The sequence below is a fragment of the Xinfangfangia pollutisoli genome (genome assembly GCF_020179405.1).
GTDB classification, from domain to species: domain Bacteria; phylum Pseudomonadota; class Alphaproteobacteria; order Rhodobacterales; family Rhodobacteraceae; genus Pseudogemmobacter; species Pseudogemmobacter pollutisoli.
This window is the reverse complement of the sequence record NZ_JAICBZ010000025.1, coordinates 1-48,001: the sequence shown is the minus strand read 5'-3', so window position 1 is coordinate 48,001 and position 48,001 is coordinate 1. Positions and strand designations below refer to the sequence as shown.

Annotated in this window: 48 protein-coding genes; 22 read left to right on the top strand and 26 right to left on the bottom strand. The window is 67.4% G+C overall.

The annotated features are described in order from the left end of the window. Both K1Y73_RS09835 and K1Y73_RS09830 read left to right on the top strand, forming a co-directional pair. Positions 1-719, top strand: a 719-nt coding sequence (locus K1Y73_RS09835) for a hypothetical protein (RefSeq protein ID WP_225028119.1), incomplete at its 5' end; no start/stop codon positions are given. 21 nt (positions 720-740) lie between these two features. Then, the gene (locus tag K1Y73_RS09830) at positions 741-2,285 is read left to right on the top strand and encodes a phosphate ABC transporter substrate-binding/OmpA family protein (RefSeq protein ID WP_225028118.1); all 1,545 of its coding nucleotides are present in this window, start codon (positions 741-743) and stop codon (positions 2,283-2,285) included. Between the two features lie 21 nt (positions 2,286-2,306). On the opposite strand, the gene radC is transcribed toward K1Y73_RS09830, so the two are convergent. The 3 genes from radC to dnaK form a co-directional block, all read right to left on the bottom strand. After that, positions 2,307-3,071 carry a RadC family protein gene (radC, locus tag K1Y73_RS09825; RefSeq protein WP_225028117.1) on the bottom strand — a complete coding sequence of 255 codons (765 nt, stop codon included), beginning with the start codon at positions 3,069-3,071 and terminating at the stop codon, positions 2,307-2,309. Between the two features lie 93 nt (positions 3,072-3,164). Continuing rightward, positions 3,165-4,319 (bottom strand): molecular chaperone DnaJ, encoded by a 1,155-nt coding sequence (dnaJ, locus tag K1Y73_RS09820; protein ID WP_225028116.1) that lies wholly within the window; start codon positions 4,317-4,319, stop codon positions 3,165-3,167. A 73-nt stretch (positions 4,320-4,392) separates the two neighbouring features. After that, complete coding sequence (gene dnaK, locus K1Y73_RS09815; RefSeq protein WP_225028115.1) at positions 4,393-6,303, bottom strand: molecular chaperone DnaK; 1,911 nt, start codon at positions 6,301-6,303, stop codon at positions 4,393-4,395. Between the two features lie 204 nt (positions 6,304-6,507). On the opposite strand from dnaK, the gene K1Y73_RS09810 reads away from it, so the two are divergent. Beyond that, positions 6,508-7,113, top strand: coding sequence for an alpha-ketoglutarate-dependent dioxygenase AlkB family protein (locus K1Y73_RS09810; RefSeq protein ID WP_225028114.1), 606 nt, complete (start codon positions 6,508-6,510; stop codon positions 7,111-7,113). A 3-nt stretch (positions 7,114-7,116) separates the two neighbouring features. Here the strand turns inward: K1Y73_RS09810 and K1Y73_RS09805 are convergent, their stop codons facing one another. Next, positions 7,117-7,749: a COG3650 family protein gene (locus tag K1Y73_RS09805; protein WP_225028113.1), complete on the bottom strand. Its 633-nt coding sequence runs from the start codon at positions 7,747-7,749 to the stop codon at positions 7,117-7,119. Next, positions 7,746-8,570: an ABC transporter permease gene (locus K1Y73_RS09800; RefSeq protein WP_225028112.1), complete on the bottom strand. Its 825-nt coding sequence runs from the start codon at positions 8,568-8,570 to the stop codon at positions 7,746-7,748. The genes K1Y73_RS09805 and K1Y73_RS09800 overlap by 4 nt, the downstream gene beginning before the upstream one ends. A 123-nt stretch (positions 8,571-8,693) precedes the next feature. Between K1Y73_RS09800 and cysQ the strand changes: the two genes are divergently transcribed. The 7 genes from cysQ (at position 8,694) to K1Y73_RS09765 (ending at position 16,746) form a co-directional block, all read left to right on the top strand. Beyond that, positions 8,694-9,485, top strand: a complete 792-nt coding sequence (gene cysQ / locus K1Y73_RS09795; protein WP_225028111.1) for a 3'(2'),5'-bisphosphate nucleotidase CysQ — start codon at positions 8,694-8,696, stop codon at positions 9,483-9,485. Further along, positions 9,482-10,312 (top strand): 3-deoxy-manno-octulosonate cytidylyltransferase, encoded by an 831-nt coding sequence (locus tag K1Y73_RS09790; RefSeq protein ID WP_225028110.1) that lies wholly within the window; start codon positions 9,482-9,484, stop codon positions 10,310-10,312. Before cysQ ends, K1Y73_RS09790 begins: the two co-directional genes overlap by 4 nt. A 130-nt stretch (positions 10,313-10,442) precedes the next feature. Beyond that, entirely contained in the window at positions 10,443-11,339 is an 897-nt protein-coding gene (gene galU, locus K1Y73_RS09785) for a UTP--glucose-1-phosphate uridylyltransferase GalU (protein WP_225028109.1), read from the top strand. 4 nt (positions 11,340-11,343) lie between these two features. Further along, positions 11,344-12,414 carry a glycosyltransferase family 2 protein gene (locus K1Y73_RS09780; RefSeq protein WP_225028108.1) on the top strand — a complete coding sequence of 357 codons (1,071 nt, stop codon included), beginning with the start codon at positions 11,344-11,346 and terminating at the stop codon, positions 12,412-12,414. 202 nt (positions 12,415-12,616) lie between these two features. Then, complete coding sequence (locus tag K1Y73_RS09775) at positions 12,617-13,627, top strand: glycosyltransferase family 2 protein (RefSeq protein ID WP_225028120.1); 1,011 nt, start codon at positions 12,617-12,619, stop codon at positions 13,625-13,627. A 10-nt stretch (positions 13,628-13,637) separates the two neighbouring features. Further along, positions 13,638-15,335 (top strand): beta-1,6-N-acetylglucosaminyltransferase, encoded by a 1,698-nt coding sequence (locus K1Y73_RS09770; RefSeq protein ID WP_225028107.1) that lies wholly within the window; start codon positions 13,638-13,640, stop codon positions 15,333-15,335. A 4-nt stretch (positions 15,336-15,339) separates the two neighbouring features. Next, positions 15,340-16,746 (top strand): nodulation protein NodH, encoded by a 1,407-nt coding sequence (locus K1Y73_RS09765; RefSeq protein ID WP_225028106.1) that lies wholly within the window; start codon positions 15,340-15,342, stop codon positions 16,744-16,746. An 11-nt stretch (positions 16,747-16,757) separates the two neighbouring features. Here K1Y73_RS09765 and K1Y73_RS09760 read toward each other — a convergent pair whose 3' ends face one another. The 8 genes from K1Y73_RS09760 to K1Y73_RS09725 all read right to left on the bottom strand — a co-directional run bounded on the left by K1Y73_RS09760 (position 16,758) and on the right by K1Y73_RS09725 (position 23,360). After that, a complete protein-coding gene (locus K1Y73_RS09760) occupies positions 16,758-17,222 on the bottom strand; it encodes a PTS sugar transporter subunit IIA (protein ID WP_225028105.1) in 465 nt (154 codons plus the stop codon). 39 nt (positions 17,223-17,261) lie between these two features. Then, positions 17,262-17,840, bottom strand: coding sequence for a ribosome hibernation-promoting factor, HPF/YfiA family (gene hpf, locus K1Y73_RS09755; RefSeq protein ID WP_225028104.1), 579 nt, complete (start codon positions 17,838-17,840; stop codon positions 17,262-17,264). A 210-nt stretch (positions 17,841-18,050) separates the two neighbouring features. Continuing rightward, positions 18,051-18,815 (bottom strand): LPS export ABC transporter ATP-binding protein, encoded by a 765-nt coding sequence (gene lptB, locus K1Y73_RS09750; RefSeq protein WP_225028103.1) that lies wholly within the window; start codon positions 18,813-18,815, stop codon positions 18,051-18,053. Beyond that, entirely contained in the window at positions 18,815-19,300 is a 486-nt protein-coding gene (gene lptA, locus K1Y73_RS09745; RefSeq protein WP_225028102.1) for a lipopolysaccharide transport periplasmic protein LptA, read from the bottom strand. The genes lptB and lptA overlap by 1 nt, the downstream gene beginning before the upstream one ends. Positions 19,301-19,315: 15 nt before the next feature. Then, a complete protein-coding gene (lptC, locus tag K1Y73_RS09740; protein WP_225028101.1) occupies positions 19,316-19,942 on the bottom strand; it encodes an LPS export ABC transporter periplasmic protein LptC in 627 nt (208 codons plus the stop codon). 13 nt (positions 19,943-19,955) lie between these two features. Beyond that, the gene (locus K1Y73_RS09735) at positions 19,956-20,945 is read right to left on the bottom strand and encodes a KpsF/GutQ family sugar-phosphate isomerase (protein WP_225028100.1); all 990 of its coding nucleotides are present in this window, start codon (positions 20,943-20,945) and stop codon (positions 19,956-19,958) included. After that, positions 20,926-21,540, bottom strand: coding sequence for a ribonuclease D (locus tag K1Y73_RS09730; protein ID WP_225028099.1), 615 nt, complete (start codon positions 21,538-21,540; stop codon positions 20,926-20,928). Before K1Y73_RS09730 ends, K1Y73_RS09735 begins: the two co-directional genes overlap by 20 nt. Positions 21,541-21,665: 125 nt before the next feature. Further along, complete coding sequence (locus tag K1Y73_RS09725) at positions 21,666-23,360, bottom strand: FAD-binding protein (RefSeq protein WP_225028098.1); 1,695 nt, start codon at positions 23,358-23,360, stop codon at positions 21,666-21,668. 120 nt (positions 23,361-23,480) lie between these two features. On the opposite strand from K1Y73_RS09725, the gene K1Y73_RS09720 reads away from it, so the two are divergent. After that, complete coding sequence (locus K1Y73_RS09720) at positions 23,481-24,350, top strand: NAD-dependent epimerase/dehydratase family protein (protein WP_225028097.1); 870 nt, start codon at positions 23,481-23,483, stop codon at positions 24,348-24,350. On the opposite strand, the gene K1Y73_RS09715 is transcribed toward K1Y73_RS09720, so the two are convergent. The 6 genes from K1Y73_RS09715 to K1Y73_RS09690 all read right to left on the bottom strand — a co-directional run bounded on the left by K1Y73_RS09715 (position 24,347) and on the right by K1Y73_RS09690 (position 31,283). Further along, complete coding sequence (locus K1Y73_RS09715) at positions 24,347-26,263, bottom strand: bifunctional sugar phosphate isomerase/epimerase/4-hydroxyphenylpyruvate dioxygenase family protein (protein ID WP_225028096.1); 1,917 nt, start codon at positions 26,261-26,263, stop codon at positions 24,347-24,349. The genes K1Y73_RS09720 and K1Y73_RS09715 overlap by 4 nt on opposite strands. Positions 26,264-26,330: 67 nt before the next feature. Next, positions 26,331-27,497 carry a 4-hydroxybenzoate 3-monooxygenase gene (pobA, locus tag K1Y73_RS09710; RefSeq protein ID WP_225028095.1) on the bottom strand — a complete coding sequence of 389 codons (1,167 nt, stop codon included), beginning with the start codon at positions 27,495-27,497 and terminating at the stop codon, positions 26,331-26,333. A 13-nt stretch (positions 27,498-27,510) separates the two neighbouring features. Beyond that, positions 27,511-28,074, bottom strand: coding sequence for an NIPSNAP family protein (locus tag K1Y73_RS09705; RefSeq protein ID WP_225028094.1), 564 nt, complete (start codon positions 28,072-28,074; stop codon positions 27,511-27,513). Beyond that, positions 28,071-28,823: an SDR family oxidoreductase gene (locus tag K1Y73_RS09700; RefSeq protein WP_225028093.1), complete on the bottom strand. Its 753-nt coding sequence runs from the start codon at positions 28,821-28,823 to the stop codon at positions 28,071-28,073. The genes K1Y73_RS09705 and K1Y73_RS09700 overlap by 4 nt, the downstream gene beginning before the upstream one ends. Beyond that, positions 28,816-29,595 (bottom strand): SDR family NAD(P)-dependent oxidoreductase, encoded by a 780-nt coding sequence (locus K1Y73_RS09695; protein ID WP_225028092.1) that lies wholly within the window; start codon positions 29,593-29,595, stop codon positions 28,816-28,818. The genes K1Y73_RS09700 and K1Y73_RS09695 overlap by 8 nt, the downstream gene beginning before the upstream one ends. After that, positions 29,592-31,283 carry an FAD-dependent oxidoreductase gene (locus tag K1Y73_RS09690; RefSeq protein WP_225028091.1) on the bottom strand — a complete coding sequence of 564 codons (1,692 nt, stop codon included), beginning with the start codon at positions 31,281-31,283 and terminating at the stop codon, positions 29,592-29,594. Before K1Y73_RS09690 ends, K1Y73_RS09695 begins: the two co-directional genes overlap by 4 nt. A gap of 114 nt (positions 31,284-31,397) precedes the next feature. Here K1Y73_RS09690 and K1Y73_RS09685 point away from each other — a divergent pair, with 114 nt between their 5' ends. After that, positions 31,398-32,294, top strand: coding sequence for a helix-turn-helix domain-containing protein (locus K1Y73_RS09685; RefSeq protein WP_225028090.1), 897 nt, complete (start codon positions 31,398-31,400; stop codon positions 32,292-32,294). On the opposite strand, the gene K1Y73_RS09680 is transcribed toward K1Y73_RS09685, so the two are convergent. The 6 genes from K1Y73_RS09680 to K1Y73_RS09655 all read right to left on the bottom strand — a co-directional run bounded on the left by K1Y73_RS09680 (position 32,291) and on the right by K1Y73_RS09655 (position 37,805). Further along, the gene (locus K1Y73_RS09680) at positions 32,291-33,013 is read right to left on the bottom strand and encodes an ABC transporter ATP-binding protein (RefSeq protein WP_225028089.1); all 723 of its coding nucleotides are present in this window, start codon (positions 33,011-33,013) and stop codon (positions 32,291-32,293) included. The two genes, K1Y73_RS09685 and K1Y73_RS09680, sit on opposite strands and share 4 nt — an antisense overlap. Position 33,014: 1 nt before the next feature. Continuing rightward, entirely contained in the window at positions 33,015-33,782 is a 768-nt protein-coding gene (locus K1Y73_RS09675) for an ABC transporter ATP-binding protein (protein WP_225028088.1), read from the bottom strand. Beyond that, the gene (locus K1Y73_RS09670; protein WP_225028087.1) at positions 33,779-34,753 is read right to left on the bottom strand and encodes a branched-chain amino acid ABC transporter permease; all 975 of its coding nucleotides are present in this window, start codon (positions 34,751-34,753) and stop codon (positions 33,779-33,781) included. The genes K1Y73_RS09675 and K1Y73_RS09670 overlap by 4 nt, the downstream gene beginning before the upstream one ends. Further along, positions 34,750-35,625: a branched-chain amino acid ABC transporter permease gene (locus K1Y73_RS09665; RefSeq protein WP_225028086.1), complete on the bottom strand. Its 876-nt coding sequence runs from the start codon at positions 35,623-35,625 to the stop codon at positions 34,750-34,752. The genes K1Y73_RS09670 and K1Y73_RS09665 overlap by 4 nt, the downstream gene beginning before the upstream one ends. Before the next feature lie 123 nt (positions 35,626-35,748). Further along, positions 35,749-36,876 carry an ABC transporter substrate-binding protein gene (locus tag K1Y73_RS09660; protein ID WP_225028085.1) on the bottom strand — a complete coding sequence of 376 codons (1,128 nt, stop codon included), beginning with the start codon at positions 36,874-36,876 and terminating at the stop codon, positions 35,749-35,751. A 116-nt stretch (positions 36,877-36,992) separates the two neighbouring features. Continuing rightward, the gene (locus tag K1Y73_RS09655) at positions 36,993-37,805 is read right to left on the bottom strand and encodes a shikimate dehydrogenase family protein (protein ID WP_225028084.1); all 813 of its coding nucleotides are present in this window, start codon (positions 37,803-37,805) and stop codon (positions 36,993-36,995) included. 329 nt (positions 37,806-38,134) lie between these two features. Between K1Y73_RS09655 and K1Y73_RS09650 the strand changes: the two genes are divergently transcribed. Genes K1Y73_RS09650 through K1Y73_RS09630 form a run of 5 tightly spaced genes read left to right on the top strand, consistent with a single transcriptional unit; the run spans position 38,135 to position 43,270 of the window. After that, positions 38,135-39,202 (top strand): Gfo/Idh/MocA family protein, encoded by a 1,068-nt coding sequence (locus K1Y73_RS09650; protein WP_225028083.1) that lies wholly within the window; start codon positions 38,135-38,137, stop codon positions 39,200-39,202. A gap of 27 nt (positions 39,203-39,229) precedes the next feature. Next, positions 39,230-40,060: an IclR family transcriptional regulator gene (locus tag K1Y73_RS09645; RefSeq protein WP_225028082.1), complete on the top strand. Its 831-nt coding sequence runs from the start codon at positions 39,230-39,232 to the stop codon at positions 40,058-40,060. Between the two features lie 44 nt (positions 40,061-40,104). Then, positions 40,105-41,835, top strand: a complete 1,731-nt coding sequence (locus tag K1Y73_RS09640) for an FAD-dependent oxidoreductase (protein WP_225028081.1) — start codon at positions 40,105-40,107, stop codon at positions 41,833-41,835. After that, positions 41,832-42,443, top strand: coding sequence for an NIPSNAP family protein (locus K1Y73_RS09635; RefSeq protein ID WP_225028080.1), 612 nt, complete (start codon positions 41,832-41,834; stop codon positions 42,441-42,443). The genes K1Y73_RS09640 and K1Y73_RS09635 overlap by 4 nt, the downstream gene beginning before the upstream one ends. 5 nt (positions 42,444-42,448) lie before the next feature. After that, positions 42,449-43,270, top strand: a complete 822-nt coding sequence (locus K1Y73_RS09630) for a sugar phosphate isomerase/epimerase family protein (RefSeq protein WP_225028079.1) — start codon at positions 42,449-42,451, stop codon at positions 43,268-43,270. On the opposite strand, the gene K1Y73_RS09625 is transcribed toward K1Y73_RS09630, so the two are convergent. Further along, the gene (locus K1Y73_RS09625; RefSeq protein WP_225028078.1) at positions 43,271-44,203 is read right to left on the bottom strand and encodes a LysR substrate-binding domain-containing protein; all 933 of its coding nucleotides are present in this window, start codon (positions 44,201-44,203) and stop codon (positions 43,271-43,273) included. Positions 44,204-44,269: 66 nt separating this feature from the next. Here K1Y73_RS09625 and pcaD point away from each other — a divergent pair, with 66 nt between their 5' ends. From pcaD to K1Y73_RS09600, 5 genes are all read left to right on the top strand, one after another. Beyond that, entirely contained in the window at positions 44,270-45,046 is a 777-nt protein-coding gene (gene pcaD / locus K1Y73_RS09620) for a 3-oxoadipate enol-lactonase (RefSeq protein ID WP_225028077.1), read from the top strand. Continuing rightward, complete coding sequence (pcaC, locus tag K1Y73_RS09615) at positions 45,046-45,438, top strand: 4-carboxymuconolactone decarboxylase (protein WP_225028076.1); 393 nt, start codon at positions 45,046-45,048, stop codon at positions 45,436-45,438. Before pcaD ends, pcaC begins: the two co-directional genes overlap by 1 nt. Then, complete coding sequence (gene pcaH / locus K1Y73_RS09610) at positions 45,435-46,172, top strand: protocatechuate 3,4-dioxygenase subunit beta (protein ID WP_225028075.1); 738 nt, start codon at positions 45,435-45,437, stop codon at positions 46,170-46,172. The genes pcaC and pcaH overlap by 4 nt, the downstream gene beginning before the upstream one ends. Then, entirely contained in the window at positions 46,172-46,786 is a 615-nt protein-coding gene (gene pcaG, locus K1Y73_RS09605; RefSeq protein WP_225028074.1) for a protocatechuate 3,4-dioxygenase subunit alpha, read from the top strand. The genes pcaH and pcaG overlap by 1 nt, the downstream gene beginning before the upstream one ends. Before the next feature lie 108 nt (positions 46,787-46,894). Next, positions 46,895-48,001 (top strand): lyase family protein (locus K1Y73_RS09600; RefSeq protein ID WP_225028073.1); only part of this gene is annotated, 1,107 nt, incomplete at its 3' end.

The following is a 48,001-nucleotide window of genomic DNA, read 5'->3' as shown; positions in this document are numbered from 1 at the left end:
CGATGCCGGCCCCTCCGGCCGAAATCGCGCCGCCGGTGGCAGGCAACCCGGCGCCGGCCCTGGCCGATTGCACCCCCGCGCTGGACCTTTCGGCCGCGCCCCGGGCGATGATCGCCGTCACGCTGACCGCGCCCTGTGCTGCGGGCGACCGGGTGGTGCTGCGCCATGCCGGCCTGACCGTGGCCGAGCGGCTGGACGCGCAGGGCAAGCTTGTGCTGGACCTGCCGGCCTTCGATCCGGCGGGTGAAGTCTCGGTGCTGTTCGCCGATGCGACGCAGCTGCATTCCGCCGTTGCCGTGCCGGATGCGGCGCAGGTTCACCGCTTTGCCGTGCAATGGATGGCCGAGGATTCCTTCCAGATCCGGGCGGTGGAATCGGGCGAGGCCTATGGCGATGCCAGCAATGTCTGGGCCGAGGCGCCGGTCTCGGCCCATGGCGGCTATCTGATGGCGCTGGGCGATCCGGGGCTGGATCTGCCGATGATGGCGCAGGTCTATACCTGGCCGGCCGATCCGGCGATTTCCGCCGATCCGGTGGTCGAGGCGGCGGTGACCGACCTGACCTGCGGGCGTGAGCTTCTGGGCGAGACGATCGAAACCGCGCCTGCCGGGCCCGTGGTCAGGGATCTGACCCTGGCCATGCCGGGCTGCGACGCGCTGGGCGATATTCTGGTGTTGAATAATCTTGCCGGGGACGTGACACTGACCGCCGGCAACTAGAGGCGCGCAGGCGGAACCATCATGCGAAGTCTGGCAGGATGCGCGGCGGGTCTCGCCGCGCTTTTCCTTTGCGCCGCGGGCATGGCCCGGGCGCAGGACATCACCCTGATCTCGCGCGAGGGCAATATCGTGCTGTCGGGCAGCCTGCAGGGCTTTGACGGGGAATTCTACCGGATTTCAACGAAATACGGGATGCTGACCGTCGACAGCCAGGGGGTGATCTGCGAAGGCCCGGCCTGTCCCGATCTGGTGGCGCCCAAGGCGGTGATCCGTCTGGTCGGGGCGGCCGATGCCGGGCAACGGCTGTTGCCGGGCCTGATGCGCCGCTTTGCCGAGGGGCGGGGCCTGGTCTGGCGCGACGCGCCGCCCGCCGCCGATCAGGCCTGGGCCGCGCTTGTGCTGGACCCGGAAACCGACCAGATCCTGGCCGAGATCGCCTTTACCCCGACCGATCCCGCCACGGCCCAGGCGGCGCTGCAGGCGGGGGCGGCCGAGCTGGCGGTGTCGATGCTGGCCGTGCCCGGGCTGCACGCCGAGACGCTGGCGCTGGATGCGCTGGTGCCGGTGATGGCGCCCGGCAATCCGACGCCCGAAGTGTCGACCGTGGCGCTGGCCGGCGCGCTGTCGGGCGAATTGACCAATTGGGCGCAGCTGGGTGGGCCCGACATGCCGATCGTGCTGCATGGGCTGGCGCCGGAAACCGACATGGCCCAGGCGCTGGCCAACCGGCTGGGCCGGGCGCCGGTGCTGGCCGTCAGCCATCCCGACATGGCTGCGCTGGCCCGGGCCGTGGCCAAGGACCCCTGGGCCCTGGCGATCACCGGCCAGGCCGAACTGGGGCCGGCGCGGGCGTTGCCGCTGGCCGACAGCTGCGGCTTTCCGCTGCTGCCCACGCCGATCGCCGTCAAGGCCGAGGATTACCCGCTGTCCCTGCCGATCTACCTGCTGACGCCGCCGCGCCGCCTGCCGCTTTTGCTGCGCGAATTCCTGGATTTCCTGGCCACCCCCGCCGCCGATGCCGCCATGGCCGGCGCCGGGCTGATCGACCGCTCGGTCGCGCGGGCGCCGATGACGCAGGACGGCTTGCGGCTTTTGAACGCCATCCAGGGCGCGGGCGAGGATGTCACGCTGGCCGATCTGAAGGCCTTGGCCGCGGTGATGGACGGGGCCGACCGGCTGTCGCTGACCTTCCGTTTCGAAGAGGGAACCTCGGCGCTGGATGCGCCCTCGCAGACAAACCTGGCCACGCTGGCCCGGTTGATCGGCGCGGGGGGCTTTCCCGATCAGGCGCTGATCCTGGCGGGGTTTTCCGATGGCACCGGCGATGCCAGCGCCAATCGCGCGCTGTCGGCCGAGCGTGCGGCGCGGGTGGCGCAGGATCTGGCGGCGCTGGCGCCCGATCTGCGGCCCGATCAGCTGCCGCGGGTGGAAGGCTTTGGCGAGGCGCTGCCGATGGCCTGCGACGAAACCGCGATCGGCCGGCGCCTGAACCGGCGGGTCGAGCTGTGGGTGGTGCCCGATTTCACCCCCGAGCCCGTGGATCAGGCCCCCGATCTGGTGCCCTGAGGGCGTTCGCGGGGCCGCAGGCTACAGATAGCCGCTGGTCCGAAAGCTTAGCTCGCGCGATTTGCCGATGATCAGATGGTCATGCAGGGTGATGTCCAGCGCCCGCGCGGCCTCCTGCACCTGCAGGGTCATGCCGATATCGGCCTCGGACGGGGTCGGATCGCCGGAAGGGTGGTTATGCACCAGGATCAGCGCGCTGGCATTCAGTTCCAGCGCCCGCTTCACCACTTCGCGCGGATAGACCGGCACGTGATTGACCGTGCCGCTGGCCTGTTCCTCATCGGCGATCAGCACATTCTTGCGGTCCAGAAACAGGACGCGGAACTGTTCGGTTTCGCGATGCGCCAGGGCAGTGTGGCAATAGTCGATCAGCGCATCCCAGGAGGAAAGGATCGGCCGGTTCATCACCCGGGCCCGCATCATCCGCTGCGCCGCGGCCTCGACGATCTTCAACTCCTGAACCACCGCCTCGCCCACGCCCTTGACCATCAGAAGCCGCGGCACGGTGGCGGTGATGACGCGGTTGAAATCGCCGAACGTGTCCAGCAGCAGCCGGGCAAGCGGTTTTACATCCTGCCGGGGCAGGGCGCGGAACAGCACCAGTTCCAGCAATTCGTAATCCGGCATGGCGGCCGCGCCGCCTTCCATGAAGCGGCTGCGCAGCCGCTTGCGGTGATCGGCGATATAGCTGGGCAGCCGGCCGGGCAGGGCCGCCCCGGCTGCTTCATCGGCATCGCCCAGGGGCGGAAACAGCGGCAGACTTGATTCTGAAAACCCTTTCGCCATCCCCGCAGCCTGCCGCAGGGATGGTGAAGGATGGGTTAACGTTTTTTGGCGCAGCGCGCCCGCCTTGGCCAGAAGACCCGGCGGGCGCCTGGATCAGCCCTTCATCCCGTCCCAGAACCCTTTGACCTTCGAGAAGAAGCTTTTGCCCTCGGGATTGTTCTCCTCGGACAGTTTCTCGAATTCGCGCAGCAGATCCTTCTGCTTCGCGGTCAGGTTCACCGGGGTTTCCACCGCCAGCTCGATCACCATGTCGCCGGTGCCGGGCCCGCGCAGGGCGGGCATGCCCTTGCCGCGCAGCCGCATCTGCTTGCCCGACTGGGCGCCGGCCGGCACCTTCACCCGGGCGCGGCCGCCGTCGATCGTGGGCACCTCGACCTCGCCGCCCAGCGCGGCGGCCGGCATCGAGATCGGCACGCGGCAGAACAGATGCACGCCTTCGCGCTGGAAGAGCGCATGTTCCTTGACCTCGATGAAGATGTACAGGTCGCCCTGCGGCCCGCCGCGCAGACCCGCCTCGCCCTCGCCCGCCAGCCGGATCCGCGTGCCGGTTTCGACCCCGGGCGGGATGTTCACCGACAGCGCGCGTTCCTTTTCCACCCGACCGGCGCCGTGGCAGGTCTTGCAGGGGTTCTTGATCGTCTGGCCCATGCCGTTGCAGGTGGGGCAGGTGCGTTCGACGGTGAAGAAGCCCTGCTGGGCGCGCACCTTGCCCATGCCCGAACAGGTCGGGCAGGTCACGGGTTCCGCCCCGCCTTCGGCCCCCGAGCCGCGGCAGGTGTCGCAGGTGACCGAGGTCGGCACGTTGATCGTCTTCTGCGCGCCTTTCCAGGCCTCTTCCAGACTGATCCGCAGGTTGTAGCGCAGGTCGCTGCCGCGCTGGGCCCTGGCCCGCGCGCCGCCGGCGCCACCACCGCGGCCGCCCATGAAGTCGCCGAACAGATCTTCGAAGACATCCGAGAAGGCCGACGAGAAATCGCCCTGCTGGAAGCCGCCGCGCGGCCCGCCGCCGCCGCCCATGCCGCCTTCGAAAGCCGCATGGCCGAACCGGTCATAAGCCGATTTCTTCTGCTCGTCCTTCAGGACGTCATAGGCCTCGTTCACTTCCTTGAACTGCGCCTCGGCCGTCGGATTGTCGGAATTGCGGTCGGGGTGCAGTTCCTTGGCCTTGGTGCGGTAGGCCTTCTTGATCTCTTCGGCCGAAGCCCCTTTCGAGACCCCGAGTACATCGTAGAAATCGCGTTTTGCCATTGCAAAACCCCCTTCTGAACCGGCGAAGGGCGGCCCGTCGGCCGGACCGCCCCCCTTTCCGGTTCAAGCGGCATTACTTCCGCTTGTTGTTGCCCAGATCCTCGAAGTCGGCATCGACGATGTCGTCTTCGTCCACCGGGCGCGGCCCGTCGCCATCCTCGGCCCCGCCTTCCGCCTGGCTGGCCTTGTAGATGGCCTCGCCCAGCTTCATCGCGGCTTCGGTCAGGTTCTGGATCGCCGAACGGATCTTGCCGGGATCTTCGCCTTTCAGCGCGTCTTCCAAGGGGCTCATCGCCAGTTCGATCGCCTCGACGGTCGAGGGATCGACCTTGTCCGAGTGATCGGCCAGCGACTTCTTGGTCGAATGCAGCAGGCTTTCGCCCTGGTTGCGGGTTTCGACCAGCTCCTTGCGGGCCTTGTCGGCGTCGGCATTCGCCTCGGCGTCCTTGACCATCTTCTCGATATCCTCATCCGACAGCCCGCCCGAGGCCTGGATGGTGATCTGCTGGGCGCGACCCGTGCCCTTGTCCTTGGCCGAGACCGACACGATGCCGTTGGCGTCGATGTCGAAGGTCACCTCGATCTGCGGCACGCCGCGCGGGGCCGGCGGGATCTGCTCCAGGTTGAACTGGCCCAGCATCTTGTTGTCGGCCGCCATTTCCCGCTCGCCCTGGAAGACGCGGATCGTCACCGCGTTCTGATTGTCCTCGGCGGTCGAGAAGACCTGAGACTTCTTGGTCGGGATCGTGGTGTTGCGGTCGATCAGGCGGGTGAAGACGCCGCCCAGGGTTTCGATGCCCAAGGACAGCGGCGTCACGTCCAGAAGAACCACGTCCTTGACGTCGCCCTGCAGCACGCCGGCCTGAACCGCCGCACCCAGCGCCACGACTTCATCGGGGTTCACACCCTTGTGGGGTTCCTTGCCGAAGAACTTGGTCACTTCTTCCACGACGCGCGGCATCCGGGTCATCCCGCCCACCAGCACGACTTCGTCGATATCGTCCTTCGACACGCCGGCATCCTTCAGCGCGGCCTGACAGGGCTTGATCGAACGCTTGATCAGATCCTCGACCAGGCCTTCCAGCTTGGCGCGGGTCAGCTTCATCACCAGGTGCAGCGGCTGCCCGGTGTTCTTGTCCATCGAGATGAACGGCTGGTTGATTTCGGTCTGCGACGAGGAGGACAGCTCGATCTTCGCCTTTTCGGCCGCTTCCTTCAGGCGTTGCAGCGCCATCTTGTCCAGCGTCAGGTCGACGCCATGCTCTTTCTTGAACTCATCGGCCAGGTACTGGACGATGCGCATGTCGAAGTCTTCGCCGCCCAGGAAGGTGTCGCCATTGGTCGACTTCACCTCGAACAGGCCATCGTCGATTTCCAGAATGGTGATGTCGAACGTCCCGCCGCCAAGGTCATAGACCGCGATCGTCTTCGATTCCTTCTTGTCGAGCCCATAGGCCAGCGCGGCCGCGGTGGGTTCGTTGATGATGCGCAGCACTTCCAGGCCGGCGATCTTGCCGGCATCCTTGGTGGCTTGGCGCTGGGCGTCGTTGAAATAGGCGGGCACGGTGATCACGGCCTGGGTGACAGGCTCGCCCAGATAGGATTCCGCGGTTTCCTTCATCTTCTGCAGGATGAAGGCCGAGACCTGGCTGGGCGAATACTTTTCGCCGCGCACCTCGACCCAGGCATCGCCATTGCCGCCATCGACGATCGAATAGGGGACAAGCTTCTTGTCCTTTTCAACCTCGGCATCGCCCAGACGGCGGCCGATCAGGCGCTTGACGGCAAAGATGGTGTTCGAGGCATTGGTGACGGCCTGCCGCTTGGCGGGCTGGCCGACCAGACGTTCGGATTCGGTGAAACCGACGATCGACGGGGTCGTGCGCGCGCCTTCGGAATTTTCGATGACGCGGGGGGCGGAGCCATCCATGATAGCCACGCAGGAATTGGTCGTGCCGAGGTCGATACCGATGACTTTGGCCATGTTATATCCCTTTCATACAGGCGATCTCCGCTTCGAGGCCCTCAGACTTTGGCACCCCTGGCGGGTTTACAAGGCGAAGGGCGGGTGCCCGCCGCCGGACTTGCCGTATATAGGGGGGTGCAATAGCGCCTGCAACGGTTGCGGGGCAGAGTCTGCGGCGAATTTTCGCTGCCGGTGCAGGGAAGAAACCGGGGAAAGGCGGCCATGGCCGAGCCGATCGAGATCAGGGGGTTCCGGCTGTGGCCGGGTTGGCTGGACCGGGCCGCGCAAGAGGCGATGGTGCAGGATCTGCGCGGCGTGGTGGCCGCGGCGCCGCTGGTCGCGCCGGTGACGCCGGGCGGGCGGCAGATGAGCGTGCGGATGACGGCGGCGGGGCGGCTGGGCTGGGTCACCGACCGGCGCGGCTATCGCTATGCGCCGCGCCATCCGCAGGGGATGGACTGGCCGCCGATCCCCGCTTCGGTCCTGGCGGTCTGGCGCGGGGTGACGGGGCTTGCCCGCGATCCCGATTGCTGCCTGGTGAACTTCTACGGCGAAGGCGCGCGCATGGGCCTGCATCAGGACAAGGACGAAGGCGATTTCAGCTTTCCCGTGGTCTCGATCAGCCTGGGCGACGAGGCGCTGTTCCGGCTGGGCGGGGTCGACCGGGCCGAGGGCACGCAAAGCCTGTGGCTGCGCTCGGGCGATGTGCTGGAGATGGGCGGGCCCGCGCGGCTGGCCTGGCACGGGGTCGACCGGATCCGCCCGGGCACATCGACGTTGCTGCCGCAGGGCGGGCGCATCAACCTGACCCTGCGGGTGGTGGCCTGACCCCTAGCGCTTGTCCAGCGTGCAGCAGCCCGAAAGAAGCCTGTTGCCTTCGGGGGTTTCGACGAACAGCCGCGCGGCAAAGCCATAGCGGCGGTCTGACATGCCATCGCCGCACAGGGCGCGCTGGATCGTCAGCGTATACAGCCGCTCGGCCCCGTCTTCGGCATGGATCAGAAAGCCTTCGGGCGCCACCGCCTCTTGTGCCACGCTCAGATCGCTGCGGGGCGTCTCGGGCGTCTGCCATTCGGCGCCCTGATCGAACAGGCCCAGCCGCCAGAACGGCTCGGTTCCCAGGCAGGTCATCGGCCGCGGCAGAAGCGCGGGGTCCAGCACCGGCTGGCGTTCCAGATAGCGCAGCGCGACCCAGCCATTGCGCTCGCCCCCGGCGGCGACCAGGCCCCATTTGCCATCGGGCGAAATCTCGGTCACCTCGACGTTCAGCGCCTGCGGCTCGATCGTGCCCAGGATCTCGGCCGAGGCGGTGGGTTCGGCGCGGATGTTCAACAGATCGTCGGCCGCCACGCCCTTGACCATGAAGGCCGCGGGCAGGGTTTCGGCACGGGCGGGCGGGGCAAGCACGGGCAGGGCGCAGGCCGCGGCCAGACCCAGCACCGCGGCAAGGCGATATCCGCTCACCGCCGCTTCCCCCAGCTGAGCGAGGCATAGCGCGAGGTGAAGAACTGCGCCATCAGGCCGATCAGGATGCAGACCAGCGCGCAATAGATCGGGTATTCGATCGAGGTATAGCGCGGGTGATAGTTCAGGAACGTATAGCCGCGGCCCTGGTCGATGGTGTGGAACAGCGGGTTCCATTCAAACCAGTTGCGCAGCTTGGCCGAGGCCATGTTGGCGACGATCATCTTGCCCGAGGCGATCATGTTGGCGCGCTGGTAGATGGTCGACAGAATGCCCACGACCTCGGGCTGCCAGGGCTTGGCGGCATAGAAGATCAGCCCGATCGACGCGCCTGAAAACCAGGACAGCACGAACATGCCGACCATCCCGGCCGGATCGTGAAAATGCAGCGGCGCAATCAGCGTGTGGTAGAACAGCATGATCACCGCGGCGGCGAAGGTCTGCTGATACAGCGCCGCCAGCGCCGCGGCCGACACCGCCACGACCGGGTTCATCGGCGCATGCATCATCATCGGCGAGGCCGGCGCATCGGCGCCCGACACCGCGCCCAGGGCCTTGGTGTGGGTCAGGAACATGAAGACGCCCGACATCACGTAAAGGATGAAGTCGCCGCGGATCGCGATCTTCTTCAGCCCCAGAAGCTGGAACATGACGACGAAGATCACCAGGATCAGCGCCGCCTGCACGACGTTCATCACCATGCCGAACACCGCATTGCCATGCGACTTGCGCAGGTTGCGCACGGTGGTGTGATAGATCAGCTCCAACAGTTCGAACCCGGTGCGCAGCCGTGTCGACCTTGCCGCTTCTGCCCGGAACATGTTCAGCTCCCGCCTGGCTGCCCGTATTGTCTGCAATCTTGCCGGGAAATCTTGCCGTTCCCTTGCGCCCGAAGGATAAAAGGGTAGGGCTTTCAAAGCAACTGCCGCCCTGAAGGAGAGACCATGGATTTCGACCGCCTTATCCCCGTGCTGCGCAGGCTGGCGCTGGAAGCCGGCGACCGGATCATGGAGATCTACGAAAGCCCCGATTTCGCGGTGAGATCCAAAAGCGATTCCAGCCCGGTGACCGAAGCCGATGAAGCGGCGGATGCGCTGATCTCGGCCGGGCTGCGGGCGGCATTTCCCGATGTGACGCTGATCACCGAGGAACAGGCCGACAGCCATGCGCTTTCGGCCGCGACCTTCCTGATCGTCGATCCGCTGGATGGCACGAAGGAATTCGTGCAGCGGCGCGGCGATTTCACCGTGAACATCGCCTATGTCCAGGACGGCGTGCCGCTGCGGGGCGTGGTCTATGCCCCGGCACAGGGCCGGCTGTTCTATACCCAGGCCGATGGCGCCGCGGTCGAAGAGACCGGCCCCTTCGACAAATCGGCCCCCGGCGCGCTGAAGCCGATCGGGGTTTCGACCCCCGACAACCGGGCGCTGATGGTGGTGGCCTCGAAATCGCATCGCGACCGGGCGACCGACGACTATATCGGCCGCTATGCGGTGGCCGACATGAAGTCGGCCGGCTCCAGCCTGAAATTCTGCCTGGTCGCCACGGGCGAGGCCGATCTTTACCCGCGGCTGGGCCGCACGATGGAATGGGATACCGCGGCGGGCGATGCGGTGCTGCGCGGCGCCGGGGGTCAGGTTGTCCGCTTTGACGACCATACGCCGCTCGCCTATGGCAAGGCGGGCTGGGACAACCCGTTCTTCATCGCCTACGCGCCCGGAGTGCTGCTGAAGTGAAGACGCTGATCGCCATCCCGGCCCGCTACGGCTCGACCCGCTACGAGGGCAAGCCGCTGGTTTCCCTGCGCGGCCCGGATGGCGACAAGACGCTGATCCGGCGCAGCTGGGAGGCGGCCTGCCAGGTGCGCGGCATCGACCGGGTGGTGGTGGCAACCGACGATGCGCGGATCGCCGAGCATGCGGCGGGCTTCGGGGCCGAGGTGGTGATGACCTCGTCCCAGGCGCGCAACGGCACCGAACGCTGCGCCGAAGTGGCAGCCCTGCTGCCGGGATATGACGCGATCGTCAACCTGCAGGGCGATGCGCCGCTGACGCCGCCCTGGTTTGTCGAGGATCTGCTGGCCGGCCTTGCCGCCGATCCGCAGGCGGATATCGCCACCCCCGTCCTGCGCTGCGACGGCGCGGCGCTGGCGGGGCTTCTGGACGACCGGCGCGCCGGGCGCGTTGGCGGCACGACGGCGGTTTTTGGCGCAGGCCATCGCGCGCTTTATTTTTCCAAAGAGGTGATTCCCTTTACCGCTGCGGCCTATTCCGCCGATGCGGAAACTCCGGTCTTCCATCACGTTGGCGTCTATGCCTATCGTCCCGCCGCGCTGGCCGCCTATCCGGCCTGGCCGGTTGGAGTGTTGGAAGTGCTTGAGGGGTTGGAACAATTGCGTTTTCTGGAACAGGGACGCCCTGTCCTTTGCGTGCCGGTCGAGGCGCGTGGACGGCGGTTTTGGGAACTGAACAATCCGTCCGATGTGGCGGTGATCGAATCCATCCTGGCCAGCGCCGCGGCGCCGGGGGCATGGGCTGTGGCCGAAGGTGCGGGCAATCGCTAAGGCAATTGCCTGTCCGCGGCGTTTTTTTTGGCGAGTCGACTAAAACCGTCAAACCACTGCCAGATTGTACTGGAATGAAACAATTCCCGCGCTACCCTTGGGTAAGCCGGCACATCACGCGAGCCAGAGCATGAAAATCAAAAAAGTCACCAAAGCCGTTTTCCCCGTCGCAGGGCTGGGCACGCGCTTTCTGCCTGCAACCAAGTCGATCCCGAAAGAGATCATGACCTTGGTCGACCGTCCGCTGATCCAATATGCGATCGACGAGGCGCGGGCCGCGGGCATCAAGGAATTCATCTTCGTCACCGCCCGCGGCAAGTCGGCGCTGGAAGATTACTTCGATTCCGCGCCCGAGCTGGAATCGGAGCTGCGCAAGAAGGGCAAGACCGATCTGCTGGAAGTTCTGAAGGACACCAACATGGATTCGGGCGCCATCGCCTATGTGCGCCAGACCCGTCCGCTGGGCCTGGGCCATGCGGTCTGGTGCGCGCGCCGGCTGATCGGCGACGAACCCTTCGCCGTGCTGCTGCCCGATGACGTGATCGCGGCCGAAAAGCCCTGCCTGCAGCAGATGGTCGAAGCCTATGCCGAAACCGGCGGCTGCATGGTCGCGGCGATGGAAGTGCCGCCGCCCAAGGCCTCGGCCTACGGGGTTCTCGACATTGCCGAAGACCATGGCGCCATCGTCAAGGCCAAGGGCATGGTCGAAAAGCCGAAGATGGAGGATGCGCCCTCGAATCTGGCGGTGATCGGCCGCTACATCCTGTCGCCCGATGTGCTGACCAGCCTGAACCGGATGAAGCAGGGCGCCGGCGGCGAGATCCAGCTGACCGATGCCATCGCCGAACAGGTCGACAGCGCCGAAGGCGTCTATGGCTTCCGCTTCCGCGGCTTGCGCTACGATTGCGGCTCGAAGGCAGGCTTCCTGCAGGCGACCGTGGCCTTCGGCCTGTCGCGCCCGGATCTGAGCGAGGAGTTCTCGGCCTATCTGTCCGACATGATGGCGCAGCAGAAGGCGGCGCAATAAGCGCATGGCGGCCAGGCCCCAGGCCTTTCCGCTTGGAACGCTGCCGGCGCCCGGGCGGTCTCTGCCCCGGCTCTGGCAGGACTGGCGGCTGCGGCTGCGCCGCCGCATCCTGATCGCCCGCGCCATCCGCAAGCGGCGCGACCTGGCGCGGGTCGCCGACCGGACGGGGGCGATCCGCCGCGGCGACATCCTGTGCTGCATGGTGGTGCGCGACGAGGCGATGCGCCTGCCGCATTTCCTGGACCATCACCGGCGGCTGGGGGTCGACCACTTTCTGATCGTCGACAATGGCAGCAGCGACGGTACGCTGGCCTTGCTGCGCGACCAGCCCGATGTGTCGCTTTGGCAGACCGGCGGCAGCTACAAGGCCAGCCGCTTCGGGCTGGATTGGCAGAACTGGCTGCTTCTGCGCTATGGGCGGCGGCATTGGTGCCTGACGCTCGATGCCGATGAGCTGCTGGTCTATCCCTATCACGAGACGCGCCCCTTGCCGGCGCTGGTGCGCTGGCTGGAAAGCCAGGGGCGCGACAGTTTCGGCGCGCTGATGCTGGACATGTATCCCGAAGGCCCGCTGTCGGCGCAGGCCTATCGGCCCGGCGAGGATCCGGTCGGGCTGCTGCGCTGGTTCGACAGCGGCAATTACAGCGTGCAGGTCCAGCCCCGGATGCGCAATCTCTGGATCCAGGGCGGGCCGCGGGCGCGGGTGTTCTTCGGCCAGGATCCCCGCCGCGCGCCGACGCTGAACAAGATCCCGCTGGTGAAATGGCACTGGCGCTATGCCTATTTCAACTCCACCCATTCCGCGCTGCCGGCCCGGCTGAATGCGGTTTTCGACGAGACGGGCGGCGAAGTAACGTCGGGCGTGTTGCTGCACACCAAGTTTCTGCCCTCGATCCTGGCGAAATCGGCCGAGGAAAAGGCCCGTCGCCAGCATTTCGCCGATCCGGCGCGCTATCAGGATTATTACGACGGGCTGATCGCCGATCCCGTTCTGCATTGCGCCGCCGCGCGCGAATATACCGGCTGGCGCCAGCTGGAAGCGCTGGGCCTGATGTCGCGCGGCGGCTGGGTGTGACGGCGCCGTCGCAAGAATATGGGGCGGATTGTTTACTTCTTTCGTACAAGTCTCTAGATTCAAGGCAACATTTTCGGGTCCGGGGAACAATGGCGGTCGCGCATCGGGGGCATGAACCGGGCAAGGATGCGCGGGCTGCAACGGTCGGCGCGGCGCCTTGCGTCCGATCGGGGCGGGTGTCGGCAGCCTGGGGGGGCGTCTGGTGTCGGTGATCGGCTCATACCGGCTGCGCTGGCGGCGCAAGCGGCTTCTGGCCCGCGCGCTGCTGCGTCGGCGCGATCTCCGGTCGGTCAAGAACCGCACCGCTTCCATTGGCGCCGAACCGATCCTCCTGTTTGCCACTCTGCGCAACGAACGGGTCAGGCTGCCCTATTTCCTGCGCTATTACCGTGAGCTGGGCGTCGAGCATTTTCTGATCGTCGACAATGGCAGCGATGATGGCAGCGCCGACTATCTGGCGCAGCAGCCCGATGTCTCGGTCTGGTCGACCGGCGCCAGCTACAAGGCCAGCCGGTTTGGCATGGATTGGATCATGGGCCTGTTGCGCCGCTATGGCCATGGCCATTGGTGCCTGATCGTCGATGTCGACGAATTCCTGATCTACCCGTTCTGCGAAACGCGGCCTTTGCGCGCGCTGACCGACTGGCTGGATGCCAGCCAGATCCGCGCCTTTTCGGCCATGCTGCTGGACATGTATCCGAAGGGCCCGATCCAGGATCAGCCCTATCGCGAGGGGCAGAACCCGTTCGAGATCGCCGAATGGTTCGACAGCGGCAATTATTCGATCAGCCGCAACTGGGCCTTCGGCAATCTCTGGATCCAGGGCGGCCCGCGCAGCCGCGCCTTCTTTGCCGACCGGCCCAAGGCCGCGCCGGCGCTGAACAAGATCCCGCTGATCCGCTGGCATCGCAGCTATGCCTATGTCAGCTCGACCCATATGCTGCTGCCGCGCGGGCTGAACCTGGTGTTTGACGAATGGGGCGGCGAAAAGGCCTCGGGCTGCCTGTTGCACGCGAAGTTCCTGGATACGTTCGCGGTCAAGGCCGCCGAGGAAATGGCGCGCGGCCAGCATTATGCCGAAAGCCGCGAATACAAGGCCTATCTGGAAGGGCTGCAAGAGCAGCCCGATTTCTGGTGCAAGTGGAGCGAGAAATATATCAACTGGCGTCAGCTGGAAATTCTGGGTCTGATGTCGAAGGGGAACTGGGCATGAGGGCGGCGGGATGAGCCTGGGCTTCGTCATGCTGTGCCATACCGCACTGGACCGCGCGGCCCAGGTTGCGCGCTATTGGGCCAGCCGCGACTGCCCGGTGGTCATCCATGTCGACAAGCGCACCCCGAACGACCAGGCCGACCGGCTGCGCCGGGATCTGGCCGATCTGACGAATATCCGCTTCTCGCCGCGCCATGCCTGCGAATGGGGCACCTGGGGCATCGTCGCCGCCACCCAGGAGGCCGCGCTGATGATGCTGCGCGACTTTGCCGAGGTGCGGCATGTCTTCCTGGCCTCGGGCTCGTGCCTGCCGCTGCGCCCGGTCGAGGAGTTGCGCGATTATCTGGACGAAAGGCCGCGCACCGATTTCATCGAAAGCGTCACCACCTCGGATGTGGGCTGGACGATCGGCGGGCTGAACACCGAACGCTTCACCCTGCGCTTCCCGTTTTCCTGGCGCAAGCACCGGGTGCTGTTCGACAGCTATGTCACCCTGCAGCGCCGGCTGGGCGTGCGGCGCAGCCTGCCCAGCGGGCTGGTGCCGCATCTGGGCAGCCAATGGTGGTGCCTGACCCGGCAGACCCTGTCGGCGATCCTGGAAGGGCCCGAGCGCGCCGAGCTGGACCGCTTTTTCCGCAAGGTCTGGATCCCGGATGAAAGCTATTTCCAGTCGCTGGTGCGGATGGTGTCGTCCAGTGTCGAAAGCCGGTCGCTGACGCTGTCGAAATTCGACTATCAGGGCAAGCCGCATATCTTCTACGACGATCACCTGCAGCTTCTGCGCCGGTCTGACTGTTTCGTCGCCCGCAAGATCTGGCCGCAGGCCGACAAGCTGTATCAGGCCTTCCTGTCGCCCGATGCCGCCGCCCAGCCGCGGGCCGAACCCAATCCCGGCAAGATCGACCGGCTGTTTGCCAAGGCGATCGAACGGCGCACCGCCGGGCGGGCCGGGCTGTACATGCAGTCGCGCTTTCCGAACCGCGACCGCGAACATGGCCGCACCGCCGCGCCCTTCTCGGTTTTCGAGGGGTTTTCCGAGCTGTTCGAGAATTTCGAAACCTGGCTGGGCAAGGCGGCCGGCACGCGGGTGCATGGCCATCTGTTCGCGCCCGACCGCGTGCATTTCGCCGGCGGGGCCGAAGTGTATAACGGCGCCCTGTCCGACAGCGCGGCGCTGCGCGATTACAACCCGCGCAGCTTCCTGACCAATCTGATCTGGAACACCCGGGGCGAGCGGCAATGCTTCCAGTTCGGCCCCGATGACAACCAGAAACTGACCCAGTTCATCGCCGGCGATCCGCATGCCCAGATCTCGGTGATCTCGGGCGCCTTCGCGATTCCGCTGTTCCAGTCGAACCGCAATTTCGGTGAGATCCGGGCCGAGGCCGCGCGGCTGCAGAAGATCGAATCCGAATTCCTTCAGCTGCTGCGGTCGAACTGGGTGAAGGCGCGGGTCCGGGTCTGGACGCTGGCCGAATTCATCGAAAGCCCGATGGAGCCCCTGCAGACCATCGTCGACGAGATCAGCCCGCGCTCGATGCGGCGGCTGACCGAAGTGCCGCGCATGGCCGATCTGGCCGGCTTCGGCCAGTTCCTGCAGAACCTGCGCAATCAGGGCATGCAGCCCGTGCTGATGGGCGATTTCCCCGCCGGCGCCGATCTGCCCGCCCCGGGCGGCCGGCGGGCCCGGCCCTATCTCGTGAAGTGATCCCGTGACCCAGCGTTTCACGTCTTTCGTGCTTCTGGCCGGCATGCGGACCGGCTCGAACTTTCTTGAGGCGAACCTGAACGCGCTGGCGGGCGTGTCTTGCCTGGGCGAGGTGTTCAACCCGCATTTCATCGGCAAGAAGGATCAGGTCGCGCTGTTCGATGTCGATCTGGCCATGCGCGACCAGGATCCGCGGCTGTTGCTGCGCCGGCTGCGCGACCGTACGCCGGGCCTGGCGGGGTTTCGCTATTTCCACGATCACGACCCGCGCATCCTGCCCGAGGTGTTGGACGATCCGTCCTGCGCCAAGATCGTGCTGACCCGCAACCCGATCGAATCCTATGTCAGCCTGAAGATCGCCCAGGCCACCGGCCAGTGGAAGCTGACCAATGCGAAGAACCTGAAGACCGCGCAGGCCCGGTTCGATGCCGCCGAATTCGAGACGCATCTCGAGGCGCAGCAGGCCTTTCAGATCCAGATCCTGCACGGGCTGCAGGTCACCGGCCAGACCGCCTTCTATATCGACTACGAAGATATCCAGGATCTGGCGGTGCTGAACGGGCTGGCGGCCTGGCTGGGGGTCGAGGCCCGGCTGGAGGCGCCCGATGCCACGTTGAAGAAGCAGAACCCGGAAGAGATTTCCGACAAGGTGGCGAACGCGGCCGAGATGGAACGCTCGCTGGCGCGGCTGGACCGGTTCAACCTGTCGCGCACGCCGAATTTCGAACCGCGGCGGCCGCCGGCCATTCCGTCCTTCGTGGCGCTGGAAGGGGCGGGGCTTCTGTACATGCCGGTGCGCGGCGGGCCCGAGGCGCAGGTGAAGGCCTGGATGGCGCGGCTGGACCGGGGCGAGCTGATCGGCGGCTTCGTGCAGAAAAGCCTGCGGCAATGGAAGAAGGCCCATCCGCGCCATCGCAGCTTTACCGTGCTGCGCCATCCGTTGTTGCGGGCGCATGCGGTGTTTCTGGACCTGGTGGTCTCGGGCAAGCTGGCCGATCAGCGCCAGCAGCTGATCCGCAGCCAGAAGGCCGATCTGCCGCCGCCGGGCCAGCCCTTCCTGGATCCGGCCCAGCACCGCGCCGCGTTCCACGCCTTTCTGCGCTTCGCGAAACTGTCGGCGGGCGGGCAGATGGGGCTGAAGGTCGATCCGCACTGGGCCAGCCAGGCGGCGGTGCTGCAGGGCTTTGCCGGGTTTCAGGGCCCCGATCTGGTGATCCGCGAGGATCGGCTGGCCGAGGGTCTGGCCTGGCTGGCCGATGAACTGGGCCTGACCGATCCGCCGCCCGCGATCCCCGACCGTGCCGCGGCCGAGGCGCTGGATGCGATCTGGGATCCCACGCTGGACGAGGCCGCGGCCGAGGCCTGGCCGCGCGATTACATGGGGTTCGGATTTCCGCGCTGGCGCGGCTAGCGCGCGGCCGCTCAGGCCGCCTGCGGTGCCTTCGATTCGGTCAGGATCGCGTGCAGCTTGGCCGGATCGGTATTGGCGCGCAGCTTCGTCACCACGCCCTGATCGCGCATCGTGCGGCTGACCAGCGCCAGTGCCTTCAGATGGTCGACGCCCGAATCCTTCGGCGCCAGCAGCGCGAAGACCAGATCGACCGGCTGGCGGTCGACGCTGTCATAGTCCAGCGGCTTTTCCAGCCGGATGAAGACCCCGGCAATCCGGCCGAGGTCTTCCAGTCTTGCATGCGGCAGCGCGATGCCATGGCCGACGCCCGTCGGGCCCAGCGTCTCGCGTTCCTGCAGACCGTCCACGGCGCTGGCGGCCTGCAGCCCATAGGCTTGCTGGGCGATTTCGCCCAGTTCCTGGAACAGTCGCTTCTTCGAAGTGAACTGGCCGACCACGCGAACGGCGGCGGGTACGAGTAGGCTGGTAAGGTCCATGCGTCGGGTCTGTCCTTCGGGCCGCGTATGCCGCGGCGCTTATCTGCTGTTGCGAGGGTCGATCCAGCCGATATTGCCGTCTTCCCGACGGTATACCACGTTCACGCCCCCATGTCCTTCATTGCGGAAGACAAGCATCTTCTGGCCCGCAAGCTCCATCTGCATCACAGCTTCCCCGACCGTGATCGACGGGATCTTCGTCTCCATTTCGGCGATGACGACCGGGGCCAGGCTTTCAGGCTCGGCCGCGTCTTCGGCGTCATCAGATGCGGCGAGGATATACTGGGCAGCCCCGTCGAATTCAACCGGGCCCTTGCGGTTGGCATTGTGGCTGCGGATGCGGCGCTTGTAGCGGCGCAATTGCTTGTCCATCTTCTCGCGGCAGGCTTCGAAGGCGGCATAGACTTCGGTCGCGGTGCCCTTGGCCTGGGCGTTCAGCCCGGTCGACAGGTGGATCACCGCCTCGCAGACAAATTCATGCGCCGACTTGGAAAAGACGACGATGCATTCGGTCGGGCGCTGGGCGTATTTCTCGACCACTTCGCCCATTTCCGCTTTGACATGGGTTTGGAGCGCCTCGCCGACGTCGAGCTGTTTTCCGCTGATCTGGTAGCGCATGGTTTCTCCTCTTCATGCATTCCCGGGGCGTGGCGACTTTGCGTCACGGAAACCGGGTCTTCCAATTCTGCTGGCTGAGTCCGGCAAGTCCGCGGCGGGGCGGGGCGCCATCTGGGCCGCGGCAGGCAGGATGCAAGGGGCGTGCGTCGCTGTCATTTCGACCATTTGGTGACAGGCCGCTGGCGCTGTCAACCGAATCGCAGCGATGGCTCAGATGATGCGGAAATTCTCGCCCAGGTAGACACGGCGGACCATCTCGTCGCGGACGACTTCGTCGGTCGTTCCGCTCATCAACACCTTGCCATCATGCAGGATATAGGCCCGATCGACGATCTCCAGCGTCTCGCGCACGTTGTGATCGGTGATCAGGACGCCGATCCCGCGGCTTTTCAGATCCGAGACCAGATGGCGGATTTCCGCAACCGCGATCGGGTCGACCCCGGCGAAGGGTTCGTCCAGCAGCAGGTATTTCGGATCGGCCGCCAGGCAGCGCGCGATTTCCACCCGCCGCCGCTCGCCACCCGACAGGGCCAGGGCCGGCGTGTGGCGCAGATGGGTGATCGAAAACTCGCTCAGAAGCTCTTCCAGACGTTCGCGCCGCTTGTGGCGGTCGTCATGGGTGATCTCCAGCACGGCAAGGATATTGTCCTCGACCGACAGGCCGCGAAAGATCGACACTTCCTGCGGCAGATAGCCGATCCCCAGCCGGGCGCGGCGGTACATCGGCAGCGCGGTCACATCCTTGCCGTCGATCAGCACCTGCCCGCCCTCGGGCGTGATCAGCCCGGCGATGGCGTAAAAGCAGGTCGTCTTGCCCGAGCCGTTCGGGCCCAGCAGGGCCACCACCTCGCCGCGGTGCAGATCCATCGACACTTCGCGGATCACCGGACGCTTCTTGTAGCTTTTGCGCAGGTTGCGGATCTGCAGGCCCTGAGAGCCCGCGGTGACGGTCAGTTCCGGGCGCTGCGACGACATCAGTTGCCGCCGGGGATGAAAGTGGTCGAGACGCGCCCCTCCATCACGCCCGTGCCGTCCTTCAGCTGGATCGTCAGCTTCTGCCCGGCCATGGTGCTGGCGCCCTGGGTCAGCAGCACCTCGCCGGTCATCACCACCGTGCCGCTGTCGATCGTATAGACGGCTTCCTGCGCGCGCGCCGCGTCGTTCTGGTTGGCCAGCGTGACGCCGCCCGTCGCATGCAGCCGGGAAATGCCCTTGCCGTCGGCGCCGTATTCCACCTTCACCTCGGCCGCCTTCAGCCGCATCTCGCCCTGCACCACCTCGACATTGCCGGTGAAGACGGCGGTGCCATCGCTGTTGTTCACCGCAAGGCTGTCGGCCTCGACATTGACGGGAAGGGAGGTGTCCTGTTTCAGCCCGCCGAAATCGACTTTCGCCTGCTGGGCCGCAAGCGGGCCGGCCAGGGTGAAGGCAAGAAGGACAAGGGCCACTCGGCGAAGCATGGGATCTGTTCTATGTCAGGGAGCGGCGGCGCCGCCCGGTTGATATACCAGCTTAACCCGGCCGGTGAAAACCAGAAGATAGGGATCCCCGGATGCGGCGTCAGCCCCGGCCTGCTGGGTCAGGCGAAATCCCGTTGCGGTCAGGGTGCCGGCGGGGCCTTCGGCCTGGACGGGATCGTCGCTGGAGGCGCCCGAACGGTCAAGCTGCGCCACCATGCGCTCGGTCACCAGCCGGTAGCCCGACGAGGACAGAAGCGTGACCCCGCCCGTCATGCGCAATTCGCCGCTGCCATCGTCGATCTCGGCCTCGGCCGCGTCGATCTCGGTCGATCCGCCATCGGGCATCGTCATCTTGGCCTTCACGCCCGCAGCACCGGCGGTGCGGTTGGCACTGGCCGGCCGCGCCTCGGTTGCGGTCACGGTGATCGCGGTGCCGTCCTGGGTGGTGCCGGCATAGGCGGGGGCGGTCATCCGCGGGTCGCGGGCCAGATCCTCGACATCGACATCGGCATAGGGAATCGCGGCCGAAGGGTCGATCCGCTCCGACAGAAGAAACAGCGTCGACAGCAGCACCAGCGCGGTCAGCGGCAGCACAAGCTTCAGCCAGCCGACGATCCGCGTATGGGTGTCCGAGCGCGGCATCGGCCGGGTCTCCTCAGGCCACGCCGGCGCGCAGACAGTCGTGGATATGCAGGATGCCGGCCACCCGATTGCCGTCGGCGGTGACCAGAAGGCAGGTCTTCTTCTTGCCGTTCATCAGCGCCAGCGCCTCGACCGCCAGCGCATCGGGCGCGATGGTCACAGGGCCGCGCGTCATCACATGGCCGGCGGTCAGCGACAGAAGTCCGTCCATATGCCGCCGCAGATCGCCATCGGTGACGATGCCGCGCAGATTGCCCTTCAGATCGGTCACCGCCACGGCGCCGAAGCCGGCATGGGTCATGGTCAGCAGCGCCTCGGACATCGGCGTCGTCTCGGATACGGTCGGCACATCGGCATGCATCAGATCATGCACCCGCAACAGCCGCGCGCCAAGCTTGCCGCCCGGATGGAAGATGCGGAAGTGATCGGGCGTGAAGGCGCGTTGTTCCATCAGCGCAATGGCCAGCGCATCGCCCAGGGCCAGCGTCATCGTGGTCGAGGTCGTGGGCACGATCCCCTGTTCGCAGGCCTCGGGCGCGGGCGGCAGCACGATGGCGATATCGCTTTCGCGCAACAGCGTGCTGTCGGGGCGCGAGGCCACGCCGATCAGCGGAATGCCGAAGCGGCGGGCATGCGCCACCACATCGGCCAGTTCCGGCGTCTCGCCCGAATTCGACAGCACCAGCAGCACATCGGACTGGGTGATCATGCCCAGATCGCCATGGCTGGCTTCGGCCGGGTGAACGAATTGCGCCGGCGTCCCGGTCGAGGCCAGCGTGGCCGCCACCTTGCGCGCGATATGGCCCGACTTGCCCATGCCCGAGACGATCACCCGCCCCTGGCATTTCAGCATCAGCTCGAAGCATTCGGTGAAGCCCGGCCCCACAGCATCGGCCAGGATGCTGAGCGCCTCGGCCTCGCGCCGGATCACCCGGCGGGCGACGGCCAGCGGGTCGAAGGCCAGCGTGCCGCCCTTGACGGCCTTAATGGGTGTAGATGTCATGCGTGTCGTCCCACCCCATGAGATCCAGTTCGGCCCGGGTCGGCAGGAAGGCGAACAGCCGTTCCGCCAGCGCCAGCCGGTCTTCGCGTTTCAACCGCTCTTCCAGCGCCGCCTTCAGCGCGTGCAGATACAGCACGTCCGAGGCCGCGTAATCCTTCTGCGCCTCGGTCAGCACAGCCGCGCCCCAGTCGCTGGTCTGCTGCTGCTTCGAGACATCGACGCCCACCAGATCGGCCAGCAGATATTTCAGCCCGTGCCGGTCGGTGAAGGTGCGGATCAGCTTCGAGGCGATCTTGGTACACCAGACCGGCGCGGTGGTGACGCCGAAGGCGCGTTTCATCGCGGCAATGTCGAAGCGGCCGAAATGGAACAGCTTCAGCACGGCGGGATCGGTCAGCAGCCGCTCCAGATTGGGGGCGCTGGTCTGGCCACGGGCGATCTGCACCAGATGGGCATCGCCATCGCCGGCCGACAGCTGCACCACGCACAGCCGGTCGCGGCGCGGGTCCAGCCCCATGGTCTCGGTGTCGATGGCGACGACAGGGCCCAGGTTCAGCCCGTCGGGCAGGTCGTTTTGGTGCAGGTGAATCGCCAAGCGACCGCCCCTTCTGATCGGAAATGCTGGGGCAGGGCTTAGACCCAAGGTCCGGTGCGGTCAACTGCGGGGGCGGAAATCGGCCGGGGCACCGGCCGGATCCGTGGGTCCGGGGCTGGGCGCGGCTAGGCGGCCATGGCGGCGCTTTGGCGCAGATGCTGCGCGATCCGCCAGCCCATGACCATGGCGGGGCCGATCGTGGTGCCAGGGCCGGGATAGGTGCCGCGAAACATCGAGGCCGCATCGTTGCCGCAGGCATAAAGCCCGGGGATCGGCGCGCCCGCGCGGTCCAGGACTGCGCCATCGGCATCGATCCGCAGGCCGCCGCTGCCGGCCAGATCCACCGGCACCACTTTCAGCGCGTAGAAGGGCGCCTTGTCCATCGGGCCAAGGCAGGGATTGCCGGCCGCCTGCGCATCGCCGTTGAAGCGGTTCATCACCGAGCTGCCGCGGCCGAAATCCGCATCGACCCCGGTCTGGGCGAAGGCATTGTTGGCCGCGATGCTGGCCGCCAGCCCGGCCGGGTCGACGCCGATCTGCCGGGCGAGCGCCTCGGCCGTGGCGGCGCGGGTCAGATAGCCCTGCCGCAACAGCCGCGACAAGCCGCGCCCGCCGGGCAGGACCAGGCCCAGCCCATAGCGCTGGATGAAGCGGTCATCGACGATCAGCCAGGCCTCGGACAGGCCGGCGCGCACCATGCCCATGCAGAAATCGTGATAGCTGTCGGATTCGTTGACGAAGCGTCGCCCGTTGGCCCCCACGGCGATCAGCCCGGGTTTGGCCCGGTCCAGCAGGATATGCGGCCAGATCGCGGTCGTGCCGTCCTTCTGGCGCAGCATGGAACAGGGCATCCACAGGCCGGCGCTGTCGCAGCCGTCATCCACCGCGGCGCCCAGCTGCGCCTCGGCGCGGGCGATGCCGTCGCCGGTATTGCCGTCGGGCGTCTGGCTGACGGGGGCGATCTGGGCGGGGAACAGCCGGGCGCGCAGGTCCTTGTTCCAGCCGATCCCGCCAGTGGCCAGCACCACGCCCCGCCGGGCACGGATGCGGCGCGGGCCCTGCGGTGTGGTGACGACGGCGCCGATGATCCGGTCGCCCTCGCGCAGGAATTCGGTCAGCGGGCTGTCGAACCAGATCGGCACGCGGCGCTGGCGCAGGCTGTAGAACAGCCGCGCGGCCAGCGCATTGCCCATCAGAAGCCGGGTGCCGCGGGCATGGCTCAGCCGGTCACGGAAATAGGGCAGCACGATGCCCAGCGTGGTGCGCAGATTGGCAAGGCTGGCAAAGGGCGACAGCAGCGCCGGCAGCTCGGCCCGGCCGACCATCATCCCCCCCAGCCCCATGAACACCGCCCGCGGTGGCCGCAGCCGCGCGAAATCGGCGCCCAGCTTGCGGCCATCGAAGGCCAAGGGCGCCAGCGCCCGCCCGCCATAGGCCGCGCCGGGCCCGTCAAGATAGTCGGGATGGGCGGCGGCAGCGACGAATTTGACCTCGGACTGTGCCTCAAGATCGGCAATCGCCTGCGGGCCCGATTCAAGGAAAGCCGCACGCAGCGCGTCGCCGCCGCGATTGCCCACGACATGGCGCAGGAAGGCCGCGGCATCCTCGGTGCTGTCGGGCGCGCCCGCGGCCTGCGACAGGGCCGTGCCCGGAACCCAGGTCGTCCCGCCCGAGGTCGAGGTCGTGCCGCCGACCATGTCGGTCTTTTCGCACAGCAGCACCGACAGCCCGCCGATCGCGCCCGCCAGCGCCGCGGTCATGCCGCCCGCCCCCGCGCCAAAGACCAGAAGATCCACCTCTGCGTCGAATGCCTCGGCCATGCCGTCCTCCCTGTCGCGACCGGGCCGGACCTTCGCATGGCCGGCCATAAATTGGAAGATGTTTTGATAATTGAATGCAATTCCATTATTGTTATGATCCCCCGGAACACGGAGGATGGGATGTCAAGATTTCTGCTGGTCGGGGGCACCGGATTCATCGGCCGGCGGGTGTTGCGCGTGCTGGCCGCCCAGGGCCATGCCTGCCGCCTTCTGGACCTGCCCCAGGCGCTGGCCCGCTTTGATCTGCCCGCCGGGCATGAGGCGGTGCCAGGCGATGCGACGCAGCCCGATATCGTGCAGGCCGCCGCCCAGGGCTGCGACGGAATCGTGCATCTGGCCGGGATCATGACCGTCGATTGCGCGGCCGATCCGGCCCGGGCGGTGCGCATCAACGTAATGGCCAGCCTGAATGTCCTGCAGGCCGCGGCGGCGCGGGGCATTCCGGTCGCCTATCTGTCGACGGCCGGAGTCTTCGGCCCGCAGGACGCGCAGCACCCCCAGCCGATGACCGTCTATGGCGTGACCAAACTGGCGGTCGAGGGCCTGGCGCGGGTCTTCGCCGCGGATCATGGCGTGCCCAGCCTGGGCCTGCGCCCCTATATCGTCTACGGCCCGGGCATCAGCAGCGGCATTGCCGCGGGGCCGTCGATCGCGCTGGCGGCCTCGGTCCGGCGCGCGCCGGCGGTGATCCGGTTCTCGGGCCGGGTCGGCTTTGTGCATGTCGACGACGTGGCGCGGATGCTGGTGGCCGGCGTTACCCTGCCGCGACAGGGGGCCGAGGTGCTGACCCTGGCCGGCGACACCCGCGACATGGCCGAGTTCGTCGCCGAACTGGCGGCGCAATCGGGCTGGAACGGGATCTCGGTCGAGGGGCCGGCCCTGCGCATCCCGGCCGATCTGGCCTCAAGCCCGGTGCCGGACTGGATGGGCCCGCAGCCGGTGACCCGGATCGAAGCGGGCATCGCCGCCGCCCTGGCCGAGCTGCGCTAGAAGCGCGGCATGCCGGCGGGGCGCGCGTCGCGCTTTTGCGCGGCGATGCGGAAGGGAGCGTTGGGCGCGCCATAGCCGCGATAGGCGCCGATGCGCTGGACGAATTCCAGAAACAGCCCACCCGGCCGGGCCTGGCAGTAGAATTGCAGGAAGCGGCCGCCTGCATCTTCGTCATAGAGCAGATTGGCCGCCCGCAGCCGTGCGGTGAACGCCGCGTCCAGGCCGAAGCGTGCCTCGACATCGGCATAGTAATTCGCGCCGATCTGCAAGACCGGCAGGCCGCGCCGCGCCATCTGGGCGGCGGTGGCGAACAGGTCGTCACTGGCAAAGGCCAGATGCTGAACGCTGGCGCCGAACGTATCGGCGATGAACTGGCCGGCCAGGGTGCGCGGCGCCTCGGCCCCGTTCAGCGTGACGCGCAGGCCGCCGGTCTCGATCGCCTGGCTGCGTACGATGCCGTCGGGGTCGATCACATCGGTGATCGGGCTGCGGCTGGCCTGAAACAGCGTGGTGTAGAACAGCGCCCAGCTGAGCATCTGGTCATAGGCCATGGTCTGGCCGACATGATCCACGGCGGTCAGCCCGGCCCCCGCATCTGCGCCAGGATCTGCCCCGGCATTCTCTTGCCGTTCGGCGGGCGCTGTCAGGTCGAAATCCACCTGCCAGATCCGCGCCAGATCCGACTGCCGGTCCAGAAGCCGGATCACGCTACCCCCGGGCCCGCGCAGCGCCGGGATCTCCAGCTCGGCCTGACCATGCGGTTCATGATGCGCCGGCGCGCCAAGGGCCAGGGCGCGGGCATGGCCGGCGCGGGCATCGGGGACCATCAGGCCCACCTCGGACACGGCCGTGCCATGGCTGGCCCAGGCGGCATGGGAAAAGCCCTGGGCGGCGGTGTTGATCAGCAGGTTCACCCCGCCCTGCTGCCACAAGGTCACGGGCTTTGTCCGGTGCCGCCCGGCCCTGGCGAAGCCGGCAGCGGCCAGCAGCGCCTCCAGAGGCGCGGCCTCTTCGGCGCTGGTGGCGAATTCGACGAATTCCACCCGCTCGACCGGCGCGGGCGGCGGGAAGGCGGGCAGGTCGGGCTTCAGGGCGGGTTCGGCACGCCGGACCCGGTCCATCAGCGCGATCAGGCTGCGATGCCCGTCGCGCGCGGTCTGGCGCGCGGGGCCGGCGCGGAACTGGTCGTTGAAGATTTCCAGGCTCAGCGGGCCGGAATAGCCCGTCGCGATGACGGCGCGGGTGAAGCCGGTCAGGTCCAGATCGCCCTCGCCGGGCATGTTGCGGAAGTGGCGCGACCAATACAGCAGGTCCATCGGAATCGCCGGCGCATCGGCCATCTGCACGAAGAAGATCCGGTCGCCGGGGATGCGGCGGATGGTTTCGGGGTCGATGCCGCGGCCCAGCGTGTGGAAACTGTCAAGGATCAGCCCGACATTGGGGTGATCGGCGCGGCGCACCACTTCCCAGGCGTCGCGATGGTCGTTGACATGGCGGCCCCAGCACAGCGCCTCATAGCCGACGCGCAGGCCCCGTTCGGCGGCGATTTCGCCCAGTTCGTGGAAATCGGCGGCCGCGCGGTCGATGCCGCCCATCGCCTCGGGATGGGTCGAGGAACAGACCAGCACCAGATCGGTGCCCAGCTCCGCCATCAGATCGAACTTGCGCCGCGCCCGGGCGAAGGCGCGGCTGCGCAAGGGTTCGGGCAGGCCCTCGAAGTCGCGGAAGGGCTGGAACAGGGTGATCGCAAGCCCGTGGTCGCGCACCATCTGCCCCGCCGCGCGCGGCGAGAAATCCGAAGCCAGGAAATCCTGCTCGAAAATCTCGATTCCGTCGAAGCCGGCCTCGGCGATCGCCGTCAGCTTGTCGGCGAAACTGCCGGAAATCGACACGGTGGCGATCGAGGTTTTCATGGCGGTCCTCCGCGGGGCGCGGCCAGTATCACCGCAGTTTCCCGCCCCGGAAAGGCTTGAATGGGCCCTAGTAGGGCAGGCCTACATAATTCTCGGCCAGGGCGGTCTGCGCCGCCTGCGAGCCGGCCAGATATTCAACCTCGGTCGCCTGCATCCGGGCCAGGAAGGCGCCCTCGGCCGGGAAACTGTGCAGCATGCGCGTCATCGACCAGGAAAAGCGCGAAGCCTTCCAGACCCGCGACAGGGCGCGGGCGGAATAGGCTTCCAGCGGCTCGGCATCGCCCGCATAGCGCGCGATCAGCGCCTGGCTCAGATACCAGACATCCGAGGCCGCCAGGTTCAGCCCCTTGGCGCCGGTGGGCGGCACGATATGGGCGGCGTCGCCCGCCAGGAACAGCCGGCCCCAGCGCATCGGCTCGGATATGAAGCTGCGCAGCGGTGCGATGGATTTCTCGATCGACGGGCCAGTGACCAGCTGATCGGCCAGATCGGCGGGCAGGCGGCGGCGCAATTCGGCCCAGAAGGCAGCGTCGGACCAGTCGCCGACCTCATCGGTCAGCGGCACTTGCAGGTAATGGCGGCTCAGGCCCGCATTGCGCATCGAACACAGGGCAAAGCCGCGGTCATGGCCGGCATAGACCAGTTCATGCTGCAGGGGCGGGGTTTCGGACAGGATGCCCAGCCAGCCGAACGGATAGACATGTTCGAACTGCCGGCGCAGCTTTTCCGGAATGGTGCGGCGGCTGGGGCCATGGAACCCGTCGCAACCGGCGACATAGTCGCAGTCGATGCGGCGATCCTGGCCGTCATGGCGGAAGGTGACATGCGGCGCATCGGTAGCGGCGCCGTGGATCGTCACGCCTTCGGCCCCGTGCAGGACCGGCGCGCCGATGCGGTCCAGTTCGTCGTAAAGGTCGCGGGTCACCTCGGTCTGGCCGTAGATCGTCACCGATTTGCCGGTCAGCGCCTTGAAGTCGATATGGACGCGCTGGCCATGGGCCACGATCAGCGTGCCGTCATGGGTGAAGCCCTCGGCCTCCAGCCGCTTGCCGACGCCTGCGGCGCGCAGGATGTCGACCAGGCCCTGTTCCAGCACGCCGGCGCGAATGCGGGCCAGCACATAGTCGCGGCTGCGCTGTTCCAGCACGATGGCGTCCAGCCCGGCGCGGCGCAGAAGAAGGCACAGCAAAAGGCCCGAGGGGCCGCCGCCGATGATGCAGATCTGGTTACGCATGGGGTCCCCCGGGTCAGAGTGGCGAAAAGGCAAGCGGGCGCAGGACGAAATGTTGCGCGCCCTGAGGAAGCGGAGCGGCAGGCACCGGATCGTCCCCGCGCGGCAAAAGCGCCATCGGGCGTGGATCGCCCGAAAGCGGCGTCCAGCGGGCCAGTGCGTCTTGCGGCGCGGCGCCGATCACCAGCCCTGCGCAGTCGGGTGCGTAAAGCGGCGTGCCCGGCGCGCGGGCCGGATGGGCCATGCGGCGGGTCGCAAGCGCCGAATGATAGGCGGGCAACCCGTGATCCAGCCGCAGGAAGCGGTTTTCCTGTTGGTCGACCAGCGCGAAGGCCCGCGGGATGAAGCCCTGGGTCCAGTCGGTTTCGCAGGCCAGCGCGGCCCGGCAGGCTTCGCGCTCGGCCCAGGTCTCATAGGCCCAAAGGTGGTGGATCACGTTCAGCCCGCCGGTTTCGGCCAGCCAATAGCCCATCAGCGGCAGGTGGCGGGTGACCAAAGGCAGGCCCTGATCGGCCAGCAGCGCCAGATACGTGCCCGCGGCGCCGGGCTTCAGCCGATAGCTGCGCCATTCCTGGATCATGGCTGCGGATCCGCGGCATCGCCGAAATCGCCAAACGCGGTCCAGCCGCCATCAACCGGCAGCACCGCGCCGGTGATGCCGCTGGCGGCGTCGGACGCCAGAAAGACCACCGCCGCCGCGACCTCTTCGGCCCGGATCAACCGGCCGATGGGTGTGCGCCGGGCGATGGTGGGCAGGTCGATCCGGCCGGCATCCGCCAGCTTGCGCACCAAGGCTGTTTCCACGAAGGCCGGGGCCACGGCATTGACCCGCACGCCCCGGCCCGCCCATTCGCAGGCCATGGCCCGCGTCATCGCCACGATTCCGGCCTTGGCCGCGCCATAGGCGTTGCGCTTGGGCAGGCCGGTCAGCCCGGCGATCGAGGACAGGTTCACCACCGCCCCGCGCCCGCGCGCGACCATCCCCCGCGCCACTTCGCGCGTCATCAGGAAGCTGCCCGACAGATGCACGTCCAGCACCCGGCGGAAGGCGTCGATCCCCTGATCCAGCGTCGGCAGATGGCTGTCGCCGATGCCGGCATTGTTCACCAGCACCTCGAAGGGCGCCGTCGCGGCCGCGGCCATGGCCTGCGCTTCGTCGGTGATGTCGCAGGCAAGACCCCGATGGCCCGCGCCCAGTTCAACCGCCCGCTCGGCCGCCTTCGCGCCGTCCAGATCGGCGATGGTGACGCGGTATCCCGCCGCCGCCAGCGCCCGCGCGATGGCAAGGCCGATGCCCTCGGCGCCGCCGGTGACCAGCGCCTCACGCATAGCCGGGCCTCGGCACCTGGCCCATCAGCACCTGGCTCAGCCCGCCATCGACCACCACATCCTGCCCCGAGACATAACCCGCCCGGTCCGAGGCCAGGAACAGCGCCACATCGGCCATGTCTTCCGGCGAGGCGATCCGGCGCAGGGGCACCATCGCCTCGCGCTTCGCCTTCACCTCGGGGTCGGCATAGAAGGCGGCCGACATCGGCGTCATCACCAGCCCGGGTGACAGGCAGTTCGACCGCACCCCGCGCGGGCCCCATTCATAGGCCAGCTGGCGCGACATCATCACCGTCGCCGCCTTGGACGCCGAATAGGCGCCCGAGGCCGGCTGCGGCTGGGTTCCGGCGATGGAGGCCACATGCACCAGCGCGCCCTTGCCGCGGTCCAGCATGCCGCGGCCAAAGGCCTGCGCGGCGGTCAGGTAGCCAGTCAGGTTCACCGCCAGCATCGCCGACCAATCGGCGGTCGACACCGTGTCCAAGGCGCCGGGCCGCAGGATCGCGGCCGAATTCACCAGCACATCGGCGCCGCCTTCGGCTTCGACGCGGTCTGCCGCGGCCGTCACGCTGGCCGCATCGGCCAGATCGCAGATCAGCGCGAAGGCGCCGCCGCCCAGTTCATCCGCCAAAGGCCCCGAGCGGTCGATGTCGCGATCAAGCAGCACCACCCGCGCGCCCTGCGCGGCAAAGCCCCGCGCCAGCGCCTGACCGATGCCGCCCCCGGCGCCGGTGATGACCACCCGTTTGCCTTCCAGCCCAAGCCAGCTCATGCCGCCCCCTCCTTCTGTTCCGAAATCCCGATCCCGGCCAGATGCCGCCCGGTGATCCAGCCGAAGACCATTGCCGGCCCCAGCGTGATCCCGGCGCCGGGATAATTGCCGCCCATGATGCTGGCCCGGTCATTGCCCACCGCATAAAGCCCCGGGATCGCCGCGCCGGCGCGGGTCTGCACCTGGCCCTCGACCGTGGTTTTCAGCCCGTCAAACGTGCCCAGATCGCCCATTTCCAGCTTGACCGCGTAGAAGGGGCCCTGGGCCACCGGCGCCACGCAGGGGTTCGGCTTGTTGTCGGGGTCGGCGAGGTAGCGGTTGAAACTGGTCTCGCCGCGGTGGAATGCGTCGTCCCGGCCCTGCACCGCGCCGCGGTTATAGGCAGCGACCGTCGCCTCCAGCCCCTTGGCATCGATGCCGCAGGCGCGGGCCAGATCGGCCAGGGTGCGGCCCTTTTTCAGATAGCCGGTGCGGGTCCACATCCACAACGGCATTGGCGCGGGCTTCGCGTGGCCAAGCCCGTATTTGCGGATCGTGCGGTGATCGCAGATCAGCCAGCAACTGGCATCGCCACCCGCCCGCATCTGCGCCACCATCGCCGCGCCGACATCGTGATAGCTTTCGCTTTCATTGGTGAAGCGGCGGCCATCGGCGCCGACCGCGATCATCCCCGGCTTGTAGCGGTCCAGAAGATGCGGGAACACGCCCTTGCCGGGCACGCGGCTGACCGGCATCCAGGCGGCGGGCTGGGCAAATTCGGCATCGAAGGCGCCGCCGACCTGTTCCCCCAGACGGATGCCGTCGCCGGTATTGCCTTGCGGCACCGGGCTGAAATGGTCTCCACCGGCTTTCAGATGCGCATAGATCCCCGCGCGGCGGGCCAGATCCTGGGCGTATCCGCCGCAGGCCAGCACCACGCCCTTGCGCGCGGTGATCCTGCCGCCGGGCACTTCGGCCCCGGTCACCCTGCCGTCTTCCAGGGTCAGCCGCAGGGCAGGGGTCTCGGTCAGGATCGGGATCTGCAGATCGAAACAGCTTTTCGCCAGCCGCGCGGCCAGCGCATTGCCGCTGGTCACCTGTACCCCGCGCCCGTGCCGTGCCACTTCCAGCGCATGCGCCGCCAGACGCTTGGTCACATAGGCAAAGCTAGTCAAGGACTTGGTGGCGTTGAAGAAATGCTTGATGTCGGCATTCGAGGAATTGAACATCATCCCCATGAAGGTGATGGTCGCCAAAGGCGGCCGCAGGCGTTTCAGATCGGGCCCCAGCGCCGAAGTATCGAAAGGCGCGGCCAGGACCGAGCGGCCCACATCCACCCCGCCTTCGACCGTGGGGTGATAGTCGGGGTAAAGCGTCGGCACAAAGCGCACCGCGGTTTCCCGCTCGAACCAGTCCAGCATCTGCGGCCCGGCCTGCAGAAAGGCGTCGATCGCCTCGGGCTGAAAGAAGTTTCCGGTCTCGGCCTGCAGATAGGCGCGGGCGGCGGCGCGGGTGTCGCCGGGATTGGCTTCCTTGCCATGCCGGTTGCCGGGCACCCACAGAACGCCGCCCGAAAAGGCGGTGGTGCCGCCGAAGACCGGCTCTTTTTCGATCACCAGAACGGAAAGCCCGTGCTTCTTCGCCGTGATCGCCGTCGCCAGACCCCCGGCGCCCGAGCCGATCACCAGCACATCGCAATCGCGCTGCATCGTCGTCCTCCCTTCATTCCCTGATCTGGAAATAGCGGGCGGGCGGGGGTGGAACCAATGGACGATGCCCGCCATTTCTTGCACAATTCGTCAGCGCGCAGGGGGGCGCGGCAGATGTCATCAACCCGGCAAGAGACGATCCCGCACTATTATCTGTATGGAGATCAAGGCGCGGATGTCGAATTGGACCTGCTGCAGATCGAGCCGATCCGCGATCGGTCGGGGCCGAACGATTGGAGAATTCGTCCGCATGCCCACCCGGACCATATGCAGGTGCTGCTGGTGCGCGAGGGCGGCGGGACGATCCGCATGGAAGAGCGGCAGCTGCCGATCCCGGCGCCGGCGGTCATGGTCATTCCGGTCGGCGTCGTGCATCAGATCGACTTTTTGCCGGGCACGGACGGGTTCGTCGTCACGGCGGCGCTGGGCTGCCTGCGCCGCGCCGCGGCCGAGGATCTGCGGCTGGCGCAGGTGGCGGCGCAGCCGGCGGTCTATGGGCTGGCGGGGTCAGGGCTGAACCTGCCGGCGGTGGCCGATACGTTCGACTGGCTGCACCGGGAATTCATCTGGTCGGCGCCGGGCCGCCGCAGCGCGATCATCGCGCAGTTCACGCGGGTTCTGGTCATCGTGCTGCGGCTGTCGATCACCCAGGAAACCCAGGCTCAGGCGGTGCCGGACCGCGATCTGGACCTGCTGACCCGCTATCGCGCGCTCTTGGAAACCCATTTCCGCAGCCAGCGCGGCCTGGGCTTCTATGCCGGCGCGCTGGCCGTGACGCCGGCGCGGCTGAATGCGGCCTGCAAGGCGCGGGCGGGCAAGACGGCCTCTGGCCTGCTGCATGACCGGCTGTTGACCGAGGCGAAGCGCTATCTGGTCTATACCGAAAGCAGCGTGGCGCAGGTGGCGCATCTGACCGGCTTTGACGACCCGGCCTATTTCAGCCGCTTCTTCACCCAGCGGGCCGGCGTTTCGCCCGGCGCCTTCCGGCGCCAGGCCCGGGCCGAGGCTTAGGCTGCATCCTCGATATGGCCGCCCAGGAACAGCTGGCCCACCCGCGGGTCGGCCAGAAGCTTGTCGGCGCGGTCGAACATGCGGGTCTGGCCCAGTTCCAAGACCAGCCCGTAATCCGACATGGCCAGCGCGGCCTTGGCGTTCTGTTCCACCATCAGGATGGTCACGCCCTGATCGCGCAGCTTGATCAGGGTCTGGAACACTTCCTGCACCAGATTGGGCGACAGGCCGATCGACGGCTCGTCGATCAGCAGAAGCTTCGGGTCCAGCAGCAGCGCGCGCGCGATTTCCAGCTGTTTCTGCTGGCCGCCCGACAGTTCGATCGCCTTCTGATCCTTCCTTTGCCGCAGCATCGGGAACTGGTCCATCACCTCTTCCATCCGGCGCCGCACCCGCGCCTGATCGGGCGAGGTGATGCCGCCCAGTTCCAGATTGTGCCAGACCGACAGCTGCGGCACCACGTTGCGGCCCTGCGGCACATAGGTGACGCCGCGGGCGATCATCTGGGCCGGGCGCTGGCGGGTGACATCCTTTCCGTCCAGCAGGATCTGGCCGGAATGGATGTTCAGAAGCCCGAAGACCGCCTTGAAGACGGTGGATTTCCCCGCCCCGTTCGGCCCGATCACGGTGGTGATCGAGGCTTTGGGGATCTTGAACGTCGTGCCGTTCAGAATGGTGATGCGGCCGTAACCGCCGGTCACGTTCTTCAGTTCCAGCATCTCAACCCCCCAGATAGGCGTCGATCACCATCTGGTTCGACCGGATTTCCTCCGGGCTGCCCTCGGCGATGATCTCACCCTGCGCCAGCACGATGATCCGCGTGCACAGCGACATGACGAATTCCATATTGTGTTCGATCACCACGAAGGTGGTGCCGTGTTCGCGATTGTAGGTCTGCAGGCGTTCCTTCAGGTTCGCCAGCATGGTCAGGTTCACGCCGCCCGCCGGTTCGTCCAGCAGCACGATCCCGGGGCCGGCCATGAAGGCCATCGCGGCATCGACCAGCTTCTGCTGGCCGTAAGACAGCGACCCCGCTTCGGTATCGCGATAGGGGGTCAGGCGGAAGAACTCGATCAGCTGCTCGGCCTTGCCGGTCAGCCCGGCATCGGGCTTGCCGAACAGGCGCGACAGCATCGTGCCTTCATGTTCCTGGCCGGCCAGGATGACATTGTCCAAGACCGTCATCTTCGGGAAGACCGACAGCTGCTGGAAGGTGCGGCCCACGCCCATCAGCGACAGATCGGCCGGGCGGACGCCATCGGTGGACTTGCCGTTGATCTCGCAATGGCCGGTCGTGGGTTTCAGCTGGCCGAGGATGCAGTTGAACAGCGTCGACTTGCCCGATCCGTTTGGGCCGATCAGCCCCAGGATCTCGCCCTTGCGGACCTCGAAGCTGACATTGTTCACCGCGCGGATGCCGCCGAACTGCTTCGAGATGTTGTGGACCGCCAGGATGGGGGCCCGATCGGAAGGGGTATGTGCATTCACAGCTGGAACCCTTTCTGCATGTCGCGCCGCGCCTCGTGCTTGGGTTTGAACTTGAGCCAGATCTTCTGCCCGGCGCCGATCAGCCCGTTGGGCGAGAACACCATCAGGACGATCACCAAGGCGGCATAGATCATCAGGTAATAGCCTTCGGTGAAGCGCAGCAGTTCCGGCAGCAGGATGACCACCGCGGCCCCCAGCATCGGGCCGAAGAAGAAGCCCGAACCGCCGACCACCACCATCAGCAGGATCTTCAGCGAATGGATCAGCCCGAAGCTGCCCGGCTCGATGAACTGCACCAGCGGCGCCTGCATCGCCCCCGCCAGCCCGCCAAAGGCCGAGCCGATGGCGAAGGCCAGAAGCGTCTGGCGGCGGATCTTCAGCCCCAGGCTTTCGGCGCGGATCGGGTTTTCCCGCAGCGCCTTGAAGGCGCGCCCCCAGGGCGAGCGCAGGATGCCCCACATCACCGCCACCGCGATCAGGAAGCAGACCAGGCTGAAATAGTAGAAGTTCAGGTTCGACATGGTCGAAAGGCCGAAGAAGTCGGGCCGCGGCATGCCGACCAGGCCGAAGGACCCGCCCGTCACCTCTTCCTCATTGCGCAACACCAGGAACAGCAGCGTGTTGAAGGCCAGGGTCACGAAGGCCAGGAAATGGTGCTGCACGCGCAGCGCCGGCCAGCCCAGCAGCAGCCCGACCGCAAAACAGCTGGAGATCGACACACCGGCCGCCACCACCCAATGGATGCCCGCAAGGGTCATCAGCGCGGTGATATAGGCGCCGATCCCCATGAAGCCCGCCTGGGCCAGGCTGACCTGCCCGGCATAGCCAAGCGTCAGGTTCAGCCCCATCGCCGAGATGGAAAACAGCAGCCACGAGGACAGGGTGTAGACGATGTAATTGCCTTGGCCGATGGGGGCCAGGATCAGGGCGACCAGCGCCAGTCCCAGCAGGATGAGCGTAAGGGGTTTCATACCGTCCGGCCCTCCTTGGTGCCGAGCAGGCCCTGCGGGCGCAGAAGGATGATGGCGATCAGAAGGATCATCGGCATGGCCGAGCGGTATTCGGCCGAGATGTAGACGGCCGACAGGTTGTCGATCACCCCGATCAGCAGCCCGCCCACCAGGGCGCCGCGGATCTGGTTGAAGCCGCCGACAATGGCCGCGATGAAGGCGACAAGGCCCAGCGTCTCGCCATTCGAGAATTTCGCCAGATAGATGGGCGAGATCAACACCGAGGCGATCGTCGCCAGCGCGGCGTTGATCAGGAAGGTGTACATCACCATCCGCTTGACATCGACGCCCAGAATCTCGGCCACGGCAGGGTTCTGCGCCGAGGCCTGCATGCAGCGCCCGGTGCGGGTGCGCGACAGGAACAGCTGCAGCCCGCCGATGGCCAGCATCGAGACCACCAGGTTGCAGATGTCCTGCACCGAAACGCTGGCGCCGAAGACGTTGTAGACGGTCTGCGGGAAGATCGCCGGGAAGGGCTGGGCCGTCGCGCCATAGAGTTCCTTGACGCTTTCCTTCATCAGAAGGCCCAGCGCGATGGTGGCGATGACCAGGGGCAGCGTGCCATGCGGCAGCATCGGCTCGACGATCAGCTTCTTGAAGGCGACGCCCAGAATCAGAAGCGAGGCGCCAAGCCCCAGAAGGATCGCCGCCCAAAGCGGCAGGCCGAAGCCCAGCCCCACCAGCACGAAAAAGGCGGGCAACATGACGAATTCGCCCTGGGCGAAGTTGATCGTCTGCGAGGCTTGCCACAGCAGCGTGAAGCCGACGGCAGCAAGGGCATAGATCGAGCCGGCAGCCAGGCCGGAGATGATGATCTGAAGAAGCTCAGCCACGGGAGTATCCTTGAAGCTGGGGGCCGGAACGCTGACTCCGGTCAGGCGGGAAAACGGGGCAGGCGCGGGAGCGGCGCCTGCCCCGGTTGCGGCCCCGTCACAGGCGGGGCCGTCGGTTCGGGATCAGTTCGGCGGCAGGATCGCCTTGATCGTCTGCTTGCCGTCCTTCACTTCGACGAAGAAGCTTTCGCGCGACATCTCGCCGTTTTCGTCCCAGCTGACATCCATCAGCACGCCGGGGCATTCGGCGGCGGTCAGGGTCAGCCCATGCATCGCATCGGCCAGCGCCTGGCTGTCGACCTTGCCGTTCTTCTCGGTCACGCATTTGATCGCATAGGCCGCGGTATAGCCTTTGATCGCGTTGTGATCGGGGGTGTATTTGAACTTCTCGGTGAACTTGGTGACCATTTCCTGCACGGCCGGAATGTCGGCCGCCGCGGTCAGGCCGACATGGCCCATCGCGCCATTGGCGGCATCGCCCGCAAGCTCGATCACCTTGGCGCCGATCAGCGTGGTCTCGCCGATCAGGGGCAGGCCGATCGACTGTTTCTGCGCCTCGCGCAGGAAGCGGGCCGATTCCTCTTCGGTCACATAGACGAAGACCGCATCGGCGCCCGAGTTCTTGGCCTTCAGCACATCGGCCGAGAAATCGGTCTGCGCCTGTTCGGTCGGGATGTCGGCGACGATCTCGATGCCGAAATTGCCGATCTCGTCCAGGAAGGCCGAATGGCCGCCCTTGCCGAATTCGGTATTCGCCCAGACGACGGCGACCTTCTTGATCCCCATTTCCTCGGCCATGTACTTGGTCATCTTCGGAATGCCCTTCTGCGATCCGAAGGCGGTGCGGAAGATGTAGGGGTTGTTCATCTGGGTGATCTTCGGCGCTTCCGAGCCGGTGAATTGCGGGATGCCGGCCTGTTGGGCCACCAGCATGTTCACGATGGTCGAGGACGAGAACACCGTGCCGGTGATGGCATAGACGCCGTCGTCGATCGCCTTCTGCACCATGGCGCGGCTGACCTGCGGATCGGTCTGGCTGTCATATTCGGTGATCGCCACCTGCTCGCCCAGGATCCCGCCGGCGGCGTTGATCTCTTCGAAGGCCATATGCACGCCGTCACGGAAATTGGTGCCGGATGCGGCGCCCGCGCCCGACAGTTCGACGATCGAGCCAATCTTGATTTCGGCCAGGGCCGAGGTGGCGGTCAGGGCCAGCGCCAGCGCGGCCGTTCCCAGTAGGGTCTTGAACATTCTTTCCTCCCATGTTCGCCGGAGTTCTTTCCGGCGCGCGCGGCCATCCGGCAACCGCTGCGGCCCGGGCCCCGCCTGACGGCGGCGCCACATCCTCCCATCCGGTCGCGGTCCCCTCAGACCTCGACCTTGCGTGTCCCCATCAGCAGTTCCGCCAGCAGCAGCGCCTGCGCGTCGAACATTCCCGACCCGGGCATGGTCGCGCAACCCTTGGCGCGCGCCGCCGCAATCAGCGGGGGTACGGCGGGGCGGGTGACGACATCGGCCACGAATTGATCGGCGGTCAGCAGATCGACCTGAACCGGCAGCGGATCGCCCTCGCGCATGCCCAGGGGCGTGGCATTGGCCACCAGCGCAAAGCCGCGCGGATCGGTGCCGCCGATGCGGACCTTGCCGGGGAAATCCTTGTCCAGCCGCGCGATCAGGCTGTCGCGCCGGGCCGTGTCGATATCGTGCAGCGCCAGGCTGGAGGCGCCGCGGGCCAGGATCTCGTAAGCGATGGCCGAGCCGGCGCCGCCGGTGCCCACCAGAAGCGCGGGCTTGCCCGCCACGTCAAAGCCTTCGGCGGCGATGCCGTCCAGATAGCCATGGCCATCGGTTGCGTCGCCGATCCAGCCCTCGCCGTCGCGGATCATGATATTGACCGCGCCCGAGGCCCGGGCGCGGGCCGTCGCCTTGGCGCAGAAGGCCAGGCAGGGCACCTTATGCGGCACGGTGACAATGATGCCGTCACAATTGCGCATGGTCCGCGCCTGGGTCAGCCAGGCCGCCAGATCCTCGGGCTGGATGTCGACGGGCACGACCATGCCGTTGAAGCCGCGATCGGCCATGATCTGGCTGAGCGAGGCGGGGGATTTCACCTGTCCGATCGGATGGCCGAGGATCGGGAAGATCCGGGTCTCGCCGTCAATGCGCAACGGGGCGGTCATGCTGCGACATATCCTGAATCGCGTTCAGCATCCGCGCCGCGACGGGCAGGGGCCTTGGGGCTGTAAAGGCTGCTTCGGGTCATGGTTTCCTCGCTCCTGTTGCAAGCTGACACAACAAAATTGACATTGATAATGCAAAATTCAGCAGAAACGATAACTGCCTGATTATGCATTCTCGGCCTGTTCGCCCCATGTCGCCCCGGACCCCGCCGGATGAGCATGGGTGGCGGGCTTCTGCAACAAAGTTGAACTGAATTCCAGAATTAAATTGCATTCCTTATCGACCGGCCGTTATCCTTGCCCCAAGGCGCAGGGAGGCCGTTGGAAACATGTCGACACGTCTGGAAGTTGCGGTCATCGGCGCGGGCGCCATCGGGCGAACGCATGTCGAGACGCTGGCGCGCATGCAGGGCATGCATCTGGCGGCGCTGGTCGATCCGACGCCGGCGGCGCGGGCCTATGCCGACTCGCTGTCGGTGCCCTGCCTTCCCGATGCCCAGTCGCTGATCGCCGCGGGCCTGGCGCAAGCCGCCATCGTCGCCACGCCGAACGAAACCCATCTGCCGATCGCGGCCGCCCTGCTGCGCGCGGGCCTGCCGGTGCTGCTGGAAAAGCCGGTGGCGGAAAGCCTGGACTCGGCGCTGCAATTGATTGCGGTGGCGCGGGAAACCGGCGTGCCGCTGCTGGTTGGTCATCACCGACGCCACAACCCGATCATCCAGGCCGCCCGCGCGGCGGTGGCCAATGGTGAAATCGGCGATCTGGTCATGGCGACGGTCACTTGTAGCCTGGCCAAGCCCGACAGTTATTTCCAGGCCGAATGGCGGCGCAGCCCCGGTGCAGGCGGGCCCCTGCTGATCAATCTGGTGCATGAGATCGACCTGCTGCGCCACATCTTCGGCGAGATCGCCTTCGTCCAGGCTGTGGCCTCGAACGCCCGTCGGGGCTTTGCGGTCGAGGATACCGCCGCGGTCTGCCTGGGCTTTGCCGCGGGCGGGCTGGCGACGCTGTGCATTTCCGATGCCGCAACCGGGCCCTGGGCCTGGGATCTGTCGGCGGGCGAGAATCCGGCGCGTTTTCCGGCCCATCCGGTGCAGGCCCATCTTTATGCGGGCACCAAGGCTGGCCTGTCGCTGCCCGATCTGACGCTCTGGCAGCCCCCCGGCACGCCGGACTGGACCGTGCCCCTGGCCCCGCGCCGGATCGAGATCGCGCCGGGCGATCCCTATGCCGCGCAGCTGTCGCATTTCGCCGATCTGATCCGGGCTGGCGGCAGGCCGCTGGTCTCGGCCCGCGATGCCACGGCCAATCTGATCGTTCTGGATGCGATCCGCAGCGCCGCAGCCACGGGTCAAAGGGTCGCCATTGACCTTTCGCCGCTGGGTCCCGAAACCTGAAGCAGGTTCAAAAGCGGAAGTCGGGTCATGAGCAGCGTCATTGAGAAATCCCTCGCCATCGTCGAACTGCTGGTCGGTCATCCGACCGGCCTGCCGGTCTCGGCCATCGCGGCGGCGACGGATCAGCCGGCCAGCGGCGTGCATCGCACGCTGCAGGAACTGGCGCGGCTGGGCTATGTGCGCCAGCTGCACCAGCAGGGCGATTACGCGCTGACGATCAAGCTGCCGGCGATGGGCCTGGGCTTTCTGGGCCGGGCCGGGATCACCGATATCGCCCAGCCGGTGCTGGATGCGCTGGCGGCCGACAGTGGCGAGCTGATCCGGCTTTCGGTCATTGACGGCGACAATCTGATCTGGGTCGCGGTGGCCCAGGGGGCGACACGCGGGCTGCGCTATGACCCCGGTCAGGAACAGGGCGTGGTCGTCCACCTGGCCAGCTCGGCCGGCGGCAAGGCCTGGCTTGCCTCGATGAGCGATGAAGAGGCGCTGGTGCGCGTGGGCGCCCAGGGGCTGATGCGGCAGGCCGACGGGCAGGGCCAGAACGCGCCGCGCAGCCTGGCCTTGCTGATCGAGCAGCTGGCCGAGGCGCGGGCGCGCGGCTATGCGACCGCGGTCGACAGCTATATCGCCGGCATGGCCGCCATGGCGGTGCCGGTGCGCTATGAGGGCGAAGGCCCGGTGCTGGGCTGCCTGTCGATTGCCGGCCCGGCGGTGCGGATGACCGCGCAGCGCATGTCGGAACTTGCGCCGCTTCTGCAGCAGGCGGCCGCCGAACTGGGCGCAGCCGCGGCCGGATCGCGGTTCTTTGCAGCCAATCTGCGGGCCCTTGACGGCCTGACTGACCGAAAAAGCGCATGATGCGGGGGCCGTTCCACAGGGCCGCCGCTGGAAAGCGGGGGTGAATGGAACGGCAGGACAGCCGCGTCCTTGACTGTGACGTGCTGGTGATCGGATCGGGCGCGCCGGGGCTGACCGCCGCGGTGACGGCCGCGGAATTCGGGCTGAAGGTGATCGTGGCCGAGAAGGCCGCGGTCTTCGGCGGCACTTCGGCCTGGTCGGGGGGCTGGCTGTGGATTCCGCGCAATCCCCTGGCGCAAGAGGCGGGCATTGACGAGCCGCCGGAAGACCCGATGCGCTATCTGCAAGCGGAACTGGGCAACCGCGCCGGCGATCCGCGCCTGCCGGTCTTCCTTGAAATGAGCCCGCGCATGGTGCGGTTCCTGCGCGACCGCGCCGGGATGCGCTGGATCGATGGCAACCGGATTCCCGATTTCCATGAAACGCCCGGGGCCGGGAAGGGCGGGCGGTCGGTCTCGGTCGAGCCGTTCGACGGCCGCGCCCTGGGCCCCTGGATCAAGAAGCTGCGGCCTCCGCTGGAAGTGGTCAGCCTTTGGGGCGCCGGGATCGGGCCTGCCGCCGATATGCGCCAGTTCTTCGATGCGACGCGCAAGCCCAGGGCCGCCGCCTATGTGGCGCGGCGGGTGCTGGCGATCTGGCGCGACCGGCTGATCCATGGCCGGCCGATGCGGCTGGCCAATGGCAATGCGCTGGTGGCGCGGCTGATGCGGGCGGCGCTGGACCGGGGCGTCACGCTTCTGGACAGTGCGCCGGCGGTGGGGCTGGTCGGCGAGACGGGGCGGGTCACCGGCGCCCGGCTGGCAACGGCGGGGGGCGAGGTGCTGGTCCGGGCGGCGCGGGGCGTGGTTCTGGCCTCGGGCGGGTTCCCGCATGATCCGCAGCGCCTGGCCGATTGGGCCGGGGCGGCGGGCGGGCGCGACCATGCCTCGGCCGCGCCGCGCACGAATACCGGCGACGGGCTGCGGCTGGCCGAAGCGGCAGGCGCGGCCACCGATGGGGCGCTGGCTTGGAACACGGCCATGGCCCCAGTCTCGCTTGTGCCGCAGAAAGATGGCCCGCCAGCGCATTTCCCGCATCTGGTCGAGCGCGCCAAGCCCGGGATCATCGCCGTCACGCCGCAGGGCCAGCGCTTCGTGTCCGAGGCCGACAGCTATCACGGCTTCATGCAGGCACTGATCGCCGCCACCCCGCCCGGGCAAAAGCCCCGATGCTGGCTGATCGCTGACCACAAGGCGCAGCGGCGCTGGGGGCTGGGCTGGGCCAAGCCCTTCCCCTTCCCGCTGGGCCGCGCGCTGCGCGCGGGCTATCTGAAACGCGGCCGGACCATTGCCGACCTGGCCCGTGCCTGCGCCATTCCGGCGGCCACGCTTGAGGCGACCATCGCCCGCTTCAACCAAGGCGCCGCGCAGGGCCGCGACCCCGACTTCCACCGGGGCGAAAGCGCCTATAACCGCGTGCAGGGCGATGCCGCGCATGGGCCCAACCCCTCGCTTGCGCCCTTGACCCGCGGGCCCTTCTACGCGGTGCAGATCGTGCCCGGCAGCCTGGGCACTTTCGCGGGGTTGCAGACCGATCCCGCCGCCCGGGTGCTGACACAAGGCGGCGCGCCGATCCCGGGCCTGTTCGCGGTCGGGGCCGACATGGCCTCGATCATGGGCGGCCATTATCCCGCCGGGGGCATCACCCTGGGCCCCGGCATGACCTTCGGCCATATTGCCGGCCTTGTCCTGGCCGGCCAGCCCGTTGCGGGCCTGACAGAAAGGAAAGACACATGAGCTATTATGAACTGTCCACGCTGGACACGGTGATCTTCGGCGCCGGCAAGGCCAGCCCCGGCATCGAGGCCTGGGTCGGCGCCGGCAAGGGCCGCCTGCTGGGCGCCTGGGGCACCGATATCGGCAGCCTGAACCGCGTCTTCCTGCTGCGCGGCTTCGACACGCTGGCCGAGATGATGGACGAACGCGAGCGCGCCCTGCGCAGCGACAACCCCTTCGGCTGCACGGAACTTCTGACCCGGCTGACGATGGAAAGCTACCGCGCCTTCGACTTCCTGCCGCCGGTCGAACCCGGCAGCTTCGGTCCGGTCTATGAATTCCGCACCTACAAGACCAAGATCAACGGCATCATGCCCACCATGGGCAAATGGGCCGAGGCCGTCCCCCCGCGTGAGGCCTATTCCAAGCTGACCGTCGCCATGTACGGGCTGGATGGCGAGCCGCGCGTGACCCAGATCTGGCCCTATGCCAGCCTGGCCGCCCGGGCCGAGGCGCGGGCGAAATCGGTGGCCGATGGCAAATGGCCGCCCAAGGGCGGGCCCGACTGGCTGTCGCCCGAGATGACCAGCCAGATCGCGCTGCCTCTTCCCTTCTCGCCCTTGAAGTGACTGCCATGGCCCATCCGATCTCGCTTGCTTTCCTGACCACTTTCGATGTCGGCCCGGTCGAGGCCGTGCGCATCGCGGCGCAAACCGGCTATCAGATGGTCGGCCTGCGCATCCTGCCCGCCGCCGCCAGCGGCGAGCCGGACTATCCGCTGCTGACCGACGACGCCGTGCTGGCCGAGGTGCTGGCCGCGCTGGACGAAACCGGCGTGACGGTCGGCGATGTGGAAATCATCCGGCTGAAGGCGGAAAACGACTGGGGCCTGTTCGACCGCTTCCTTGACCGCTGCGCCGCCCTGAAGGCGCGGCATATCCTGGTGGCGGGCGATGACACCGATCGCGCGCGGCTGACCGACAGTTTCGCCCGTTTTGCCGGGCTGGCCGCGCCGCGCGGGCTGACCGCCGATCTGGAATTCATGCCCTGGACGGCGGTGCCCGACCTGACCGCCGCGGCTGCGATTGTCGAGGCCGCGGGGGCGCCGAATGGCGGCGTGCTGGTCGATGCGCTGCATTACGACCGATCCTCCACCACGCTGGACCAGATCGCCGCCCTGCCGCGTGCCCGGGCGAATTACGTGCAGTTCTGCGATGGTGCCGTGCCCTATGACCCGTCGGACGAGGGCCTGATCCGCATCGCCCGCGGCGAGCGGCTTTTCCCCGGCGAGGGCGGCATCGACCTGATCGGGCTGGCGCGGGCGATGCCCGAAGGCGTGACGGTCAGCGTCGAGGTGCCGCATCGCGCGCTGGCGCAAAAGCTGGATCCGCTGGCCCGGGCCGAAATGGCGCTGTCGGCGACCAAGGGCATCCTGCGGGCGGCGGGGCGGGCCTGATCAGGCCGTCTCGCCCGCGCGCGGCATCGCCGCTCCGATCTCGCGCGTGACCTCTTCCAGGGTGGCCAGACCCGGCGCCGCAGCGCTTTGGCGCCGGGTGATGCCGACCGCGCCCGACAGGAACCGCGCGCCCAGCTTGATCTCGTGGATCAGCCCGCGTTCCAGCTCTTCGATGATCACCCCGCGCGAGATGAACCACAGCGCGTCCGAGGCCAGGCAGATGCCGCGCCCCACCGCCAGCGACACGGTTTCCACCGCGGGCACGATGCCGAACAGGCCCAGCGAGGCCAGATAGTCATCGACCGGCCGGCGGATCAGCGCCGTCGCGGGCGGCAGGATCAGCGGCACCGAGGCCAGCGCCTCGGCCGGGGGGCGACCGGCCAGCGGGTGGCCGGTGCGGCCGACCAGCACGACATCCTCTTCATACAGATGTTCGAAGCTGAGCCCCGGCATCTCCGACACATCGGGCAGGCGGCCGATCATCAGGTCGATCCGGCCTTCGCGCAGCAGGCGGATCAGATGGTGATGCGGGCCGGTTTCCACCTTCAGCAGGATCTCGGGGCGCAGCGCGCGAAAGCGCAGCACCACGGCGGGAAAGACCCGCGTGGCGGCCGTGGGCAAGACCCCCACCCGCAGCGATCCGCCGCTGCCCGGGCGCAGCGCCGCCGCCCCGGCCTCCAGCGCCTCCAGCGCCTGGGCGGCATGGCGGCGGAAGATCCGCCCGCTCTCGGTCAGGACCAGCCGCCGTCCCTGACGCAGGAACAGCGGCTGGGCCAGCAGGTCCTCCAGCTCGGCCAGGGTGCGCGACAGCGCGGGCTGGGTGATGCCCTGCGCGCGCGCCACCACCGACAGGCCGCCTTCCGCCGCAATGTCCAGAAAAGCCCGGATATGCCGCAGCTTGACCCCCGGGTGCATAACCGAGCGCTTATCCATTCTGGTCCACTTTGCATTATCCAAACAGAATTCGACGTGCCAGATTATGGAAGAGTGGAGGAAGCCATGCAAGTTCTGACCCGCCCCTGGGGGGCGATGCATTGCCAGGTCGATGGGCCCGCAGACGGGATTGCGGTGGTTTTCGCCAATTCGCTGGGCACCGATCTGCGGCTGTGGGATCCGGTTCTGCCGCGCCTGCCGGGCGTGCGGGCGATCCGCTTCGACAAGCGCGGCCATGGCCTGTCCGACCTGTCGGGGCCGCATGACATCCACGATCTTGCCGCCGATGCCGCGGCCCTGATCGAGACCTTTGCCGATGGTCCGGTGATCTTCGTCGGCCTGTCGGTCGGCGGCGCCATCGGCCAGGCGCTGGCGGCCACGCGACCCGATCTTCTGCGCGCGCTGGTCCTGTCGAACACCGCGCCGAAGATGGGCACGGCCGAGGCCTGGCAGGCGCGCATCGCCGCCATCCGCGCCGGAGGTCTGGCCGCGATCACCGATGCGGTGATGGAGCGCTGGTTCGCCCCGGCCTTCCGCGCGACGCCGGAATTCGCGCTGTGGCGGACCATGTTCCTGCGCTGCGATCCGCAGGGCTATATCGACACTTGCGGCGTCCTTGCCGGCTGCGACCTGACCGGATCGACCGCCGGCCTGCGCCTGCCGGTGCAAGTGATCGCCGGCGGGGCCGACGGCGCCTCGCCCCCCGATCTGGTGCGCGCGACGGCCGGGCTGATCGCCGGCGCCCGCTACGATGAAATTCCCGGCGCGGGCCATCTGCCCTGCGTCGAGACCCCCGATGCCTGGGCCGCGCTGGTCGCCCCTTTCCTGCAGGAGCATGCCTGATGAACGACACTTATTCCGCCGGCATGGCAACCCGCCGCAGCGTGCTGGGCGAGGCGCATGTGAACCGCGCCGAGGCCGACAAGACCAATTTCGACGCGCCCTATCAGGCGCTGATCACCGAAGCCGCCTGGGGCCATGTCTGGTCGCGCAAGACGATTCCGCCGCGCGAAAGGTCGATGCTGACCATCGCGCTGCTGGCGGGACTGGGCAATGATCACGAACTGGCCATGCATATCCGCGCCACGGCCAATACCGGCGCCTCGCCGGATGACATTCTGGAAGTCATGCTGCATGTCGCGATCTATGCCGGCGTGCCGCGGGCCAATCACGCGATCAAGATCGCCAAAGAGACCTTCGCCCAGATGAAGGCCGAGGAGGAGGGACAGAAGTGACCAAACCGAATTCCGTCGACCGCGGGCCGCTGTTCTTCCGCGACCGCGACTGGCATCCGGCCGCCTATACGCCGGGCTACAAGACCTCGATGACCCGCGCGCCGCATCGCGCGCTGGTGGCCATGGGCTCGACCCTGTCCGAGGAAACCGGCCCCGCCTTCGGCCATTCGATGATCGGAGAGCTGGACAACAATCTGGTGATGAACTTCACCGGCCAGCCCGCGATTGGCGAGCGGATCATCATGCATGGCCGCGTGCTGGATGAAAACGGCCGCGGCGTGCCGGGCGTGCTGGTCGAGATGTGGCAGGCCAATGCGGGCGGCCGCTACCGGCACAAGAAGGATGGCTATCTGGCGCCCTTGGACCCGAATTTCGGCGGCTGCGGCCGCACACTGACCGGGCCGGATGGCAGCTATGAATTCCTGACCGTGCGCCCCGGCGCCTATCCCTGGCCCAACCATGTGAACAACTGGCGGCCGATGCATATCCACTGGTCGATCTTCGGCTCGGGTTTCGGCCAGCGGCTGATCACCCAGAACTATTTCCAGGGCGATCCGCTGATCGACCTGTGCCCGATCGTCAACACGATCGGCAAGCAAGAGGCGATCGACGTTCTGGTCGCGGCGCTGGACATGAACCGGGCGATTCCGATGGATTGCCTGGCCTACAAGTTCGACATCGTGCTGCGCGGCCGGCGCCAGTCGTTCTTCGAGAACCGCAAGGAGGGCATGTGATGGTGCAGCGCCTCGACTATCTGAAGGAAACCCCCTCGCAGACCGCCGGGCCCTATGTGCATATCGGGCTGGTGCCCAATGCGCTGGGCAATCCGGGCATCTATCCCGAAGATCTGGGCCGGTCCCCGATCCTGCCGGGTGCCAAGGGTGAGCCGATCACCCTGACCGGCCGCGTGATCGACGGGGCGGGCATGATCCTGCGCGATGCGCTGTTCGAATCCTGGCAGGCCGATGCGGCAGGGATCTATCCGGGCAACGACCCGCGCGGCACGGCCGATCCGAAGGTGACCGGCTGGGCGCGGGTGGCGGCCGATTTCGACAGCGGCATCTGGCGGCTCGACACGATCAAGCCGGGCCGCGTGCCCTTTCCCGATGGCCGGCTGATGGCGCCGCATATCGCGGTCTGGCTGGTGGCGCGCGGCATCAATCTGGGCCTGCAGACCCGGATCTATTTCGAGGACGAAGCCGAAGCCAATGCGCAATGCCCGGTGCTGGCGCGGATCGAACATGTCGAGCGCCGCGCCACGCTTCTGGCCCGCAAGACCGGCCCCGGCGCCTATGAGATCGACTTCCGCCTGCAGGGCGAAGGCGAAACCGTCTTCTTCGACATGTGACCGAAGCGCGAAGGGGGCAAAGCGGCTTTCCCCTTCCTTTCGGCTTCACTACGTTCAGGGGCCCGGGGCAGACATTCCCCGGGCTTGCCGCAAGACCAAAGGCCCGCCATGCCCGCATCTCCTGCCGACAGCGCCCTGTATCGGGGCCTGTTCTCCGATGACGAAACCGCCGCCCTGTTCTCCGACAGCGCCGAGATCCGCGCCATGCTGCTGGTCGAAGGCGCGCTGGCGCGGGTGCAGGGCCGGCTGGGCCTGATCCCGGAAACCGCCGCGGCCTTCATCGACCGCGCCGCGCGCGAGGTGCAGATCGACCCGGCCGGGCTGGCAGCGGGGGCGGCGGCCGATGGCGTGCCGGTGCCTGCGCTGGTTGCGGCCTTCCGCAAGGCGATGGCAGCGCCCGAACACGCGCAATATCTGCATTGGGGCGCCACTTCGCAGGATATCGTCGAGACGGCGCAGAACCTGCGGCTGCGCCGGCTGGTTGAAATCTGGGACGGCAGGCTTCTGGCGCTGGCGCAGGCGCTGGGCCGGCTGGCGCAGGAGCATGCCGATCTGCCGATGGCCGCGCGCACCTATGGCCAGGCCGCGACGCCCACCAGTTTTGGTGCCGTGGTGGCGGGCTGGGGCCATCCGATCCTGCGCCACCGGGCGCGGCTGGCCGCGCTGGCCCCCGATCTGGCGCTGGTCTCGCTGGGGGGGGCTGCCGGCACGCTGTCGGCCATGGGCCCCGAAGGCCCGGCCGTGCGCGCCGGTCTGGCCCAGGCGCTGGGCCTGGGCGATCCGGGCCACAGCTGGCATGCCGAGCGCGACCGGATCGGCGCCTTCGGGGCATGGATGGCGGGGCTTTGCGCGAGCCTGGGCAAGATGGCCGAGGATCTGATCCTGATGGCCCAGTCCGGCATCGGCGAGATCACCATCGCGGGCGCCGGCGGGTCCTCGACCATGCCGCAGAAGCAGAACCCGGTCGGGCCCTCGGTCCTGGTGGCGCTGTCGCGCCAGGTCACGGCGCTGGCCGCGGCGCTGACCGGGGCGGGGCTGCACCGCCAGCAGCGCGATGGCGCGGCCTGGTTCGTCGAATGGCTGACGCTGCCGCAGCTGTGCATCTCGACCGGGCGGGCGCTGGCGCTGGCCGTGCAGCTGGCGGGCCGGATCGCGCCGGTGCCGGCGGCGATGGCGCGCAATCTCGATGATGGCAGCGGGCTGATCCATGCTGAG

Bases quoted from the DNA above. Each gene is read 5' to 3' on its own strand.
- K1Y73_RS09830 (WP_225028118.1), top strand. From the start codon at position 741: ATGCGAAGTCTGGCAGGATGCGCGGCGGGTCTCGCCGCGCTTTTCCTT.
- radC (WP_225028117.1), bottom strand. From the start codon at position 3,071: ATGGCGAAAGGGTTTTCAGAATCAAGTCTGCCGCTGTTTCCGCCCCTG.
- dnaJ (WP_225028116.1), bottom strand. From the start codon at position 4,319: ATGGCAAAACGCGATTTCTACGATGTACTCGGGGTCTCGAAAGGGGCT.
- dnaK (WP_225028115.1), bottom strand. From the start codon at position 6,303: ATGGCCAAAGTCATCGGTATCGACCTCGGCACGACCAATTCCTGCGTG.
- K1Y73_RS09810 (WP_225028114.1), top strand. From the start codon at position 6,508: ATGGCCGAGCCGATCGAGATCAGGGGGTTCCGGCTGTGGCCGGGTTGG.
- K1Y73_RS09800 (WP_225028112.1), bottom strand. From the start codon at position 8,570: ATGTTCCGGGCAGAAGCGGCAAGGTCGACACGGCTGCGCACCGGGTTC.
- cysQ (WP_225028111.1), top strand. From the start codon at position 8,694: ATGGATTTCGACCGCCTTATCCCCGTGCTGCGCAGGCTGGCGCTGGAA.
- galU (WP_225028109.1), top strand. From the start codon at position 10,443: ATGAAAATCAAAAAAGTCACCAAAGCCGTTTTCCCCGTCGCAGGGCTG.
- K1Y73_RS09780 (WP_225028108.1), top strand. From the start codon at position 11,344: ATGGCGGCCAGGCCCCAGGCCTTTCCGCTTGGAACGCTGCCGGCGCCC.
- K1Y73_RS09770 (WP_225028107.1), top strand. From the start codon at position 13,638: ATGAGCCTGGGCTTCGTCATGCTGTGCCATACCGCACTGGACCGCGCG.
- K1Y73_RS09760 (WP_225028105.1), bottom strand. From the start codon at position 17,222: ATGGACCTTACCAGCCTACTCGTACCCGCCGCCGTTCGCGTGGTCGGC.
- hpf (WP_225028104.1), bottom strand. From the start codon at position 17,840: ATGCGCTACCAGATCAGCGGAAAACAGCTCGACGTCGGCGAGGCGCTC.
- lptB (WP_225028103.1), bottom strand. From the start codon at position 18,815: ATGTCGTCGCAGCGCCCGGAACTGACCGTCACCGCGGGCTCTCAGGGC.
- lptA (WP_225028102.1), bottom strand. From the start codon at position 19,300: ATGCTTCGCCGAGTGGCCCTTGTCCTTCTTGCCTTCACCCTGGCCGGC.
- lptC (WP_225028101.1), bottom strand. From the start codon at position 19,942: ATGCCGCGCTCGGACACCCATACGCGGATCGTCGGCTGGCTGAAGCTT.
- K1Y73_RS09735 (WP_225028100.1), bottom strand. From the start codon at position 20,945: ATGACATCTACACCCATTAAGGCCGTCAAGGGCGGCACGCTGGCCTTC.
- K1Y73_RS09725 (WP_225028098.1), bottom strand. From the start codon at position 23,360: ATGGCCGAGGCATTCGACGCAGAGGTGGATCTTCTGGTCTTTGGCGCG.
- K1Y73_RS09720 (WP_225028097.1), top strand. From the start codon at position 23,481: ATGTCAAGATTTCTGCTGGTCGGGGGCACCGGATTCATCGGCCGGCGG.
- K1Y73_RS09715 (WP_225028096.1), bottom strand. From the start codon at position 26,263: ATGAAAACCTCGATCGCCACCGTGTCGATTTCCGGCAGTTTCGCCGAC.
- pobA (WP_225028095.1), bottom strand. From the start codon at position 27,497: ATGCGTAACCAGATCTGCATCATCGGCGGCGGCCCCTCGGGCCTTTTG.
- K1Y73_RS09705 (WP_225028094.1), bottom strand. From the start codon at position 28,074: ATGATCCAGGAATGGCGCAGCTATCGGCTGAAGCCCGGCGCCGCGGGC.
- K1Y73_RS09700 (WP_225028093.1), bottom strand. From the start codon at position 28,823: ATGCGTGAGGCGCTGGTCACCGGCGGCGCCGAGGGCATCGGCCTTGCC.
- K1Y73_RS09695 (WP_225028092.1), bottom strand. From the start codon at position 29,595: ATGAGCTGGCTTGGGCTGGAAGGCAAACGGGTGGTCATCACCGGCGCC.
- K1Y73_RS09690 (WP_225028091.1), bottom strand. From the start codon at position 31,283: ATGCAGCGCGATTGCGATGTGCTGGTGATCGGCTCGGGCGCCGGGGGT.
- K1Y73_RS09685 (WP_225028090.1), top strand. From the start codon at position 31,398: ATGTCATCAACCCGGCAAGAGACGATCCCGCACTATTATCTGTATGGA.
- K1Y73_RS09680 (WP_225028089.1), bottom strand. From the start codon at position 33,013: ATGCTGGAACTGAAGAACGTGACCGGCGGTTACGGCCGCATCACCATT.
- K1Y73_RS09670 (WP_225028087.1), bottom strand. From the start codon at position 34,753: ATGAAACCCCTTACGCTCATCCTGCTGGGACTGGCGCTGGTCGCCCTG.
- K1Y73_RS09660 (WP_225028085.1), bottom strand. From the start codon at position 36,876: ATGTTCAAGACCCTACTGGGAACGGCCGCGCTGGCGCTGGCCCTGACC.
- K1Y73_RS09655 (WP_225028084.1), bottom strand. From the start codon at position 37,805: ATGACCGCCCCGTTGCGCATTGACGGCGAGACCCGGATCTTCCCGATC.
- K1Y73_RS09650 (WP_225028083.1), top strand. From the start codon at position 38,135: ATGTCGACACGTCTGGAAGTTGCGGTCATCGGCGCGGGCGCCATCGGG.
- K1Y73_RS09645 (WP_225028082.1), top strand. From the start codon at position 39,230: ATGAGCAGCGTCATTGAGAAATCCCTCGCCATCGTCGAACTGCTGGTC.
- K1Y73_RS09640 (WP_225028081.1), top strand. From the start codon at position 40,105: ATGGAACGGCAGGACAGCCGCGTCCTTGACTGTGACGTGCTGGTGATC.
- K1Y73_RS09635 (WP_225028080.1), top strand. From the start codon at position 41,832: ATGAGCTATTATGAACTGTCCACGCTGGACACGGTGATCTTCGGCGCC.
- K1Y73_RS09630 (WP_225028079.1), top strand. From the start codon at position 42,449: ATGGCCCATCCGATCTCGCTTGCTTTCCTGACCACTTTCGATGTCGGC.
- K1Y73_RS09625 (WP_225028078.1), bottom strand. From the start codon at position 44,203: ATGGATAAGCGCTCGGTTATGCACCCGGGGGTCAAGCTGCGGCATATC.
- pcaD (WP_225028077.1), top strand. From the start codon at position 44,270: ATGCAAGTTCTGACCCGCCCCTGGGGGGCGATGCATTGCCAGGTCGAT.
- pcaC (WP_225028076.1), top strand. From the start codon at position 45,046: ATGAACGACACTTATTCCGCCGGCATGGCAACCCGCCGCAGCGTGCTG.
- pcaG (WP_225028074.1), top strand. From the start codon at position 46,172: ATGGTGCAGCGCCTCGACTATCTGAAGGAAACCCCCTCGCAGACCGCC.